This window comes from Flavobacterium sp. FlaQc-52 (assembly GCF_044007495.1).
GTDB classification, from domain to species: Bacteria; Bacteroidota; Bacteroidia; order Flavobacteriales; family Flavobacteriaceae; genus Flavobacterium; species Flavobacterium cupriresistens.
The window spans coordinates 634,385-692,055 of record NZ_JBIPCV010000001.1 but is presented as its reverse complement, the minus strand read 5'-3'; the positions used below and the strand labels follow the sequence as shown (position 1 = coordinate 692,055).

At 36.0% G+C, this 57,671-nt stretch carries 42 protein-coding genes (2 of these 42 running past the window's edge); 23 read left to right on the top strand and 19 right to left on the bottom strand.

Annotation, left to right across the window (positions count from 1 at the left end; translation table 11 throughout):
* The 5 genes from ACHRV5_RS02970 to ACHRV5_RS02950 all read left to right on the top strand — a co-directional run.
* Window positions 1–128, top strand: partial view of a SusC/RagA family TonB-linked outer membrane protein gene (locus tag ACHRV5_RS02970; protein WP_395425695.1) — the final stretch only. Its footprint begins 3,181 nt before the window's first position; only the last 128 of its 3,309 coding nucleotides appear in the window; its start codon lies beyond the left edge, outside the window; it ends in the stop codon at window positions 126–128.
* 22 nt (window positions 129–150) lie between these two features.
* Entirely contained in the window at window positions 151–1,845 is a 1,695-nt protein-coding gene (locus ACHRV5_RS02965; protein WP_395425694.1) for a RagB/SusD family nutrient uptake outer membrane protein, read from the top strand.
* Between the two features lie 122 nt (window positions 1,846–1,967).
* Complete coding sequence (locus tag ACHRV5_RS02960) at window positions 1,968–3,191, top strand: glycoside hydrolase family 27 protein (RefSeq protein ID WP_395425693.1); 1,224 nt, start codon at window positions 1,968–1,970, stop codon at window positions 3,189–3,191.
* Window positions 3,192–3,201: 10 nt separating this feature from the next.
* On the top strand, window positions 3,202–4,635 hold the full coding sequence (locus tag ACHRV5_RS02955; RefSeq protein WP_395425692.1) for a trehalase family glycosidase: 1,434 nt from the start codon (window positions 3,202–3,204) through the stop codon (window positions 4,633–4,635).
* A gap of 180 nt (window positions 4,636–4,815) precedes the next feature.
* Complete coding sequence (locus tag ACHRV5_RS02950; protein WP_395425691.1) at window positions 4,816–6,828, top strand: hypothetical protein; 2,013 nt, start codon at window positions 4,816–4,818, stop codon at window positions 6,826–6,828.
* A gap of 338 nt (window positions 6,829–7,166) precedes the next feature.
* On the opposite strand, the gene ACHRV5_RS02945 is transcribed toward ACHRV5_RS02950, so the two are convergent.
* Window positions 7,167–7,769, bottom strand: coding sequence for a hypothetical protein (locus ACHRV5_RS02945; protein ID WP_395425690.1), 603 nt, complete (start codon window positions 7,767–7,769; stop codon window positions 7,167–7,169).
* Between the two features lie 1,352 nt (window positions 7,770–9,121).
* Between ACHRV5_RS02945 and ACHRV5_RS02940 the strand changes: the two genes are divergently transcribed.
* Window positions 9,122–9,694, top strand: a complete 573-nt coding sequence (locus ACHRV5_RS02940) for a DUF4347 domain-containing protein (RefSeq protein WP_395425689.1) — start codon at window positions 9,122–9,124, stop codon at window positions 9,692–9,694.
* 47 nt (window positions 9,695–9,741) lie between these two features.
* On the opposite strand, the gene ACHRV5_RS02935 is transcribed toward ACHRV5_RS02940, so the two are convergent.
* A complete protein-coding gene (locus ACHRV5_RS02935; RefSeq protein ID WP_230002113.1) occupies window positions 9,742–10,842 on the bottom strand; it encodes a PepSY domain-containing protein in 1,101 nt (366 codons plus the stop codon).
* 320 nt (window positions 10,843–11,162) lie between these two features.
* Here ACHRV5_RS02935 and ACHRV5_RS02930 point away from each other — a divergent pair, with 320 nt between their 5' ends.
* The 11 genes from ACHRV5_RS02930 (at window position 11,163) to ACHRV5_RS02880 (ending at window position 26,477) form a co-directional block, all read left to right on the top strand.
* A complete protein-coding gene (locus tag ACHRV5_RS02930) occupies window positions 11,163–11,789 on the top strand; it encodes a response regulator transcription factor (protein ID WP_047777381.1) in 627 nt (208 codons plus the stop codon).
* Between the two features lie 287 nt (window positions 11,790–12,076).
* Complete coding sequence (locus ACHRV5_RS02925) at window positions 12,077–13,495, top strand: pyridoxal phosphate-dependent decarboxylase family protein (protein WP_395425688.1); 1,419 nt, start codon at window positions 12,077–12,079, stop codon at window positions 13,493–13,495.
* 8 nt (window positions 13,496–13,503) lie between these two features.
* Window positions 13,504–14,835, top strand: coding sequence for a lysine N(6)-hydroxylase/L-ornithine N(5)-oxygenase family protein (locus ACHRV5_RS02920; protein WP_395425687.1), 1,332 nt, complete (start codon window positions 13,504–13,506; stop codon window positions 14,833–14,835).
* A 270-nt stretch (window positions 14,836–15,105) separates the two neighbouring features.
* Complete coding sequence (locus ACHRV5_RS02915) at window positions 15,106–15,705, top strand: GNAT family N-acetyltransferase (protein WP_395425686.1); 600 nt, start codon at window positions 15,106–15,108, stop codon at window positions 15,703–15,705.
* An 883-nt stretch (window positions 15,706–16,588) separates the two neighbouring features.
* Window positions 16,589–19,672 (top strand): SusC/RagA family TonB-linked outer membrane protein, encoded by a 3,084-nt coding sequence (locus ACHRV5_RS02910; RefSeq protein WP_395425685.1) that lies wholly within the window; start codon window positions 16,589–16,591, stop codon window positions 19,670–19,672.
* Between the two features lie 12 nt (window positions 19,673–19,684).
* Window positions 19,685–21,190 (top strand): SusD/RagB family nutrient-binding outer membrane lipoprotein, encoded by a 1,506-nt coding sequence (locus ACHRV5_RS02905; RefSeq protein WP_395425684.1) that lies wholly within the window; start codon window positions 19,685–19,687, stop codon window positions 21,188–21,190.
* A gap of 394 nt (window positions 21,191–21,584) precedes the next feature.
* Window positions 21,585–22,685 (top strand): sulfatase-like hydrolase/transferase, encoded by a 1,101-nt coding sequence (locus ACHRV5_RS02900; protein ID WP_395425683.1) that lies wholly within the window; start codon window positions 21,585–21,587, stop codon window positions 22,683–22,685.
* A 5-nt stretch (window positions 22,686–22,690) separates the two neighbouring features.
* Window positions 22,691–24,034, top strand: coding sequence for a DUF5690 family protein (locus tag ACHRV5_RS02895; RefSeq protein ID WP_395425682.1), 1,344 nt, complete (start codon window positions 22,691–22,693; stop codon window positions 24,032–24,034).
* Window positions 24,018–25,175, top strand: a complete 1,158-nt coding sequence (locus tag ACHRV5_RS02890; protein ID WP_395425681.1) for a TIGR03364 family FAD-dependent oxidoreductase — start codon at window positions 24,018–24,020, stop codon at window positions 25,173–25,175. Before ACHRV5_RS02895 ends, ACHRV5_RS02890 begins: the two co-directional genes overlap by 17 nt.
* A gap of 2 nt (window positions 25,176–25,177) precedes the next feature.
* Complete coding sequence (locus tag ACHRV5_RS02885) at window positions 25,178–25,861, top strand: phosphonatase-like hydrolase (protein WP_395425680.1); 684 nt, start codon at window positions 25,178–25,180, stop codon at window positions 25,859–25,861.
* 295 nt (window positions 25,862–26,156) lie between these two features.
* Window positions 26,157–26,477: a hypothetical protein gene (locus tag ACHRV5_RS02880; RefSeq protein WP_395425679.1), complete on the top strand. Its 321-nt coding sequence runs from the start codon at window positions 26,157–26,159 to the stop codon at window positions 26,475–26,477.
* A 630-nt stretch (window positions 26,478–27,107) separates the two neighbouring features.
* On the opposite strand, the gene ACHRV5_RS02875 is transcribed toward ACHRV5_RS02880, so the two are convergent.
* From ACHRV5_RS02875 to ACHRV5_RS02855, 5 genes are all read right to left on the bottom strand, one after another.
* Window positions 27,108–27,689: a helix-turn-helix domain-containing protein gene (locus tag ACHRV5_RS02875; RefSeq protein WP_395425678.1), complete on the bottom strand. Its 582-nt coding sequence runs from the start codon at window positions 27,687–27,689 to the stop codon at window positions 27,108–27,110.
* A gap of 378 nt (window positions 27,690–28,067) precedes the next feature.
* Window positions 28,068–29,204, bottom strand: coding sequence for a hypothetical protein (locus ACHRV5_RS02870; RefSeq protein WP_395425677.1), 1,137 nt, complete (start codon window positions 29,202–29,204; stop codon window positions 28,068–28,070).
* A 5-nt stretch (window positions 29,205–29,209) separates the two neighbouring features.
* Window positions 29,210–31,603: a TonB-dependent siderophore receptor gene (locus ACHRV5_RS02865; protein ID WP_395425676.1), complete on the bottom strand. Its 2,394-nt coding sequence runs from the start codon at window positions 31,601–31,603 to the stop codon at window positions 29,210–29,212.
* Between the two features lie 13 nt (window positions 31,604–31,616).
* Entirely contained in the window at window positions 31,617–33,428 is a 1,812-nt protein-coding gene (locus ACHRV5_RS02860) for an IucA/IucC family protein (protein ID WP_395425675.1), read from the bottom strand.
* Between the two features lie 32 nt (window positions 33,429–33,460).
* The gene (locus ACHRV5_RS02855; protein WP_395425674.1) at window positions 33,461–35,302 is read right to left on the bottom strand and encodes an IucA/IucC family protein; all 1,842 of its coding nucleotides are present in this window, start codon (window positions 35,300–35,302) and stop codon (window positions 33,461–33,463) included.
* 436 nt (window positions 35,303–35,738) lie between these two features.
* Between ACHRV5_RS02855 and ACHRV5_RS02850 the strand changes: the two genes are divergently transcribed.
* Complete coding sequence (locus ACHRV5_RS02850) at window positions 35,739–36,347, top strand: nitroreductase (protein WP_395425673.1); 609 nt, start codon at window positions 35,739–35,741, stop codon at window positions 36,345–36,347.
* A gap of 129 nt (window positions 36,348–36,476) precedes the next feature.
* On the top strand, window positions 36,477–37,874 hold the full coding sequence (locus tag ACHRV5_RS02845; RefSeq protein WP_395425672.1) for an MATE family efflux transporter: 1,398 nt from the start codon (window positions 36,477–36,479) through the stop codon (window positions 37,872–37,874).
* A 337-nt stretch (window positions 37,875–38,211) separates the two neighbouring features.
* On the opposite strand, the gene ACHRV5_RS02840 is transcribed toward ACHRV5_RS02845, so the two are convergent.
* The 9 genes from ACHRV5_RS02840 to ACHRV5_RS02800 all read right to left on the bottom strand — a co-directional run bounded on the left by ACHRV5_RS02840 (window position 38,212) and on the right by ACHRV5_RS02800 (window position 49,703).
* Window positions 38,212–38,871: a glycoside hydrolase family 25 protein gene (locus tag ACHRV5_RS02840; RefSeq protein ID WP_395425671.1), complete on the bottom strand. Its 660-nt coding sequence runs from the start codon at window positions 38,869–38,871 to the stop codon at window positions 38,212–38,214.
* A 553-nt stretch (window positions 38,872–39,424) separates the two neighbouring features.
* Complete coding sequence (locus tag ACHRV5_RS02835; protein WP_395425670.1) at window positions 39,425–40,450, bottom strand: hypothetical protein; 1,026 nt, start codon at window positions 40,448–40,450, stop codon at window positions 39,425–39,427.
* Window positions 40,451–40,687: 237 nt separating this feature from the next.
* Window positions 40,688–41,356, bottom strand: a complete 669-nt coding sequence (locus ACHRV5_RS02830) for a hypothetical protein (RefSeq protein WP_395425669.1) — start codon at window positions 41,354–41,356, stop codon at window positions 40,688–40,690.
* 83 nt (window positions 41,357–41,439) lie between these two features.
* Window positions 41,440–42,186: a hypothetical protein gene (locus ACHRV5_RS02825; RefSeq protein ID WP_395425668.1), complete on the bottom strand. Its 747-nt coding sequence runs from the start codon at window positions 42,184–42,186 to the stop codon at window positions 41,440–41,442.
* Between the two features lie 14 nt (window positions 42,187–42,200).
* Window positions 42,201–43,007: an HmuY family protein gene (locus ACHRV5_RS02820; protein WP_395425667.1), complete on the bottom strand. Its 807-nt coding sequence runs from the start codon at window positions 43,005–43,007 to the stop codon at window positions 42,201–42,203.
* Window positions 43,008–43,013: 6 nt separating this feature from the next.
* A complete protein-coding gene (locus ACHRV5_RS02815; protein ID WP_395425666.1) occupies window positions 43,014–43,733 on the bottom strand; it encodes an HmuY family protein in 720 nt (239 codons plus the stop codon).
* Window positions 43,734–43,767: 34 nt separating this feature from the next.
* Complete coding sequence (locus ACHRV5_RS02810; protein WP_395425665.1) at window positions 43,768–46,152, bottom strand: TonB-dependent receptor domain-containing protein; 2,385 nt, start codon at window positions 46,150–46,152, stop codon at window positions 43,768–43,770.
* A 1,833-nt stretch (window positions 46,153–47,985) separates the two neighbouring features.
* Window positions 47,986–48,573, bottom strand: a complete 588-nt coding sequence (locus ACHRV5_RS02805) for a nucleosidase (RefSeq protein ID WP_395425664.1) — start codon at window positions 48,571–48,573, stop codon at window positions 47,986–47,988.
* A 209-nt stretch (window positions 48,574–48,782) separates the two neighbouring features.
* Window positions 48,783–49,703, bottom strand: a complete 921-nt coding sequence (locus ACHRV5_RS02800) for a phytanoyl-CoA dioxygenase family protein (protein ID WP_395425663.1) — start codon at window positions 49,701–49,703, stop codon at window positions 48,783–48,785.
* Between the two features lie 380 nt (window positions 49,704–50,083).
* On the opposite strand from ACHRV5_RS02800, the gene ACHRV5_RS02795 reads away from it, so the two are divergent.
* From ACHRV5_RS02795 to ACHRV5_RS02785, 3 genes are all read left to right on the top strand, one after another.
* Entirely contained in the window at window positions 50,084–50,500 is a 417-nt protein-coding gene (locus ACHRV5_RS02795) for a DM13 domain-containing protein (protein ID WP_395425662.1), read from the top strand.
* A 17-nt stretch (window positions 50,501–50,517) separates the two neighbouring features.
* Window positions 50,518–51,414 (top strand): hypothetical protein, encoded by an 897-nt coding sequence (locus tag ACHRV5_RS02790; RefSeq protein WP_395425661.1) that lies wholly within the window; start codon window positions 50,518–50,520, stop codon window positions 51,412–51,414.
* A gap of 93 nt (window positions 51,415–51,507) precedes the next feature.
* On the top strand, window positions 51,508–52,776 hold the full coding sequence (locus ACHRV5_RS02785; RefSeq protein ID WP_395425660.1) for a histidine-type phosphatase: 1,269 nt from the start codon (window positions 51,508–51,510) through the stop codon (window positions 52,774–52,776).
* Window positions 52,777–52,957: 181 nt separating this feature from the next.
* Here the strand turns inward: ACHRV5_RS02785 and ACHRV5_RS02780 are convergent, their stop codons facing one another.
* From ACHRV5_RS02780 to hxpB, 3 genes are all read right to left on the bottom strand, one after another.
* Window positions 52,958–54,502 carry a hypothetical protein gene (locus ACHRV5_RS02780; RefSeq protein WP_395425659.1) on the bottom strand — a complete coding sequence of 515 codons (1,545 nt, stop codon included), beginning with the start codon at window positions 54,500–54,502 and terminating at the stop codon, window positions 52,958–52,960.
* A gap of 442 nt (window positions 54,503–54,944) precedes the next feature.
* The gene (locus ACHRV5_RS02775; protein ID WP_230002083.1) at window positions 54,945–55,682 is read right to left on the bottom strand and encodes a hypothetical protein; all 738 of its coding nucleotides are present in this window, start codon (window positions 55,680–55,682) and stop codon (window positions 54,945–54,947) included.
* A 442-nt stretch (window positions 55,683–56,124) separates the two neighbouring features.
* Window positions 56,125–56,799: a hexitol phosphatase HxpB gene (hxpB, locus tag ACHRV5_RS02770; RefSeq protein ID WP_395425658.1), complete on the bottom strand. Its 675-nt coding sequence runs from the start codon at window positions 56,797–56,799 to the stop codon at window positions 56,125–56,127.
* Window positions 56,800–57,086: 287 nt separating this feature from the next.
* On the opposite strand from hxpB, the gene ACHRV5_RS02765 reads away from it, so the two are divergent.
* On the top strand, window positions 57,087–57,671 hold the 5' portion of the coding sequence (locus ACHRV5_RS02765) for a S1 RNA-binding domain-containing protein (RefSeq protein ID WP_047777419.1). Its footprint extends 273 nt past the window's final position; only the first 585 of its 858 coding nucleotides appear in the window; the start codon lies at window positions 57,087–57,089; its stop codon lies off the right edge, out of view.

Here is a 57,671-nt window from a genome sequence, read left to right as displayed (position 1 = left end):
GAGGTTCTAATCTGTTCTCTATTGATAAAATGAAAAAATACAATGTCGATCCGGAAACGAATAATACCACGGGGATTAATTACCCTCAGGTACGTATTTACAGATTTGGATTGAATATCGGATTATAATAAAATAGCTAAAGAAAGAAGTATGAAAAATTTTAAAATAAGAAGTATAAAAAATAAAATAGTACTGGCTGTTTTTCTGATGGTCAGTGGACTGTTCTCGTCTTGTAGTGACGATATTTTGGACAAAGTTCCTTTAGATTCCTATACAGATGTGTCGGTATGGAATGATTTAAAGCTGACAGAAGCCTTTGTGAATAATTTGTACAATGTACTCCCAACCACACAACACAACTGGGATACCGCTACAAACCGCACTTGGGCACTGTCAGCTTCTTGTGATGAAGCGTATAATAAATTCAATGATTATAATTCTTCAATTATCAATTCGGGTGCGCTGACACCGGATAATATGAATGAATTTGATATCTGGGCTCCAACCTATGCCATCATTCAAAATTGCAATATTCTGCTTTCTAAAATTGATCATGTTCCGGGTGATGCCCAATGGAGAAATCGTTTAAAAGGTGAAGGCACTTTTCTAAGAGCCTATGCCTATTTTAAATTAATCCGTGATTATGGCGGAGTGCCTTTAGTCAAAGAACCTTTTGATTTGAACAGTAATTTTAATGTAGATCGCAGTTCTTATGAAGCATGTGTTGCCTTTATTTCGGATGAATTGGATAAAGCCGCTACCATGTTGCCTTTAGATCAGAGCGGTGCCAATTTAGGAAGAATCACCAAAGCAGCGGCCTTAGCATTGAAATCCAGAGCACTACTTTATGCAGCCAGCCCACAATGGAATCCGTCGAATGATTTGACAAAATGGAAGAAAGCGTCTGATGCTGCCAAAGCCGTAATCGATCTTAATGCATTTCAATTGTACACCGGAAATTATGCTGATTTATTCACTACCACTAATTCGGAAATAATTGCCGTTCGTTTATCGAGTAAGGTACCACAATGGAGTGCTTTTAACGGGGTTGAAATGTTTAATTCGCCAAGTGGTTTTCATGGCTGGGCATCCTTTGCTCCAAGTCAGAATCTGATAGATGCTTTTGGAACGGCCGATGGTAAAGATATCACAGACCCGACATCAGGATACGATCCTCAAAAGCCATACAAAAACAGAGATCCGCGTTTTTATAAAGATATTGTTTATGATGGACGTTCGTATGGTAATCCTGCCTTTTGTCAGGACCGTTACAAGGCAGGACATTCAAACATAGCAGAGTTTTATGAAGGGGGATTAGACTCTCCTCAAGGCTGGGATACCTGGAACAATAGTGCGACACGTTATACGTTCCGTAAATATTGTGATACTACTTTTAATTACAATACAGAAACCCAAACCAACAAACCTTACATCATTTCGCGTCTGGCAGAGATTTATCTGAACTATGCCGAAGCACAATTTAAAACAGGCAATGATGCCACTGCACTGCAATACCTGAATCTGATTAGAAAACGCGCAGGAATAAACAATGATCTGCCGGCATTATCAGGAACAGCATTGGAGAATAAAATTTACAACGAAAGACAAATCGAATTGTGTCTTGAAGGGCACCGTTATTACGATGTACGTCGATGGAAAATTGCCGAGGTAACAGAAAACAAACCATTGATGGGGGTCATTATTACCAAGAATACTAATGGTACAAAAACGTATACCTACACTAAAGTACAAGACAGGGTTTTTAAACCACAACATTATTTATTGCCAATTCCAAGAACAGAAATGAACAGGACAAGTCTTGTTCAGAATCCGGGATATAATTAAGGGTTTTGATTAGTTGAACGATATTATGAATCATAAGCATAATATCAATTTTGGTGCAAACCCACTTTTTAGAAATAAATAGCTGGGTTTGTTTTTTAGATTATTTATAAAAAAAACAAAAAATGAAAAATTTTAAAACAATAAAATGGGCTCTTATCAGTATGGCTTTTTGCGGTACACAACTTTCTGCACAAAAGGTCGAAGATTTAGCACCCACACCACCAATGGGCTGGAACAGCTGGAACACTTTTCATACCAATATCGATGAGAAAATGGTAATGGAAACTGCAGACGCTCTTGTTTCTTCAGGAATGCGCGATGCCGGATACGTCTATTTGGTTTTAGACGATGGCTGGATGGCAATGGAAAGAGATCGTGAGGGAAATTTGGTTCCCGATCCTAAAAAGTTTCCACGCGGAATGAAGTTTGTTGCCGATTATGTGCACTCCAAAGGATTAAAATTCGGAATGTACAATTGTGCCGGAACCCTAACCTGTCAAAAATACCCGGGAACTCGAGGGTATGAGTATCAGGATGCAAGAAATTATGCCTCTTGGGACATTGATTTTTTAAAGTACGATTGGTGTAATACAGCCGGTATAAATGCCAAAGAAGCCTATACAACTATGAGTGATGCATTGCAAAAAACAGGAAAACCAATTTTGTTTAGTATCTGTGAATGGGGTGTAAATAAACCTTGGGAATGGGGAAAAGGAGTAGGACAGTTGTGGAGAACAACAGAAGATATTTATCAGATTTTCGATTCGGTACACGACGAAGGAACCTGGAATTCTTTGAGTGTAATGCACATCGCCGATTTACAGTCCAATCTTCGTAAATATTCAGGACCGGGTCATTGGAACGATCCTGATATGCTGGAAGTAGGTAACGGAATGACTTATAATGAAGACAAAGCACATTTCGCTCTTTGGAGTATAATGGCGTCCCCGTTAATCGCCGGAAATGATGTTAGAAAAATGACAAAAGAAACCATAGAAATACTAACCAACAAGGAGATTTTAGCAGTCAATCAAGACCCGCTTGGGATTCAGGGATTCCGTTATCTGGACAAGGATGGATTACAGGTTTGGTTTAAACCGCTTAAAAACGGAGATTGGGCAGTCTGTTTTGTAAATCGCAATACACTGGCCAAAACCATTAGTTTTGACTGGAGCAAAGAAAAAATTGTAGACGAGATCTATGCTCATTCATTAGATAAAAACAGCACCTACAACCTCTTGGATCTTTGGAGCAAGAAAAATGCCGGAACGACAGCCAAAGAACTAAAAGCGACAATAGAACCACATGGCGTATTGATGTACCGATTAAGTAAAAGCGCTCTTTAAGTTGTACAGCATGAAAAATATCTTAATACTAATGCTCTTTAATTGTGGTTTTGTTTTGCATTCAAAAGCACAAGAGACCGTACGCTTTAAATCTTCAGACCAGGCAATCGAAAAAGCGTTTGTCTGGGCTAAAGAAACTGCCTTATCGTACAAAGGAGATCCGGACAGTCCCGTAGGTGCTTGGTATGAGGCAGCTTTGCCTTCCAGAGAGGCATTTTGCATGCGGGACATTTCGCATCAGAGTATAGGAGCTGAAGTATTGGGGCTTGGTAAGGCAAATAAGAATATGTTTTCTTTATTTGCTAAGAACATTTCAGAAAACAAAGATTGGTGTTCGTACTGGGAAATCAATAAACTCGGAAATCCTGCTCCAGCCGATTACAGAAATGACAAAGAGTTTTGGTACAACCTCAATGCCAATTTTGACATGATACAAGCCTGTTGGAGATTGTATGTATGGACAGGAGACGAAACGTATATCAAGTCACCTGAGTTTATCCACTTCTACGAAAAATCAGTAACGGACTATATCGAACGTTGGATTCTCGAAGTCGATTCCTTATTGACAAGACCAATGCATCCTAATGCTCCGATTCCCTTTGATGTAAAAGATGATTTTCACCGCTGCCGTGGATTGGCTTCCTATGACGAAGATGTACCGGATTTAAAAATGGGAGTCGATTTAGTCGCTTCAATCTATAGCGGGTTAGTGTCTTATTCCAAGCTTTTAAAAGCTAACGGAAATCTGGAGAAAGCAGCTCATTATCAAAGTAAAGCATTGCGATATAAAGAGCAGATAGATCAGATTTGGTGGGATCAATCACAGGCTCTTTATCAGACTTATTATACTGCCGACGGGAAATTTGGTAAAAGTGGTGGGGCTATTTTTTTGTTATGGTTTAATGCTTTAACCGACGAAACCCGAATTCAAAAAACAATTGAACATATCATTTCTTCCAAAAACAATGTCGAGACTTCTTCCTATTTGCCGACACTTCTATACCAACATGGTTTTGAAGACAAAGCATACCAGTATATTTTATACCTCTCAAATCCCGAGACCAAAAGGAGAGAATATCCCGAAGTCTCGTATGGAATTATTGAAGGCATTGTAAGTGGTTTTATGGGCATTGAACCCAATAGCGAAAAAAACAGCGTGACTACTTTATATCGGGGTAAAAGAGGAACAGTTTCGGAACTGGATAATCTTCCTGTTTTGAATACCACGATAGCGATAAAACAAAACGAACAAGAAACAGTATTTCATAACAAAGGAACGAAGACGCTATTGTGGAGGGCCAAGTTTGCCGGAAAGCATCAGAAATTTTTAGTAAACGGTATAAAAATGAAAACTGGTCAAGAAGATAAAGAAAGGGGAAAAACCTATTCCTTTATTGATATTCCTGTTGCAGAGGGACAAATTGTAACAGTGTCTTGTTTATAAATGTTAAAAGCTATTGATATAACCTGTAGAGCAATGTAAATAAATACTATTTAACACATAGAGACATAGATTTAGGATTGACAATTTTTAAAGCTTAACAAACTATGTCTCTATGTGTTAAAAACAATTATACGCAACAGTTTGATAAAGCAATAGAATCACAAATTTAAAATCAATTGAATGAAGAAGTTATGTATTGGCAGCAGAAGGATTTTTTTCGCTGTTATTTTAGTTTTAGTAACCTGCAAATCGTTTTCACAAGAAAACAGTCGGTGGGAAATTGAGCAAAACGGATCAATTACATGGAAGATAAAAGATAATATTCCACACAAAGATCACATAGAAATGAGCGGTAGAAAAATCTCCGCTGTGCTTCGTTACGGAGTAGGAGCAGACGGTTCTTTTAATAGTACCCGTAGTTTAGTCTGGCCTATGTTACGAACGATTCCAAACAACACGCATGCCAGTTTTACTCGCCAGTTTGCTCAGGATGCGATGCGGTTTGTTTTGGTAAACTATAAACCAATTGTCAATGAAAAGGTAGTTTCGATGACAATAGATGGAACTTTACTCGCAAAAAGTAAAGTCGACAATACTTTAGAACTAACCCGACAGTATTTTCCGTCAACCTCTTTGCCTGTTTTTTGCGAAAATTACACGATCAAAAATACAGCTGATAAAAGCTGTGTAGTAGAAATTCCGAAAATGAATTTTGAGTATAAGTCAGCGGAGGATAAAGGAACAGAAGGCAGTTACACCGTGATAACCCGAGTTGCTAATGAAGGAACTTTTGTGCTACAGCCCGACGAAACGATTGATTTCTCTGTTTTTTACTGTGCTACTAAAAAGAACGAATCCATACCGGAATTGAATATGGAAACAGAGAAAAAGAATCGCTTGGAACTGGTTCGTCAATTAAGAACGAAATTGGTATTAGAAACCCCTGATCCGATCCTGAATACCGAATTTGAGTTTGCAAAACTAAGAGCCGCCGAGAGTATTTTTGAAACAAAAGGAGGACCCATGCACAGCCCCGGAGGAGAATCGTATTATGCGGCAATCTGGGCCAACGATCAGGCAGAATACATTGGTCCTTTTTTTTCGTATTTAGGTTATGATTACGCCAATAAAGCCTCTTTGAATGCGTATTTGCTTTTTGCGAAATACATCAACAAAGAATATAAGCCCATCCCAAGTTCGATTGTAGCAGAAGGAACTGATATCTGGGACGGTGCAGGCGATCGTGGTGATGCCGCCATGATTGCTTATGGCGCAGCACGTTACGCACTGGCAAGAGGGAATGTTAGCGAAGCAGAACAAGTATGGCCTTTAATTGAATGGTGTTTAGAATATTGTCGGTTAAAGCTAAATTCAGAAGGAGTGGTTTATTCGGATTCAGATGAACTGGAAGGACGATTTCCGGCAGGGAAAGCGAATCTTAACACTTCATCCTTGTATTATGATGCTTTAAATTCAGCTGTTTATCTGGGTAAAAGTTTGAAGAAAAACCCAAAACAACTGGATTTGTATAAACTCCAATCGCAGAACTTAAAAGCTTCAATCGAAAAGTATTTTGGTGCTGAGGTAGATGGATTTCTAACCTATAAATATTACAAAGAAAATGATGTTTTGCGTGCCTGGATCTGCACACCTCTGACGATGGGCATTTACGATCGTCAAAAAGGAACCATTGCCGCCTTGTTTTCTTCTAAATTATGGACTCCCGATGGACTCGCCAGTGCAGCCGGTGACAAAACCTTCTGGGACCGATCGACTTTATATGCTTTAAGAGGGGTTTTGGCCGCAGGAGAAACCGATAAAGCATTGGATTTTTTGCATTACTATTCCGAACGCCGTTTGTTGGGCGACCATGTTCCTTATCCGGTAGAGGCATATCCTGAAGGAAATCAACGCCATCTTTCGGCAGAAAGCGGTTTGTATTGCAGGGTTTTTACGGAAGGATTATTTGGTATTTGTCCTGTGGGGTTAAATAGTTTTACTTTTACGCCCCGTCTTCCTAAATCATGGCCGGGTATGAGCTTGCGAAACCTGCACGCATTCGGACAAGATTTTGATATTACAGTTAAACGAACCAATAACGGACTAAAAGTAACCGTTTCGAATCAGAATAAAATATGGTTTGAAAAACAAATCAAGGAAGGAAATTTAATTCAGGTGACGTTCGATAAATAATAACAAATAAAGAAACCTTTGGTGTTTAATCAAGGGACACAAATACAGCTCTAAAATGAATTTTAATAACTTAAATGGTTTAAAAGAAATCTGTATAATTCATTAAATTCTATCTAACTCTTTTAAGTTATTAAAAAAGAAGTTGTTTAGATTCCTCGTTTTCGCGACTACCTTCATCATTTTGCGACGAATTTCACCAATTGGCCCGAATTATTTTTTGCCACTGATTAAAGGGTTTACACAGATTTTATAAATCATTTTAATCCTTTAATCAGTGGCATTTTTATTGCTCATAGAGGTGTCAAGTTAGCAATTCTTTTTGCAGTAAAGGCAGAACTCTAAAACTTGTAATTAACGCCAGCTGTAACAAAACCTTTGATTCCAAATCCTAATTCAGCAAATCCGCTTAATTTTTCTCCAACACGCAAGCCAATTGGATTAACCTGCCAACCCAAATCGATAGAATTGTTTTTAATTACGTTCTGATTTGTTTCTGTTATTTTTTCGTTCGTAAGATAAGCACCGATGCTTGCTGAACCATAGAGGTCTACTAGCGGTATCCTTAAATAAGTGTAATGTGCAGTAGGCAAAATCAATAGGTAACCAACGGCTCTCTTTACTGCCTTTGAAGTTTTTTCTGTTATCATTTTAGAGCTGTAATTCTGGTAACCAAGATCAAGTCCAACTCTACTTCTATCCGTAATTTGATACCTGTAACCGGCTTCTATCATACCAAAAGAGGATTCGGACTCTATCTTTGTTTTTTCTCCTGTAAAGCCATCAATAATGGCTGTTGGTAAAATATTTGAAAAGGAATCAATTGCACCAAGAGTAAAACCATCACTATAAGCCACATGTACTTCATTATTGTCAAAATCCTGTGCTTTGATTGATCCTGTTATTGCACAGAATAACATTGTTATAACAATACTTGTTTTCATTTAAGATATTATTTTAAGGTTAATTGTCGAAAAAACAAAGATGAACACGAGGTACTAAAAATCAAAAATCAATTTATAATGACTTGTTTTTGATTTATTTATGATAAAAAAGAGTAGCGAATTTCTAAACGACTTGCCAAAAAAATAGGAAGCTCTTTTGTTGCACAATACCAAATTGGCGGAGCACACTTTTACATTTTCTCCTCATTTATTTATAGTGCTAAATTTATAAATGTTGGTCTGGGAGAGAATTCTGAAAATTGCGGCAGGATTTTTTAGGATAAGTTAAACAGAATAAAAAAAAAAGCAAACAAAATAAAACTTTCAGAAGTATTATAAGGCAGGTTTACTTCAAGAAACCTTTGTTTTGTCGGAATTAACCAATGATTGAGTAGTTGTTGAATTTATTAGTGACTATTTTTTTTATGTATTTGTTTGATTTTGTTTAATAAATGTTGCTCTGTTAACTTTTTTTTAATTAATTTTAACTAGCTCATACATAAGGCGCTAAGCGCAAATCAATTTTTTTTGTTGCTGCCAATCACAGCAATTTTCAACAAACGTTATCTGCCCCAAATGATGGCTGTTTGCTATAGAGTAAGATTTTTTAAGCCTACCAATTAATTGATTAATTCTCTACTGTTTTTAAGTAGAGACATTTTTATACTTAACGCTTATGAGAAGAAAAGTACTTAACGCACCCTTTTTTTTGTGCTCTCTGGTTTCTTTATTTTTTAGTTATTCAGAACTAAGTGCAAATACGGATCAACTCAACAGCAGTACTAAATCTGGATTTGAGTCTTCTTTTAAAAACGAAAATGAAACTGTTTATATCGATTTATCGAGACAGGATTTCTTGTTGGGTAGAAAATCAATTCAAAGGCGTTTAATTGATTCCGAAAGTTGATAATCGAAACGGCAGGCCGTAAGAATTAGCTGATTCTATGCTATAACGTCGCTAAAATAGGGAGTAGTCCGGAGAATATTATTTTTTTCAAATGTAAAGTAGACGACAATTCTACTTTTTTATAGAATTTAATTTTGAAGTGTAAAATGTTCGCTTTCAAAAATAATATAGTAATACCATAATAGCTTTTATTTTTTTGAAGATGTTTTCTGTTTTGGTTAGGATTAGTTAGTTGATAAATAGAAATCTAAGTGTAATTTAATTTTTTTTAATGCTGTTCATTGCAGCATTTTTTTACAAATGTTATTTGACTTTTTAACGGTCATTAACAAAGAAATGAGATTCATTTTAGGAATAAACTGAATTTCAATTTTTAGTATTTAGATAAAATTAATTTGTTCCCTTCCATTTTATATCAAATGGGGGATTTTTATATGTAACGCTTATGAGAAGAAAAGTACTTAACTCGCTATTTTTTTTGTGCTCCTTTGTTTCTTTATTTTTTAATTATTCGGAAATAAGTGCAAAAAATGTTAAATTCAATACTGGTATTTTACCGGGTTTTGAGTCTTCTTTTAGGAATGAAGATGAAAAAAGCTATATCGATAAATCAGTACAAGATTTGTCGATATATGATATTTCAAAAAACAATACCGCCTCAACGGTTTACAACTTAGTAACACACGGAAAGAGTGGGGCTCTTTATATAGAAAACAAATGGAGAAGCAAAGAGGAAATAGCGCTTTGGATGCTTCAAAACATTGATCTTTCTAAAATTAATCACATAAATATTTATGGTTGTGAATTTGCGAAAGGCAGAGAGGGAAAGGCTGCGGTTCGTTTCCTGGAGCATGCATTGGGTATTACAGTTGCAGCTTCTAACAACATTACAGGTAAAGATGGGGATTGGAATTTAGAGATAGGAAAACCTGTTCAAGCTCTTAATTTAAAAGAATACAAACATAAGTTTCAAGTTTCAAGTTTTACGTTTCGTATGCGAAAGCAAACCGCGCTGTGATAAAAACTTGAAACTTGAAACATGAAACATGAAACCTCAAATGAGAACTACTTCTTCCTTCCTAACCAGATAATTAAACCCGAAATAGGCAGTGTCAGGGCGAAAAGGGTTACCAGAAAAGCAATTATTTTAGTTGGATACCCATAAATGCTTCCCGTATGAATCGGGTATATAAGACGTCTTACCCGGTCTCCATTGCTAAAAGATTCATAAGGTCTGGTTTCGATATTTTTACTGGTGTATTTATCAAAATAGACCGCACTGGATTGATTTGGAATACTTATATCCGCATATTCTTTTAGTACCAATATACTGTTTATGGTATCTGACGGCATTCTGATTTGAATATTTCCTTTATATGGAAAAATACTGTCGGTCTTTCTGTATAGATTTTGATAAAAGCTCGTCTGATCTAATTTCGGGTCTATCTTTGTTGGGTTTTCTACTTTTGGAGAAGCTTTTTTTATAGCACCGTCAGCCAGAAAATACATCCCGCTTTCGAACCATTTAAAAGACCATGTCAGACCCGTCAAAGAAATGATTAATAAGACCAGAAAACTATAAAAACCAAAGGTAGAGTGAAAGTCCCAGTTGACTCTTTTAAACGAGGCACTCCATTTAACCGTTAATCGCTGTTTTAGATTTTTCATTTTTTTAGGCCACCAAAGTATAAGACCTGAAATCAGCATGAAAACGAAAATCAGACAAGAAATACCCGTGATCATTTCTCCAACATCATCAAGAAGTAATTGTCGGTGCAGTGATAAAACAATGGAGTAAAAGCGGTTTTTTTGTAATACCGTTCCAAGCACTTTTCCTGTATAAGGATCCATAGAGAATATTTGTGCTTCTTTATCTTTATTTTTTCCAACAATTACAATGGTCCGCATAGGATCATTATAGGTACTAATACGGCTTATTTTTTTTACTGAATAGTCTTTTTCTAAAACCGCAGTACAATAATCCAAGGTTTTTTTGGTGGAACCAATAGTGCTGACGGTATAAAATTCGGGATTTAGGAACTGATCAATTTCCTTTTCAAAAACGAGTAAACTTCCTGTAAGAGCAACAATAAATACGATAAGTCCTGATCCAAGACCCAACCAAAGGTGTAACCAACCGATACTTTTTTTAATTTTTTTATTCATGTGTTTTCAATGGTGAAGATGTAATGCAGCGATGTAATCTTTCAATCACAAGTGGTAACATCTTAATTTGATTCGTGCTGTTTTGCGCGCAAATTTAGTATTTATTTAGATTAGTTATAGGCAGTGTAAAGTAGAAAGAATATCTTTTAAGTCACTCTTTATGATCCTGTAAGTTAAAAATGACTTTCTTATTTTAAGACAGAAGTCTTATTTTGTACTCAGTTTCTTTCTTTTAGTAGTATAACTGCAAATAATTTAATACAGTAGTATGGAATTATTTTCTTATTTTTGTTTAGACCAATTCTAGATAAACACAACTAATGAAAAATTTTCTTATTGCTGATTCCGAAAACCTACATATAATCGGACTGAAATATACACTAAAGAAATTTGTTAAAAAGGCAAGTTTAACGTTGGTAAATTCTAAAGATCAGTTACTTAATCATTTGGAGCGGAATAAAGTAGAGTGTCTGATTATAGATCCCAATAATATTTTTTTATTCTATGAAGATGATTTTAGACAGCTGCGTGCCAACTTTCCGGATTGTAAGATTATAATTTTATCCTACTTTAAGAATAAACAAAACGTAAATACTTTTCTACAAGAAAGAATTGACGGATTTATTTCCAAAGATTGTCAGGAACAAACCATTTTTGATGCACTTTATAAGATTGAAAACGGAGAGCGTTATCTATGTCCAAAAACATTGAATTCACTTATTGATGTACTCGTTGTACCCCCTTCAGATGTAAATGAGAAACTTACTTTTAGAGAGCATGAAATCTTACAACAGATTGCTAAAGGCAGTGATGGAAAAAGTATAGCATCGCTCTTTTTTATAAGCATACACACCTTTAGAACACATCGGAAAAATATTATGAAAAAAACAGGGAGACATACCACCCCAGAGTTGATTTTATATGCTATTGATAATAAAATGATATAATTTTCATTCAAATTTAATAACTTTTATTAGTTATTTCCTACTACAGGTATGGTAGACCAAGTACCCCTTCTGGGGAGTTTTATTTACTCTCGGTGTAGTATTGACTTTGTTTTTTATGGGCTATACTTTTGCTAAAAACTATTCTTTAGAATGAATCTAAATAAAATAAACCAATGGAAGCAAGAGAGCAAATAAGAACAATTCAGTTAAAAAATGTATTAGAAAAAAGCTACAATAAACATATTTTTTCTAATAATGAAAAATCCATTTCTCTTTATAAAAAGAGCATGAAAAAGGCAATTAAATTAATTGCTAAACATTTGGAGAGCAGAGACACGCCTTTTACGGGTACAAGTATTGCTACAATTAAAGAAAAGATTGATGCAATTTCACTTGAAGATAATTACCAAGGGAAAAGTTTAGAATATGTTTTAGACGAACTTAAAGATATTTATCTTAATGATTGTATTCATTTTCATGACCCAAAATACATTGCCCATTTAAATTGCCCGATTCTGACACCTACACTGGTTGCAGAAGCATTTATATCTTCTTTAAATTCGTCAATGGACACTTGGGATCAAAGTACCGGTGGTACTTTTATTGAATTGAAACTGGTAGAATGGACCATTGAAAAATTAGGTTATCCTGAGCGAGCTGATGGAATTTTCACAAGTGGAGGGTCACAGTCAAATTTGATGGGATTGCTTTTAGCGAGAGATCATTATGTAAAAAAGCATTACAATATGGATCCTAAAATGGATGGACTTCCTGCTGATGCTTCAAAGTTTAAAGTATTGTGTTCTGAGGTAAGTCATTTTAGTTTAAAAAAGAATTTGAGTTTATTGGGATTAGGTCAGAATGCTGTGGTTCCTGTAGCGGTTGACACTGATTTTAGAATGAATATCCAGGCACTTAAAAAAGTAATTCAACAACAGAAAGACCTTGGAAATATTCCAATTGCAATTGTTGGTACTGCGGGAACTACAGATTTTGGCTCAATTGATCCTTTAACTGAAATTGCTGCAATTTCTAAAGAAAACAAATTATGGTTTCACGTTGACGCTGCTTATGGCGGAGGACTATTGATTAGTGAAAAACATAAAAACAAACTGGCAGGAATCGGACTTTCAGATTCTGTGACGATAGATTACCACAAAACTTTTTATCAGCCGGTAAGTTCAAGTGGCTTTTTCATGAGAGACAAATCGTATGTGGACTACATAAAATACCATGCAGATTACCTGAACTCTAAAGAACAGGAAGACGAAGGGATTCCAAACATGGTTAAAAAATCAATACAGACGACCCGTAGATTTGATGCGTTGAAACTTTGGTTTACCTTAAGAATAATTGGAACGGAAGGATTGAGTACCTACATGGAAAAGGCGATCGACAATGCCCTTTTTACCGCAAACTTATTGAGAAACAGAGAGGATTTTGAAATAATTCACCAGCCCGAAATAAGCACAGTTGTATTTCGTTACACCCCTTGGAAAAATGAGGAAGGGTCGTTCTGTGGCTTAAACAGCTACATCCGTAAAGCTATTTTCAACGAAGGAAAAGCCATTATAACAAGTACAAAAGTCTACAACGAAGTATTCTTAAAATTCACCTTATTAAACCCGCTTACAACTCCTGCCGATATTGAAGAAATTATTGGTTTAATCGTTTCTCACGGTCAGGAATATACATTGATAAATTAATACCCCTTATGGAAAATAAAATATACGACTTTATAGCTGTTGGTGTTGGACCTTTTAATCTGAGTCTGGCTTGTCTTACTGCTCCAATTGAGAATCTTGACGGTTTGTTTTTTGACAAGAATGAATCTTTTAACTGGCATCCGGGAATGCTTTTGCAGGACACAACGTTACAGATTCCTTTTTTGGCCGATTTAGTAACACTTGCTGATCCAACAAGTCAGTTTAGTTTTTTAAATTATATAAAAGAGCAGGGGAAAATGTACTCGTTCTATATTCGAGAAAACTTTTTACTGTTAAGAAACGAATACAATCAGTACTGTCAATGGGCGATTAAAAAACTGCCGAATGTATTTTTTAATACAGAAGTTTCAATGATCGAATATGATGAGAATCTGGGGGTATATATTGTAAAAACCGTTTGCACTAAAACCGCTGCAGTTACTTTTTATAAAACAAAAAAACTTGTTTTTGGAACAGGGACCGCACCACATATTCCTAAATCTTGCGAAGCTCTTAAGGGCAAAGCAATTCATTCATCGGCCTATATTCAAAGTAAAGAAGCGTTGCAAAAGCAAAAATCGATTACCGTTTTAGGAAGCGGACAAAGTGCTGCTGAAGTGTTTAATGATTTATTGCAGGAAATTGATGTTTACGGATATCAATTGAATTGGATTACACGTTCGTCTCGTTTCTTCCCGATGGATTACAGTAAACTTACTTTAGAAATGACTTCTCCTGAATATGTGGATTATTTCTATAGCCTGCCGGCAGAAAAAAGAGATTACCTGCTGAAAGATCAAAAGCTGCTTTACAAAGGAATCAACAAAGATTTAATTGAAACTATTTTTGATACGATTTACGCGAAAAAAGTGATTGCTGAAATTGATGTGAATTTAAGAACTAATGCGGCCTGTGTAAAAGCAGATTACGACAATGATAAAGCATCTTTTGAGCTCGAATTACATCAGGTCGAACAAGATAGAAAATACCGTCATACTACAAATGCATTAGTTCTGGCAACAGGATACGGGTATAAAATGCCTCGTTTTATTGAAGGAATTACATCGAGAATCCAATGGGATGATAAAGGACGTTTTGATGCCAACAGAAATTACAGCATTGACAAAAACGGAGGAGAAATCTTTGTTCAGAATGCAGAATTGCACACACACGGGTTTGTGACGCCGGATTTAGGAATGGTTTGTTACCGCAACTCCTATATCATTAAAGAAATGACGGGTGTTGAACATTATGCTGTAGAAACCAAAATTGCTTTTCAGGAGTTTGGAGTTCCTGCTTCCGAGACCATCAAATCGAATGCCTTCGAAGAAATTTTATAATTAATTCAAGTTGCTAGTCAATTATTCTTTTGTAATCTCTTACTATTTGAATAGACTACAGCTTTAACTTAATGTGATTAGGTTAAGATATTTTTCACGCAGATTTTGCGGATTAAGCGGTTTTTTTTATTTCAATCCGCTAAAATCTGCGTGAGACTTTTTTTGGCAATCCTACTAACTTGTTCCATTTTAGAGGAGAACTAGCAACTTGAATTGATTACAAAATATGATAGCACCTTATAAAAAAATAATAGCTAAATTCAGCAACAGATGATTAATAGTAAAATAACTTATACCGAAAATAAAACCATAACCGATATCGTTTTTGTCAAAACAATTCCCGGTACAGGTGTATTCGAACTCCGCCCATTGGATTTAGAGACCGATATGCCACTATTGCATGATTGGGTAAACCGCGATTATGCAGTTTATTGGGGAATGAATGGATTTTCTTTAGAACAAGTATACGATTCCTATCGCGAGATTCTTCAAAAAACCGCTGTCTATATGGGCGTTTTTAATGGCGTTACTTCCTTTTTATTAGAATGTTACAATCCGGAGGAGGATAGCATTGGAGAATATTACAATGTAAAAGAAGGAGACAAAGGAATGCACATTTTAGTAGCGCCTTTTGAGAAACCAATTAACAGTTTTACGTGGTCGGTTTTTACGGTAATTCTTGATTTTATTTTTTGTGACGCCAATAACCAACGTGTCGTCGTAGAACCGGATGCACGCAATCATAAAATTCATTTATTAAACAGAAAAGCAGGATTTGTATTCGAAACCCTACTTGAACTGCCACATAAAAAAGCACATCTTGAATTTTGTACTCGCGAAGATTATTATAAGGCTTTGCAGACTGTTTAGGTCTTAGTTTTCAGTCTCAGTTTTCAGTCTCAGTCTCAGTTTTCAGTTTTCAATCTACATTTTACATTTTTGATGTACTTATTGTCTTTCTGAGTGGGGTCTAAAAGTTTTACGAGGACTTCGACTTCGCTCAGCCTGACAGTTTTGGTTTTCGGTTTTTAGTTTGCAGTCGCAGTTTACAGTCGCAGTTTATAATTGGGACTGTAAACTGCGACTGTTTTGTTTTATGGTTTAACTGTGAAACGATCAACGCAAAAACCTGTATGGTAACAAAAATCTTGCAGAGGCGCCAAGTTTTTTTGGAAACACTTTTTAAATACTTAAAGTTCATGTGGGGAAGTAAAAATCTCGCAGAGTCGCAAAATCGCAAAGTATTAATGAAAAAACAGAAAAAAAACTTAGCGGCTTGGCGTCTTTGCGAGATCGTCAAAGCGAGAAGTTGGAAAATTAGGTACTTAAAAAGCTGTGGCGAAAAAGTATAAGATCTGCTACTGCTAACAAAAGAAATCTAAAAATTATTCCACAACTTTTGAACTTGATTCGAAATTACATAACTACAAGATATTTGTTCCTCCACAACAATATGTCTTGATCCCTTATATGGTTTAAATACATTTTCACTTAATCTTTTACTTTTGCACCCGATCGTGTAAACTGTGAAATGTAAGTTGAGGCGGAAAACTGCGACTGCCACTGAAAACTATAATTACCATAAACCTTGCGGTTAAAAAAACAACCACAAAGTTTGCAACGATAACATTAAATTGACAATAGCATAAAAACTTGTTAAGAATTTCTTAAAATCAAAAAGTTAACCAATAGTAAAATATTTACAACATTTGCACTGTAAAAATTTACTAATAGTAACTATTTGATTAACCAAATGAAAAACTTAAAAACGTTAATGATTGTATTAATGATGTTCTCAACATCATTAATTGTTGCTCAGACAATCCCTTTTAAAGGAAAAGTGATTGATGAACTTGGTCTGCCATTACCCAGCGCCTCTGTTCTGATTAAAGGAACCACTACTGTTGTAAACACAGATTTGGATGGTAATTTTGAAGTGAAACTACAAAAAAGTAGTGAAATCCTGGAAATTTCTTTTTTGGGATATGTACCGGTTAATTTTAATACTGCGGGCAAAACTTCAGCAGTAATTACTTTAAATCCTGATTCTCAAAAATTAGATGAAGTGGTCATAACTGCTTTAGGAATCAAAAAGGAAAAGAAAAGATTAAGCTATTCTGTTCAGGAGGTCGAAGGAGATTTAACTAAAGGAAGGGATGCGAATGTAATGAAATCGCTTTCCGGAAAAGTTTCAGGTTTGGTTGTAGCTTCTTCTTCTGAATTTTTTACCAGTCCTAAAATGTATTTGAGAGGTAAAAGTCCGCTGGTTGTAGTCGATGGTGTACCGTTGGGAACAGACACTTGGAATATTAGTCCGGACGATATCGAAAGTATCAATGTCTTGAAAGGATCAAATGCAGCAGCACTGTATGGTTCTGTAGGTGGAAATGGTGCTATTCAGATTACTACTAAAAGAGGAGCAAGCAATAAAAAAGGATTTGTGGTCGAATTCAATCACAACTCAATGATTCAGGGCGGTTACAATGCGGTTCCTAAAACACAAAACGCTTATGGACCGGGTTCTTATGGAAATTATGCTTTTGTTGACGGTAAAGGAGGAGGAATCAATGACGCTGATTACGATCAATGGGGACCAAAGTTCGACGGACAGTTAATTACACAATACGATAGTCCGCGTGATGCAAATGGAAAACTAATTGCAACTCCTTGGACGGCAAGAGGCGCTAATAACTTTGATAATTTTATGGAAGATGGTTTACTGTCTACCAGCAATTTATCATTGTCTTCTAATTTTGATAAAGGAAATATTCGTTTTTCATTATCAAAAACCTATCAGGAGGGAATCAATCCTAATACGAAATTGAATATTTACAATTTCAATCTAAGCGGAAGATACAATTTGAGTGATAAAACCTGGGTAGATGCCAGCTCAAACTTTAATTTTCAAACCTCTCCCAACAATCCAAATGTACAATACGGGCCCAATAGCTATATCTACAATATGCTGATTTGGGGTGGAGCTGATTATGATGTCAGAGATTTAAGAGACTATTGGCAAAAAGGAAAAGAAGGCATTCAACAGAAAAACTTCGAATATACGCGCTACAACAACCCTTACTTTATGGCTTACGAATGGCTGAGAGGGTACTACAAGAATGACTATTCAGGTCAAATAAGTATAAACCACAAATTCAACGACAGTTTTTCTGCTTTGATCAGAACCAATATGGTGGTGAGTAATTTGTTTCAAAATGAAAAATTTCCTTATTCCATGTCTACTTATGGAAGAGAAAAAGCAGAAGGAGATTACAAAGAACAGTATGATTACAGGTTCAAAAGCTACTCTGATTTTATGTTGAATTACAATAAAACGATTAAAGATTTTGAGGTAAAAGCAACCGTTGGAGCTAATATTAATATTGATAAATACAGGAATTCTGTTGCTTCGACGAACTATTTAAAAATACCGGGATTGTATACTTTAAGCAACACCCAAACCCCAATGCAGCCAACGAGTTACAACAGTCATTTTGAAACCAACAGTTGGTACGGCTCAATGGATTTGTCTTATAAATCGTTTTTATTCCTTGGAGCTACCGGAAGATTTGATACCGACTCGAGACTACCGGAACAAAACAATACGTTTTTCTACCCATCAGTTGGTTTAAGTGCCGTTATAAGTGAAATTATAGACATTCCTTTAGTCGATTTACTGAAAATCAGAACTTCCTATGCTAAAGTAGGTGGCTCTTTAGATATCTACAGCAATCTGGATACGTATCGATTAAGAGATCCTTTTACTATTGGAGGAACAACTTATAATGCTGCTTATGTGGGTGAAATTCTGAACAATGCGAAACTGGAACCTGCTTTCAACTCTTCAAAAGAAATAGGAATAGAAACCAGAATGTTTAAAAACAGATTTGGTTTTGATGTTACCTATTATCAAAATACAAATGGTCCTCAGATTTTTGACTTAAAATATTCTGAAACTACAGGTTATCAGGGAAGCAAGCAAAATGGTATTACAACACAGACAAAAGGTATTGAGGTAGCGCTGTTTGTGAAAGCTGTGAAGACGACCAATTTCAATTGGGATTTCAATGTGAACTGGTCTACTTATAAGGAATACTTAAAAGAGGTTTACGCCGGCATTCAAAATAATGGTTTAATTAAAATTGGAGATCGTGTTGATGCTTTTTATATCAATGATTTTATGAGAACCAATGACGGAAAATTAATTGTAGGTAAAGACGGAAAACCGCTTGTTAATTCATATCAAACAAAAGTAGGGTACAAAGCACCGGATTGGTCCATGGGAATCACGAATAATTTGAGGTATAAAAATGTGGCTTTGAATTTTACATTTGACGGTCGCTATGGTGGGAAAATCGAGAACTACGTGAATCAGAAAATGTGGCAGAGTGGAAGACATTTTGATAGTAATACACCCGAAAGAGCCAATGATGTAAAAGGAATAAAATCTTATGTTACCGATGCTGTAGTGATTACAAGCGGACAATTGATCACAGATGGTCAAGGGAATGTGATTACAGATACCAGAACTTTTGCGCCAAACACTACTAAAATGTTTTATCAGGATTATGCAAAATCGTATCACGGTAATTATGCAGCCAATATTATTGACAAGACGTTTTTTAAACTAAGAGAAGTGAGTCTGACTTACAGTTTGCCAAATTCTTTCCTGAAAAAATCATTTATGAGTGCGGCTTCAATTTCATTGATTGGTCGTGACTTGTTTTATTTCTCAAAAAATAAAAATATCGACTTAGATCAGTTTTTAGACGAGAGTGCATCTCCGCTGCAAACACCAACAGTAAAAAGTTACGGTATCAACTTAGACCTTAAATTTTAATCACAAACAAAAATGAAAACAATACAACACTATAAAAGCGTACTACTTCTTGCAATGGTTTTTATGCTGGGAAGTTGCACCAATTTTGAAGATCTGGCAGATGATCCCAATCGTGCGACAAGTGTACCACCTTCGATGTTATTGACCGAAGTTTTAAGAGTCATGAATAATGTAGATGACGAAGGTCCGTGGTCAGGTGCGCAAAGAGACAATCAATTTTGGGCGATTTCTTTTGATTATTATGGAAATCAGGATTATAACTGGGGTTCAGCATCCTTACGTTACACCACACTATCTAATGTTCAGGCCATGGAAAAAGAAGCTGGAAAATTAGATTCAAGAAACAAATACGGAGCATTGGCTAAATTTTTCAATGCCTACTTTTTAGATTATATGTCTAAAAGAATGGGGGATATTCCAATGTCTGAGGCTTTACAGGCCAAAAACAACAACCCGATTACAAAACCAAAGTACGACACCCAAAAAGAAGTGTACACCGAGGTTTTAAGACTTTTGGATGCGGCAAACGATCAAATAACTGTAGCAAAAGCGGAAATTGGAACGACAGCCGTGCAAGGAGATTTTTTATTCAAAGGAGATTTAGACAAATGGCAAAGAACGATCAATACTTTTCGTTTGAGAGTACTAATCAGTTTAAGTAAAAAAACAGGAGAACTGGATGTTGCCAGTCAATTCAATAAAATAATAAGCAATCCGTCAAAATATCCGTTGATGGAAGGAATCAAAGACAATATGACCCGTTATTTTTCAGATGAAACTGGGAATAATTACAAGATAAATCCCGGCAACTATGGTTTCAACAGAAACAGAAACATAATGGGAGGGACGTATTTGAATATTCTAAAACAAAATAATGACCCAAGAATTTATAAAGTTGCCGATCCTGCCTCTTTTTATTTTAAAGCCAATGACCCTCTGAATTTGAATGCTTACATCGCCGCCAATACAGGTGATGAGCAGGGGTCTATGCAAGTAGCTTCGGATCAGGGGAAATTATCGTACCCAAATGAAAAGAGATATTACAGCAATTATATTGGTGAAGCCTACATCCTAATCGGTTATGCCGAACAACAATTTGCAATTGCGGAAGCGATCAACAGAGGATGGATTAATGGTGATGCGTCAGCGTATTACAATCAGGGGATTAAAGCTTCTATGGAATTTTATGGAGTTACTGCTGCCGATGTCACTGCTTTTTTAAACCAGAGTACTGTAGTGTACCAAGGCAATAATGCAACAGGTTTGGAACAGATTTTAACGCAAAAATATGTAGCCTTTTTTCAAAACTCAGAGAGAGAATCCTATTTCAATTACAGAAGAACAGGCATTCCAAAATTTGACGTTGGACCGGCAAATAAAAACGGCAGTAAGATTCCGACACGTTGGAAATATCCGCAAAGCGAATTCGAAACCAATTCTGAAAATGTAACGGCAGCTTTAAAGAGTCAATACGGAGGAACAGACGATATTAATGCCGTAATGTGGCTTATTAAATAGAAATTCTAATAAAAAATTGTTTAACACATAGAAACATAGATACATAGAATTGAAATCGTAAAAGGGAAGATATTTAAAGAAAATCATGATTTTTTCACATAGTCTTATGTGATTTATGTAGAGTGAAACGTCTTTTTCCAGCGGTTTAAAACTATGTCCCTATGTGAAAAAAAAAAGCAATTAAAAGTTGTTTAACACATAGAAACATAGAGGCATAGAATTGAAATCGTAAAAGGGAAGATATTTAAAGAAAATCATGATTTTTTCACATGGTCTTATGTGATTTATGTAGAGTGAAACGTCTTTTTTCAGCGGTTTAAAACTATGTCTCTATGTGTTAAAAAAAAAAATAACCGCCAACGAGTCAAGGTCCATAAAAACAAAATCAATAATAATGAAAAAATCAATAATAATTTCGAGTGTCGCTTTTCTAAGTTTTTTTAGCGGAAACGCGCAACAAAAAGAAGCCGTAAAAAATCCAAAAGTAGTAGTAATCACTTTAGATGGATTTCGCTGGCAGGAATTGTTTACGGGCGCTGACCAGAAATTGGTAGCCGAGAAGAAGTATGTAGAAGATACAACCCATTTAAAAGAAAAATTCTGGAGAGCTACACCCGAAGAACGAAGAACCGCATTAATGCCTTTTTTCTGGAACGAAGTAACCAAAATGGGACAATTGCACGGTAATAGGAATCAGGGAAGCGATGTAAATTTAACCAATAACATGTGGTTTTCGTATCCGGGTTACAACGAAATATTAAGCGGAGTTGCTGATGATGTGCGCATTAAAAGCAATGATAAATTCAACAATCCCAATACAACGGTTTTAGAGAAAATAAACAAACTGCCGAAATACAAAGGCAAAGTAGCCGCTTTTGGAAGCTGGGATGTGTTTCCGTTTATTGTGAATGAAGAACGTTCGGGCATTCCGGTAAATGCAGGTTTTGAGGAAGCTAAAGGGAAAAATCTTTCTGCAACAGAAACTTTCTTAAACGAATTACAGTCCAAAGTACCTTCTCCTTGGGATTCTGTTCGATTTGATGCTTTTACTTCTAATTACGCCTTAGAATACATGAAGAAAGAACATCCGGAATTGATCTACATTTCTTACGGAGAAACAGATGATTTTGCACACGATGGGAATTATCAAGCCTACTTAAATTCAGCTCACGCCACAGATGGATTGATCAAACAACTTTGGAATTATACTCAGGGTGATCCTTTTTATAGAAACAATACAATTTTTATCCTATCAACAGATCACGGTCGTGGTTCTGAACCATTGGACACCTGGAGAAGTCACGGTTCAAAAATAAATGGTGCCGATCAGGTTTGGCTGGTTGTTTTTGGTAATGGCGTTCAGGTTTTGGGAGAAGTAAGATCAAAAGAACAATTGTACAGCAACCAAATCGCACCTACTGTTTTGCAACTTTTAGACAGCAAAGCAAAAGACACTGAAATGAAAGGGAGCGCTTTACCGATCCTTAAAAAATAGTAGGAATGAGTAAGAAAAAATCAGATATTTCTTTTGTACTAACGGCTTCACTGGCGGCTTTCGGAGCGTACTTTTGCATGTATGCTTTTAGAAAACCCTTCAGTGTAGCCACTTTTGAAGGACTGGAAGTATTTCATATTGATTACAAAATCCTGCTGATTATTGCTCAGGTTTTAGGTTATGTGCTTTCCAAATTTATCGGTATAAAAATTATTTCGGAACTAAAGGCGAAAAACAGAGTGTTTTATCTTTTAGGTTTAATCGGGATTGCAGAAGCAGCTTTAGTACTGTTTGCAATTGTTCCGAAACCCTACAATATTTTGTGCATGTTTATCAACGGTATTCCATTAGGGATGATTTGGGGCATTGTTTTTTCTTATTTAGAAGGAAGAAAATTTACCGAAATACTGGGAGTAGCATTAAGCACAAGCTTTATCGTTTCGAGTGGAGTAGTAAAGTCAACCGGTTTTTTTGTAATGGAGTCCTGGGGGTTTTCACCCTTTTGGATGCCGGCCATAACGGGTTTAATTTTTATACCGCCCTTGTTGTTTTTTGCGTGGTTGTTAGAAAGAATTCCAAAACCAACTGCAGAAGATATAACGTTGCGATCAAAACGCATTCCGATGAGCAGTAAGGATCGCAAAAAAGTGGTCTTGAAGTTTTTGTTCCCGATCACACTTTGGATTTTGTTTTATACTTATCTAACGGCTTTTAGAGATTTTAGGGACAATTTTGCAAGAGAATTGTGGGACAGTATTGGATATAAAGGTGATACATCGGTTTATGCCAGTTCAGAAGTAATTGTGGCGGTGATCGTATTGTTGGTTTTGGGTGCAGCTTTTTATTTTAAAGACAATATGAAAGCCTTGTTTTTCTATCATATATTATTGATAATTGGCTCGTTGTCGATTGGGTTTTCGACGCTTTTGTTTCACTTCGGAACTATAGGCCCTTATTATTGGATGGTGGTCTCCGGCTTCGGATTGTACATTTGTTACGTACCTTTTAACAGCCTTTTTTTCGATAGATTTATAGCTGCTTTCAAAATAAAAGGAAACGCAGGATTTCTAATTTATCTGGCCGATGCTTTTGGCTATTTGGGGAGTGTTTCGGTATTGTTGTATAAAAATTTCGGACAATCAACTTTGTCGTGGTTGAATTTCTTTATAGACGGAGCCTATATAGTGGCCGCTATGGGAGTGTTGGTTAGCATTGGTTCAATGGTGTACCTCACTAAAAAAAAGAACAAGAAGAAAAAAGAGAATGTAAAATACAACCCGTTAGGCGTGATTCAAAAGACGACTAACGAGTTCGAAAATAATTTATTTTTAAATGAAAACAAGATATGATTTAATAGTTGTGGGAGGAGGAGTTTTAGGAACTTTTCATGCTTATCACGCTTTAAAAAAAGGATTAAAAGTGGCGGTTATCGAAAAAGATAAAATGCCTAAAAGTGCTACTATTCAGAATTTTGGACAAGTAGTACCGTCAGGAATGGATTCAAAATGGCAAGCTTATGGACGAGAAAGTCTATTGATTTACAAAGAAATTCAAAGCCAGTTTGATATTTCGATCAGACAAAACGGCTCTGTTTATCTGGCATCCAATGACGAAGAAGTACAACTTATAGAAGAGCTGGCTGAAATAAATAAAAGGAATGACTATCAGTCCAATTTGTTGACTAAAGAAGAATGTCTGAGCAAATATCAGGGTTTACGTTCCGATTATGTAAAAGCAGGTTTGTTTTTTCCTGATGAAGTAACGGTAGAACCAAGAACTATGATTTACCGACTTCAGGAATATATGCAGCAATTTTTGGGTTTAGAATTAATTACCAATACAGCAATTGTAAACTGCGAAAACACCGATGCCGGTGTAACAGTAGAAAGTGCCGCAAACGAAACTTTTTTGGCTAAAAAGGTGATTATTTGTAATGGCAGTGAGTTTAAAACGTTATATCCGGATTTGTTTTTCAAAAGTGATATTGAAGTTTCAAAATTGCAAATGCTGCAAACCAAACCACAAGCCAATTACAAGTTAGACGGCTCCATTTTAACGGGATTATCGATTAGAAGATACGAAGCTTTTTATGAATGTCCTTCGTTTAAGGCCATTAAAGCCAAAGAAGATACAGATTCTTTAGAGAAAAAATGGGGGGTGCATATTCTCTTTAAACAGGCAATGGATGGTTCTGTGATTTTGGGAGATTCACACCAATACGCTACCGCAGCAAACAGTGATGATCTGGGTTTTAATCTGGATATGGATATTGATAATTTTATGATACAGGAGGCAAAAAAGATTATCGATTTGCCGACTTACGAAATTCAAAACAGATGGTTCGGAACCTATTCGCAATGCAAAACCAAAGATGTTTTTGAGCACACTGTCGGTGACAATATTCACATCATTACCGGAATTGGAGGAAAAGGAATGACGGGGAGCGCCGGATTTTCAAAAGAGAATATTACTAAAATTTTTAATGTATAATAATGAAACAAAGAATAGAATTGGTGGTCTTTGATATGGCCGGAACAACTGTTGACGAAGGAAATGTAGTCTACAAAACAGTGCAAAAAGTAATTAATGAAGAGGGATTTACGGTGTCTTTGGAAGACGTTTTAAAACACGGTGCAGGTAAGGAAAAATACCAGGCGATAACCGATATTTTAACAACCTGTACGAGTATAACAAATGTGAAGAGTGTGGCTGAAAAGGCATTCGCTAATTTTAAGATTACTTTAGAAAAAGCATACAACGAATTGGACGTAAAAACTTTTGAAGGCACAGAGGAGCTATTCAAAGATTTACAGGCTAATCATATAAAAGTGGTTTTAAATACAGGTTATGATAGCAGTACAGCCAATAAACTACTGGATAAACTCGGCTGGAAAGTAGGAATGACCATTGATGCATTAGTAACTGCCGACGATGTTAAAAACGGACGACCTGACGGCGATATGATTTTAAAGGCAATGGAGCTTATGGGGGTAAATGATCCTTTGAAAGTCTTAAAAGTTGGCGATTCGGCTATTGACATTGAAGAAGGAAAAAGTGCCCATTGTGGTATGACAGCCGGAGTTTTGACAGGTGCGCAGACCCGTGAGCAAATTCAGGAAGCTGCTCCTACCTATATCGTTGAAAGTTTAAATGAATTAAGAGTTATACTCTTATAATATATTGTGTTTATTTTTTTTGAACTCTTCCTTTATTTCAGGTAAAGGAGGAGTTTTTTTGTTTTTACTTATACGTTGTTGTGATGACTCTGATAAATACTTTTTAGAGAGTATGAAAATTTTCATAAAGTTTTTCTTAGTTTTATGATTATATTGTAAGAAAATTTATATTTTTGTTTAAAACAAATAACGGAAGAAGTAATTATACGGTACGGACTGATTTCAATCTGTAGTGTATCCTGTTGTTTTGTTTTTTTTCCGTTGTGTAAATTTTTTAAATTATTATTTAAAACTTATGATCACAGTAGAAAAAACAATTCACGAAGGGCAAAAAATAAGCCTTGTTCGTATACTTAGAGACATAAAGAAGAAAAACCAGGTTCAGGCTTTAGAAACGGTACTATCGGCTATAGAAAATGATGTACCAATAGAGAAAGAAAAACATCTTGAGAGTGTTAAATCTTTTGGCGTAAGTGTAGAAACGATAGAGTTTGTCGAAGAGAAAACCACAATGAACCACAACATCACTTTTGCTGAAGCGGTTGAAATCGCTTTAATCATGATAGCGGTAATCGGATTATATCTATTTGCCGTTTTAATTCTTTTGATAAAATAACTTGTGGTTATTCGCGTAAATGCTAAACGAAAATAGCACGCAGATTTAGGGGATTTAGCGGATTTCCGCCGTCTGTTTGCGATTGTTCTGGTAACGAATTTTTTTATCAGTTCTATTGCAAAAATCTGCAGAATCTGCGTGATAAAAAGATCAAAATAATCAAGAACACGAAATAGGAAACACTCTTTTACCGGTAACCTAAAAAAGTACTAGATAAAATTAAATTGACCCCTACAAATTAAATCCTTTTAATCTTTTTAATCTGTGGCAAAAAATAATTTGTGGCTATTCGCGAAATGCTAAACGAAAATGGCACGCAGATTTAGCGGATTTAGCGGATTTGCGCTGTCTGTTTGCTATTGTTCTGGTAACGGATTTTCTTATCAGTTCAATTGCAAAAATCTGCCGGATCTGCTAGATCTGCGTGATAAAAAAGATCAAAATAATCAAGAACACGAAACATAAAATAGTTTTTACCAGTAACCTAAAAAAGTATTAGATAGAATTAAATTGACGCCTACAGATTAAATCCTTTTAATCTTTTTAATCCGTGGCAAAAAAAAAATTCACGCCAATTCGTGAAATTCGTGGCAAAAAAAGATCAAGAAGACTTAAAACTTGACCCTGTTTTTAATCTCTCTGGGTATTAAAAAAGAAGTATAATACCAGCATTTTGGCAGTTGTTGCGCTTCGATTTACAGGAACATGCGGAATTCTACCGTCAAAAAAGATCGAATCTCCTTCTTTTATCAATACTTCATCATCGCCTATGATATACACACATTCTCCCGAAAGCATGTATTTGTATTCGTAAGCATCCGTTTCGACTTTTTCTCTTTGTGAATTTGGTTTTACTTCTAATAAAACAGCTTCAAATCCGATAGACGAAAGTTGTTTGCCAAAGATATATTGGTAAGTAAAACCTTTTGCATCATCTTCTTTTTCGATTATGGAATTTTCCTCGGCACGGGATACCATATAATTTTGTCCCGAGGGTTTAGGCATTCCTTCAAAAAAGGCCGAAACTTCAATCTCTAATGCACTAATGATATTTAATAAAACAGGAAGGGAAGGAATTGTTCTTCCGTTTTCAATGCGCGATATTAGTCCATTACTAACTTCGGCAGCATTGGCAACGGTGCTAATTGTTTTTTTACTGTTCTTGCGAATGTCTTTTATTCGTTTACCAATCCCAATTAAATAATCATCCATTCTTTTTTGTATTTCTTACGAATATGCAAATTTAACTTGAATTAAAAAAAAATAATTCGTGCTAGTTAGTGTAGGATGACTATATTTTATTCTTAAGAGTTTACTATTTGTAATTTTTGTATTGAATCTTAGTGGAACTGTTTTACCGGATCAAATGCAAAACCTGTGGCGTAGTAAAAAAGGAATGCGAAAATTTAGTTTGTCTAAAACATACATACCTCGTTTATACAATTACACTCTCCAGTTTGTCCTTTCGACGAAGGAGAAATCGCATCCAACATTCGACAAAGATTAGCGTTTTTCTTTGCGGAATTTCTCCTTCGTCGAAATTGACAAGACTACAGAAAATAAGGCATGAGACTTCGATGATACAACTATTTAGGCTTTTATTTTTTTTACCACAAAATAGCAGATTAGAACAAATACAAGCCACAGCAGATAGACGGTACCTAAAGAGTAGCCATAATTAAGTAATGGACTTTTAGCACTATAAGAAGCAGTTGTTATGACCATATTTTGCAATGGTTTTCCATTAAAAAACAACCAAGCCATGGCTGCTAAATGTATAATAAGCGTACTGAAGAGATAAGTAAACAAAGGAAACTGTCCTAAAGTAAAAAAGAATTGAGCGACTCTGTTTTTCCAGTTTTCGGCATAGGCGAGAAATAGAAAAATTGGACCAAGTGTAATTGCGAGAAATTCCAGTGAAGCCGGATATTTCGTAAGATTGAAAAACGATAACACGCTCAGGAGTGAAGAACTTCCTGTTTTCCAGGGGATAGATTCTCCGTAGCCATTTAGGCCTCGTAATACAAAAAATACCGCTATCAGAATAAAACCACTGTACAACAATACCTTTTTTCGAAGTACAGGAGAACTTTCGGATCTGCAAAAGAACCCCCAAAAATACCCCAATAATAAAACACCCAACCAAGGAAGTAAGGTATAATTTACGATGTATAAACTTTGATTGTGTGGTATAAATTTTTGCTGGTGCAACAAATACCAGAGGATTGCATTTGGCGAATCCCCTTTCATTTGTATAGAATCTAATACATGATGACCGATTATAATAATTAAACTGATCCCTAAGATCCAATTTCTATTTAAGTATTGTAAACCCGCCATAAAGTATAAGCATAACCCTAATGAACCGATGATAAAAACGCCAATCGTGCGGTAGTAAGGGTCAAACGTATATAAGAAATTGTTTATGAAAATTTCAATAAGGATCAGCACACTGCCCAACTGGAATAAAGGCCATATATTTTGTTTTTTCGTCTTTTTACCCATCCACTGGAATAATTCAATACCGGCTACAAAAAATACTGCCGGCGCAAAATAATGCGATATAAATCGCGTAAAAAACAAAGAGAAAGTAGTATGATCCAAATCTGCCGGATTGGTATTCCAGTAATGGAAAAACAATCGGGTATGATCCAGAATGGCAAAAGTCATTACTACCCCCAACAGTATTCTACGGGATTGGAAAGTGCGCTGATCGATAGAGTCCATTTTAATTAAAATTTATAGGTAAAGTTGATCATAAAATTGCTCGGCTTTTGCGGACGTGCATAATAACCGTCACTTACCCAATATTGTCTGTCCAGAATATTGTTGGCTTTAATACCAATTCGATACTTCGGACGGTTGTAAAATAAGGTTGCGTCAAGAAGATTATAAGAAGAAAGGGTAAACGTATTGGTGTTGTCAATAAAGGCATCTGAAACATAAGAATTTCCTATTCCCATTCCTAAGCCCTGAGCTTTACCTTTCACAATAGTGTAACTTGCCCAAAGATTAACGACATTTTTTGGAGTACCTGCCGCTCTTTTACCCGGTGCACTAGCAGTTGATTTTGTTAACTCATTGTCATTATAACCGTAACTGGCTACATAGTTGAAACCTGAAAAAGGTCTTCCTATAACTTCAATTTCAACTCCCTTGCTTTTTTGTGTTCCGTCTTGTATAACAAAAGTTCCTTGTGGAGTAACTTCATTTCTCAAACTATTAGTGACATCAATCTGGTAATAACTTACAGTCGCATTGATTTTATCGGAGAAATCCAACTTAACACCACCTTCCAGTTGTGCCGCTTCCTGAGGTTTGAAAACAGAAATTGTTTTATCCGGTTGTTCCTTAGTACCGATGTTTTTAAAACCATTCATATAATTTCCAAAAACAGATAGTTTATCTTCCAGTATTTGATATACCAGACCAAATTTAGGAGAGAATGCAGTTTGATTGTAGTTACCAGCAGTTGCACGAGATTTTGTATTTGTTGTACCATCTCCAATATAACGATCGACACGTAAACTGGCCATAACTAAAAGCTGGTCTGTTACGTTGAAAACATCTGAAGCATAAACACTATAAGTAGATTCTTTTGTCTGGTTCTGACCTGTGTCCAGTTTTGCCAGAATAGATTCAACATTTTCTATTCTAATTACAGGTGTTTTACCTAAATTATCCAGATTTGCCGGTTCAAAAACCTTTCCTGCATAACCTAGTCCGTCGTATCGGGTAGATCTAAAGCTGGATAAATAGTCAAAACCAACTACAAGTCTGTTTCTGAAATTGCCGATTTTAAAGTCTCCCGTAAAATTTTGCTGGAAGTTTTTTCTAACGTCCTTTTCATCAGTGAATGTTCTAAGATTACGATCAACAGAGGATGTATTTTGCCAGATAAAGTCAAAAATATACAAATCGTCATAAGTACCTCCACCGTAAGCATATCGGGATTGAGAAGTCCATTGATCGGAAATTTTGTATTCCGCTTCAAGTAATATACTCGTTGAAGCTTGTTTACTTACCAGAGAGTTATCATTAAGTGAGGTACGGTAATCGAGATTAAGGTGGTTGAAACTGTTTACACCTAATTTTGGAGAAATCATCCATCCACCCGGAGCAATTCCCTGTGTACTTTGGAAATCAGCATTCAAGGTAAATTTCAAACGATCCGATACCTGATAGGTAATACTTGGCGCAATAAGTAATGTAGCGCTGTTACCTTGATCCTGAAAGGTGTTTTCGGTTTGGCGGGCTACATTTAACCTCACAAATAAACCTTCTGCATCTTTAACCGGAGTATTGATGTCTAAGGTCACACGACTCAAGTCCCAACTTCCCATTGTGTAACCAATTTCGCCTCCGAAATGGTCATAAGGTCTTTTAGTGATATAATTTACAATTCCTCCAAATGAGGTCATTTGTGCCCCGAAAAGTGTAGAACTTGGTCCTTTATAGGTTTCCACACGTTCTACAGCGGCAAGATCTACACCTGTACGCAGATAAGTCGCCATCCCGTTACGGAAATTTTCACTGGTTTGAAAACCTCTCGAGAAAAAAGAAGGCATTCCCGCTCCGGTTTTTGCAGGGGCAGCTCCCGGAACATTTCTAAAAGATTCTTCGACCGTTAAAGCCATTTGCTCTTTAATAAGTTCCTTGTCTACCACACTATAAACCTGTGAATTTTCCAGATTTTTGATTGGAAGTCGCGACACATATTCACTGTTCTTTTTAGAAGTGATTTTGTATTTGTTTCCGACAATAAAAACCTCATTTAAGGATTCAGCATCAGCGGTAAGGGTAAAGTCCAGAATAATTTCTTCTCCTGTATTTAGGGTTACCGTTTTTGTCTGAGAGGCTAATCCCATAATACTTGCTGTAACGGTATTTGTTTTCGAAGTAAGCTTATCAAATACATACCAACCGTCCTTATCTAATTTAACACTGTATTTTCCATTTAGGCTAACGGTGCCGTACAGCACTTTTTTTCCATCTTCGGTCATAACCTGACCTTTGATGGTGCCGGATTGGCTTTGTTGCGCTTGTGTATGTAAGGACAATAAAAAGAACACAGCAGTAAAGAGTAGGGTGGGTATGTATTTGTTTAATGTTGTAAAATAATTCACGAAAATTGATTTTTTATTTATTAGTGTAAAATGGAGTTACAGGGTTTTTTACAATACCGATATAAGGCAGGTTTTCAAATGGATTGGCACGATTTCTTAACTGTCTGTTATTATTCAGTTGTAACTTATTTAAGGCATCAGGGCTGAATTCATCAACAAACAAGTCGAATTTCTTGAAAGATTCACTGAATTCAGGATGTGCAGCTTGATAATCTAAGATACATTCTGCTACAAGTTTCCAAAACTCATCTTCCGAGAAATCGGCATGTTCAACAAGTATTGCAGCAATAAATCGGAAGATAGAATCGAATACTTGTGTAAATAAAGGCAGTGTTTTGCGTTCGTCAGGAACAGTAACAGCAAGTCTTAAAGCTTCTTCAGGAATTTCTAAACTGCAGTTTAGCAACGAAACTTCCTCACCAATATCTTTCATAATAGCATTAACGACTTTATGATCTTCCAAAATAAGGATTAGATTTTCTCCATGAGGCATAAAGACCATGTCCCATTTGTAGAAACAGTGAAGTAATGGACTCAAATAACAGCTAAAGTATTGACGTAACCAATTAGAAGTGGTCAAACCCGATGCTTGTATCAATTCAGGAAGATAGGCTTTCCCTTCATTATCAATGTGAAGTAGTGATGCCATGGTAACTAACCGTTGGTTACCGCTGATTTTGTCCGCCGGGCTTTCTCTCCACAAACAGGCAAACATTTTTTTGTAAGGCGTGTCACCCGGGACTGCTGTTTCATAATACTGATGTGCAAAACTTAAACTGGCAATCTCTCTCAGGATGATAAAACCTTTTGACTGTAGATAATTGTCATCCTTTACCAGGTTATAAATCCACTCGTTGATTGGCGGATTAGACAACATAAATTTAGGCGATAACCCACGTACATAGCCCATGTTCAGTACAGCGATTGCCGTTTTAACATAGAATTTTTCGGGATGTGTGATATTATAAAAAGTTCGTATAGATTGTTGTGGTTGGTACTTGTCTTCATTGTATCCCATACAAACCAAACGATTCGTAGCAATGTCGGCTGAGAAGATATTAGATAATTTATTAAACCATTGCCATGGATGTACCGGCATAAAGAAATAATCTTTTGGATTTAGCCCTTTTTCAAGGAGTTGATCGTTAAAGTTTTTTAAGGTTTCTTCGCCAAGCTCTTGTAGCATCACCTTATCATAATCTAAAGGTAATACGGCAGTAAAAACAGCAGTAGAGCGATGACCCGCAAGCCATACCAGAGAGAACGGCGCTGCTGCTTCGGGAGCATATTCTCTGTGATCACTGGAAGTAAAACCGATTCTTCCGTTATTGGCAATAAAACGTGGATGACCGGTCATGGTAGATTCCGTTTGCTGATAGCCGGCACTTAATAACTCCTTTGAGTTTGGTTTGCCATAATAATGCAAGTAAGCACTTCCGGCCAATGTACTGCAGACCTCTTCCAGGTAAACCGGTAAAGATTCCTCAGGAATTCCCAGCTCTGCCTTAAATTCGATGATAAAACTAAGCGCGTCTAATGCAGCAGTTTCACCCTCCGTAAATTTTTCAATAGAATCAGTATCAATATACCAATGGTTTAAAGCCAGTATTTTAGCATTAAATTGATAAGTGTTTTTTTCATCTGAACTGCTAAGTTGATAGATTCCCCAGCCGTCTTTGCTTTCGATTAAATTAGGAATTACAAGACGTTCATGAGAGAATTCGGCAAGTATTTTTCTAAGGTGCAGACGGGTTACTTTGTTCCAAACGGATTTTTCTAAATGTTCGGATGCTTGTATTGGAGAGATCAGCGTATCTATATTCATGGTTTTAGCGTATTATAGTTTTTAAAGAGGGACTAGATTAATTTGGTCTGATAAACAGAAAGTGGATTTTTTAAGGTACCGGCAAATTTTTGATTCTTGAAAGGATTGGTCGCATCAAGCATCTTTGAACTGTTTTGCATTTGCAGTCTGTTAGAGCAGGTTTTAATAATCTCTGAATCGAACAAATCATACTTTCTGAATTTATCCTCCAGTTCAGGATATTCGGATTGGTATTCGGTAATACAGTCCGCTACAAGACCCCAAAAATCTTCTTCCGGCAGATTAACATGTTCTACCAGTACGTGGTTCAGGTATCGGAAGAAAGAGTCAAATATCTGTGTGAAAATTGTCAGGATTTTAAGGTCCTCAGGAACATTGATAATGATTCGTTTTACCGTTTCAGGTAGTTCTTTTTCCTGATTTACAACGGCTACTTCTTCACCAATATCTTTCATAATGGCTCTGACCGGAACATTGTCGAGGAATACCAAAATCAGATTTTCTCCATGTGGCATAAAACGCATATCATGGTAGTAAAAACAATGTAAAAGTGGACTTAGATAAGCTTGCAAATAACTTTGAATCCATCCTTTTGCATCCAAAGGAGAAGATTTGATTAATTCTGCCAACAATGAGTTTCCTTCTGTATCGATATGCAGTAAAGCAGCCATAGTCATCAGACGTTCTCCGTTTGCTATTTTATCCATCGGGCTTTCTCTCCAAAGCGTAGACAGCATTTTTTTATAAGGAGAATCAATTTTTATTGCTTCTTCAATATAAGTATTGGTATAACCCACTGTAGCAATCTCTTTTAATGTAGTGAACCCTTTTTTCTGCAGGTAAGCATCATTCTCAACAAGGTTCGCAACCCATTCGCTAATCGGTGGGTTTGTTCGCATATAATAAGGTGATAACCCTCTCATAAAGCCCATGTTCAGAATAGAAAGTGCAGATTTAACATAAAAGCGTTTGTTATCGCTTACATTAAAAAAGGTACGCACCGATTGTTGTGGCATGTACAAATCCTTACTATCACCTAAACAAACTAATTTTGATGTAGCAATATCGGGAGCAAATAAATAAATCAGCTTATTGTGCCATTGCCATGGATGAATTGGGAAGTAAATATAATCTTGTGGATCAAGTTCTTTTTCTTTAAGCAACAAATCGAAAGATGCTTTTAGATCTGTATCTAATTCCTGTTCCATCACCTGACGGTAACTAAGGGGAGGAATACTGGTAAATTCGGTGTGGCTTTTATGACCGGCAACCCAAACTAAAGAAAGTGGTTTTGCCGCTTCAGGGCTATAATTTTGATAATCTATCGCATCAAAACCTATCCTGGCGCTGTTGGCTATAAAACAAGGATGTCCGGCAGTCATGGCATGTTCAACATCGGCATAACTTGCTGTTGTCAAATCTTTGGCTGTAAGTTCGCTGTTGGTTTGCATATAAGCGCTGCCGTACAGACAACTGATTACTTCTTCCAGGTAAGTAGGCAGATTTGATTCAGAAAAGCCTAATTCTTCTGTAAATTCAAGTAAAAATGCTATAGCGTCAAGAGGCTCGGTTTGTTCGTTTGTTGTTTTAGAAATAGAGTTGTTGTCAATATACCAATGATCTAAAGCCAGTAGTTGTGCTTTAAACTGATATTCGGTTACTCCATCTTGGGTGCTAAGGCTGTAAAGCCCCCATATTCCTTGAGTATCTTTTAATTCAGGGATAAGTAATAATTCATGTGAAAACTCGCATAACATTTTTCTTAGTTGGAGTCTGTTTACTTTTTCCCATATTTCAGGTTGAAGATGTGATGCGGCAAGTTGAGGATTTAATTGACCATTTTCATGTCTTTGTATTGTGGATTTTTCTTGCATTGTGGTGTAGTTTAATTGATATAATTGGCTTTTCTGTGATGCTCTTTTAAGAGTAGAAAAGGTTTTTTTAAGTGGTATATCGGTTGGGGTTTACAGATTGTAGTTTGTTGGTGATCGACACTTTTGATAAGTAGGATCGGGCGGTTTTATTTTTCATAACTATAAAATAATTATTGACTATTTGACACTTGTTTTTTTAGGTGTTTAGCCTTTTTTTGGGTTAAGGAAACGGGTAGTTTTTTATTTCTGAGATAATTTCATTTCTATTGTTTTTATGAAAATTACTACATACATTTGTTTTATTCTTATTTATTCTAATTATAAATAACTAATTTTGCTCAGCAAAGCTATTTATAATAAATTTAAATAGCAAAATATATTTACATATTTTTCGTACTTAATTTATCTAATTATTGTTTTAATCCTCACAACATTCATGGAAAAAAGTGAAATAGCCGCTTCATCTGAAGTGGCAACCCAAATAATTCGTTCCAGAAAAAGTATTTATGCAGATTCCTATATAGGGGGTAGCTTACCCGAAGTTGTATTGAACGAGATACTGACCAACGCCACATGGGCACCTACCCATAAAATGACTGAGCCTTGGAGGTTTATTGTGCTCACCGATAGTCAACTTGAAAAATATGGAGATTTTATGGTTACTTACTACAAGCATCTCTATGAAGAACTCTCTGATGCCGACAAAAGAATGGCAAAGTATAATTATCTAAAAGGATACCCGCTTAAAGCAGCTTGTTTAATTGGGGTGATACTTTCTAAAAGTACGAAAGTTACTATTCCGGAATGGGAGGAAGTGGCTGCAGTTTCCTGTGCCGTGCAAAACATGGCCCTAAGTGCCACTTCATTTGAGTTGGGTTCCTATTGGGATTCAAGTGGCGCTGCAGTAGAATACGTGAAAAGCTTTGGTTTGGAGACTAATGAGCAGTCGTTAGGACTCTTTTTTATCGGCTATCCTGATGCTTCGGCACTTTCTGTAACAAAGAGAAGAACCACGATAGACAAAAAAGTTTCGAGGTTTAGGTAAGATCGGTTTCAAAGCGTCTTAAAAAACGGCCGAAACTTATCTTATGCAGCTGTAACAGTACCGAAGGTGTCACTGATATTCACATTCAACAATAAATAAATTTTAATATTTTCTTTTAAACCCATAATTGTGCTAGTAAAAATACGTTCAATAGTTACTTTATTCAGGATTGCATTGCAAGGAACTGAAAAGAATTTTACTTCAGGAAATGTCAACAGAGCAACTTTCCTGTTATCAGTACCCACCATGTTAGAGCTCAGTATGGAGTCTCTGTTTGTTTTAGTAGATCTTCTTTTTGTAAGTAGTCTTGGTGAAAACGCCATTACGGTGGTTGGAATTACCAATTCTGTAGTGATTCTGATCCAATCGGTGGCGATGGGTTTGAGTATTGCAGCCACAGCAATGATTTCAAGAAGAGTTGGGGAGCAGAAACCGCGCAGAGCCGGACAGGCAGCAATGCAGGTTATTTATCTTGGAATTTTTCTTTCCGTTATCTGTAGTGTTCTGGCCGTAATTTTTAATCAGGAGATTATGCGTTTTGCGGGTGGATCGGAACATCTGGTTACCTATGGCAATACTTTTTCTAAAACGATGTTCGCAGGACTGATTTTTATGATTATGCGTATCTTGATTAATGGGGTTTTTAGAGGATCGGGTGACGCTTCTATGGCGATGCGAACGCTGGCTTTTTCAAATATTCTGAACGGATTTTTGTGTGCCGTACTGATTTTTGGATTAGGGCCCTTTCCTAAATTAGGTTTACTAGGAGCTGCCGTGGCTATGGTGATTGCAAATGTCTTTAGCGTGGCCTATCAGCTGTGGTATCTTTTTAGAAACAATACCACAATTAGCATTGGAAAACGACAGTTAAAGATGGTTCCTGCCTTGATGAAACGCATATTAAAACTAGCAACAGCAGGGATGATTCAAAACCTGGTACCTTCTTCAAGCCGATTTTTAATGATTGTGATTGTTGCAAAACTGGGCGAAAATGTACTGGCAGGGTATATCATTGCGAACCGAATCATCATGTTTAGTGTTTTACCGGCATATGGTATTGCTAATGCTGCGGGTGTATTAACTGGACAAAATCTTGGAGCAAAACAGCCGGAAAGGGCAGAAGCCTCGGTATGGAAAACAGGGACATTTAACATGTGTTTCCTTGGACTGATTGCTATTTTCTTGCTGTTTTACGCAAAAGCGCTGGCCGGTTTTTTTACACATGATGAAGAAATTCTTTCCTACGCAAGTACCTATCTGCAATATATGGCTATTGCTTACTTTTTCTTCGGTTATACCATGGTGATTTCGCGTGCTTTAAATGCGGCGGGTAGTGTAAATACGGTAACGATGCTTTACATCCTGATGTTTTACATGATCCAGCTTCCTTTGTCTTATTTACTGGGTATGTATTACCAATGGGGACCAAAAGGAATATTTATTGCGATTCTGATCTCCGAAATTGTGCTTGCAACCAGTAGTGTGCTTGTTTTTAGAACCGGGAAATGGAAAACGGTAGAGTTGTAAAATAGTCAGATTAATTAAAGGGGAGCAGGTTTTTGTGGTTGTTTTGCCACGAATTTCACGAATTGGCACGAATTTTTTTTGCCACTGATTGAAAAGATTTGCACAGATTATCTAATTGTTTTAATCTTATCACGCACTATTTTTAAGTTATTAATTAATAGGTTGTTTTTCCACGAATTACACGAATTTTCAAGAATTATTTATTTGCCACCGATTAAAGGTTTAAAATGATTTCATCCATTTTGCGACACAAAAAAAATAATTCGTGAAAATTCGTGTAATTCGTGGCGAAAAAAATCAATCCGTCTCCACAACTTTTAACTTGATAATCATACGTTCACTTAATTTTACTGGACTGGATGAACTCTGAAAAAGCATTGGCATCTCCATTAAATACATCAAAATCATTTAATTGATCATCCAACATGTAGCTTGCAGATTTTTGCCAAAGTATCCAGCCTGTTGATTTCCATATAGTCGGTAAGGCTAAAGAGTTGCTGTAATCTGCAATCCATAAGTAGAAGTTGGCAAATTCAGGATTAGTCAGGTATTTATTTGCGGTATTGTTGGTGGTGTATAAAATAGGTTTTCTCCCTGTTTTTTGCTGTAGTAAGGTTAAGAATTGTAATAAGTTGGGTTGAATGTTTTCGCGATTAATTCCGGGATCGATGCTTACCCCTTCAAAATCGACAATAGGAGGGAAGTCGGTGTCTAGAATGGATCCAACAGTTTCCAGATAATGAGCGGCTTGTTTTGCCGGATCGTCATTGCAATGATAAAAATGATAAGCGCCGCGAACATAACCTTTTGTTTGAATGGCCTGCCAATTGGTGCTGAAATTTGAATCTGTGTAGGTTATTCCTTCTGTTGCTTTACAAATTACAAAAGAGAGTTTATCGGTTTGTTTAGTAAGAAAACTGATTTCATTTCCTTGGTATCTTGAAATATCAATACCAAACACGGTGAAGTTATTGTTTACGGGCTCAGCTGTGCTCATTGTTATTGCTTTTATGGGTTTATTCCTTCTTCTCTAATAACAAGATGTGATGCATCATGATTACTTGTTCTAGGGTCGATTTGAACGGATTAAAAGTAATTAATAGTAAAATTATATTGGCAAAACGTATAAAGGTTAAAGAGAGTTAAACTATTAAAAATGAATGTATTTATGCAAGAGATCTTAACCTTTTTTTATTGTTTTGAATGTTTTTGTAAATAAAAGACTAATAACAGCAAGGTGAGTAAAAAGATGAATAATCGAAAGGATTTAATTTATAATTATGGAAGTGTCTCCTGAAAATTTTTATAAATAGCAAAGATGAGATCGCAGAACTATCGAAAGCATGTTCCTAATGATGAAATTGGGTATGATCTAACGAGAAGAAATTATAAAAAACATTTTGTTTTTTGATGTGAGACGCTGGATTCAATAGGTTTTTTAGGGTTAAGGTTTCTATTAAAATTCGAAGTATTTTCTGGGAATAAAAAGAAAAAATCCTTTGACAGTCTTACTTGCCAAAGGATACTATAAAGTGTTTTTGTATTGGAGTTTACTTAATTGTAACAGGGCTATAGGTCTCTGTAGGATCAGAGTTCCCTCTTTTGTACCTCATCGCAAAGTATCCGCCAGGAGGTGTATTGGCAGGTACTTTAAAAACAGCTTTATAGGAAGTAACGTTTACAATTTCCAGTGGATAAACCACATTTGGATCTTCATAGTTAAAAAGCTCTACTGCAGTAATGGTATTCAATTGACTACCTCTGACTTCAATAGTTTCTCCCTTATTTTTAGTGGCAGGAAAACCATATCTTTCGACGTTAAAATCGGGAGAATCCGCAATTTCAATTTTAAATCTGTTTTCAACAATTGAATTTTGCAACGTATAGGCTCCATTTTTTATACGAAGATCGTACTTGCCATTAGGCATGTTTTCAGGTAGAAAGTAATAGACACCATAATTTAAAAATGGTGAAGTACCGGTTCCTTTGCCTACATAAACGGTTTCTGCGGTATATTCTTTTTGGTCAGTGGCGGCAACGAAGTAAACTTTTGTTTCTTTTTGGCTTAGCCATAAATTGTCTATATGATCAGCCTGACCATTGTTTACCTGGCTTTGCAAAAGACCTTTATACAGTGTTTCGGGATGATGTGCTGTCCAGGCTCTGGGTTGTTTTTGTCTTAAGTCAATTTTTAGTGTATACTGTTTTTTTGTTCCGGCTTTTGAAGTAACGGTAAACAGAGCCCCGTCTTTAAAAGGAATTTCCGTACCTGACGCAGGAGCTATAGCAGCTTCCTGACCAAGAATAATAGTCGGTTTAATAGTTTCCGGAAGGATCATATAATTGCTCCAGGTAATCACGATCTCGTTTTCTGTCAGCGCAGCACTCAAAGTATTGTTTTCTGCATCTTTTATGATGAAGGATTCAATTTGGTTGTATCCCGGAACTTTTATCACATCGCCCGGAATATCATTTACTTTATCCACGTATTCGGTGTCACAAGAGAAAAATAACAGTGCTGAAAAAAGTGTCGCAGCCTTACATAAAAGGAGGTTGACAGTATTTCTTTTATTCATGATGGTATTGTTTATTTAATTTTTTAAATAATTTTATTAATTTTGCAGCTTATTGATTAAGTCTGTGTATTTTTTTAAATGCCTGCACTTACAATGTTTGCGGTAACTTTATAAAGCCGTTTTTAAGCCATGGGGGAATAAGTCGTTAAAGTAATTATGCAATGGATAGCCGGTCAGCTTTTATTACAATTTTCTCTAGCAGTTTTATGATCCCATGTTTTTTTATATTGTTATTAATTATTTTACTTGTGTCCAGTTATAAGTTACAACACTGTTTGAAGCTCCCGGAGTAACAGCAGTTACTTTAACAAGGTATGCTTCTGTTGCAGTTGAAGGACTTGTAACAGATTGTGAATTTGTACCTGAAGTCGTTTTCCAGATCACAATTGCTTTTGAAGGGGTCATAACGTGTGTAAGTATGTTGTAAGAATAATATCCTAAACCGTAGTTAAATCCTGAAATAGTTCCGTTGTATCCTAATACATTGTATGGATCAGCTGGTGATGTACCAACATTTGTAGAAACGTTTTTAACCACAATACTTGAATTCCAGCTATTCCAGTTTGCACAAGTTTGGTTTAAAGCTACAGTACCTACGTACCATCTGTCTGTATTACCAACAGGACGAATAGAACCTCCGTAGATACCTTCCCACTGTACATTTACGCCACCGATTGTAGCGGCAACAGGAGTCCAGTTGGTGTAAGTAGACGATGGTGCTGCCGTTCTGGTAACCGTAACAGTTGCATTAGTAACGGTACAAAGTGCTGCTATTTTAGACGCTTTATTAGTCGCTTCTTTTTGAGCACTTGCTTGCGATTGTAAATCAGTAGTTTGGTCGTCAGAGCTACAAGATGTAAGTGAAATAGCAGCCAATGCTATAATTGAAAAGATTATTTTTTTCATAATATATTTAATTTTAATAGGGTTAATTGGCTCTTTTTTGTACCACTTGCAGTAAGGACAGGCATTTTTTATTTTAAAAAGTTTTAATTGGTTATCCTGAACGGAAGTTTCATTGTTTTCGTGGTTTGATAACTTTCCATCATAAACCAATAATCGGTATTGGGCTGAAGCGTTGGTAAATTGTTGAGATCGTCAAAGAAAACATACCATGCGTAATAACTGCCAATGTCGACTCCATCATTATACTGTTTCATTTGCCACTTTTTGTTTCCCTGTGCATCAACTACAAATAATTTGGTTACTTGATAAGACGGAAGGAAATTTTCTCCAAGTACCGTTACCGAAGTATTCGTATTTATAGTAAAATCCGGGGATCCATCTGATACTTCCTCAACGATTAGTTTAGGTTGTTGTATTACAATTTTGACCGTATAGACTGCTGTTGTACCATCTGCCGCTTTTGTGGTGTAGGTAACAGGCTCTTTACTAAAAACAGGAAGAAGCTCAGTGGTAGCCGGTGAAATAGTAGTTTTTGAAGGTAATGTTACCGCTACTTCAAGGTATTGATATTCGTAATAGGCCGGTAAATATACCGTAATGGTTTTTTCAAGATTATTTACAGCGCTATGTATAGCTTGAGCTTCGCCGGGATTGGTAACGCGAAAAGATACAATTCGCCTGGCGTCAAGATCGGTTATAATTTCGGTTTTAGTTTCTCCTTTAACATCTGTCCATCGCTCTTCCTCATTATCACATGCGGTTAGTAATGCAAGCAGGCTAAAAGACATCAAAAATAAAACTCCTTTAAAATGGTCAACTTTGGTTTTCATAGTAATTGGATAGCTTATTTAATTTCAAATTTGGTACTTCCGGCCGGCACTAATACGTAATCGAAAGTGTAGAACATATGAGGGGTGTCTTTAAACCATTCCGCCGGATTATAGACATCTTTATACACCGAGATCATTTTAATTTTTGCATAATTGCCATTTGCAGTTTTAAGGATAATAGTTCTTGCAGGAATCACTGTCCCTTTGGTTGTTTTAAGCGATTCTCCTAGAGCATAAGCCACGTGCGCTTTCTTTGGATCGTTGTTGCCTAGAACATCGCCACCAAAATCATACAGATACCAGCCAGTTCCACTACCAAAAGCGCCGGCATCATCTGTACCAATAAGGTCTACACCCGTTTTAAACTGACTGTCTGCCGGTATATCAACGACTTGATCAAAGTGTTTGGCTACGATCATAATTCCACCGGAACCACCTGCCTGAAATCCATTGTTTTTGGTATCGCTGCCATTATTTCCAGACAAAAAACTGGCGTAAAGACCACCAAAGGCTAAATCCCATTTGCGTGTTTTTACATAAGATCCATCTACCGCTTTGTTGTCCTCAAGACTGTAATACAAAGTCGCTGAAGGTTTCGTTGGATTCTCATCGGAAGTACTACCCTGGTAATTTTTTACACGGGTTACTTTATAAAACAGGGCATTATTAGCAGGAGGTGTTCCCGGATTTCCTCCGGTTTCTTTTTCCGGTACTTCTGTTTTGTTTTCATCAGAGGAACAGGCCGCAAATAAGGAAGTAATCAGTAAAAGTGTCAGTATGCTTTTGGTGAATTTCTTTGTTGGAACTTCAAATTTTTTCATGGGATATTATTTTGTGTTTAAATTTTTGCTACCATCATTTTGCACGAAGTACTTGAAGGTAAAATAGGGGGCAGGCCAGTTAAGATCGGTCACTGCTGGCGGATTACCTTTATAGGCGTTTATAAGCTGCAATTTTGCATATTTGCCGTCCGGCAGTCTAATGGCATAGGTACGATTTGGTATCGCCTGCATGATGTGAGTACTTAGACTGTAGTAAAACCAGCCAAGTGAACTTTCTGAGGATGCCCATCCTATTTTAGTGATATCACTGTTGTTAAAATCAGCATCGACAGGCGCTTTATCTACGTTTTGATACGCTTCGTTGATCAGTACTACTGCTGTATTTGCTGCTGGTCCTTCAAAACCAGGATTGTATTGATACTTCGCATTATTGATAAAGACCTCGCTATTGTAGGGTCCCGTAAATGCAAGATCCCAGTCGTTTGTTTTCATAAATTTTAAGGAGTCTGCTTTGGTGTGCAACCAGATTTGTTTTTGGTCGCTAAAACGGAACAGAAAGGTGTGAAAGTTTCGATTTTCTTTTCCTTTTGTACCATCGCCCATTGCAGCTCCTGTATCGCCTGCAAGATCTTTTATTACGATGCTTTTACCATCTTCAAGACCGGTAGTTGTATTTTCTTCGTTACTACTGCACGAAGTCAAGCTTAGGACGGAGAGCATTAGGAGCGCAAAAGAGCATTTTTTTATAGTTCGGATTGTTGTCATTATAATTTTATTTAAAGTTGTGGAATTATTTTTATTACTCTTTAAAGAAACGATACGTTACACCGGCGAGGATTATACGTCCCGGTTGTCCCGGCATTAGCGGATCTGTATAGTTGAAAATATTGTCGGCTGTAAGTCTGATTCTCAAATGATCGTTTAACAGCTGTTTTTCAAGACTGGCATTGGTGAGGAAGTAGTCTTTCACAAAAATGTCATATTTGTCTATGAACTGGTTTCCGTTGCGATCACCAAAAGGATATTTACCTCTGAAATTTACTCTGACATTGGCATTAAGCTTCCACGGGACATGATTGTAAAAAAGAGTAGCATTAGCCATATGACGAGAGCGGTTCTCAATTCCCCAATAGTCCGAAGGCCTTGGTTTATAAGATCTTCCCGTGGCAGGATCGTGTATGTTTTGACTATAAGGCCATTTTCCGGAGCTAATACTATCTTTAATACTCAGATCTTTGGCTATTAAATATTGGTAACCTGCACTTATTTCCAGATTTTTTATTGGACTGGCTTTAAAGGAAAGTTCAAACCCCTTATTAACAGCTTCCGGCAGGTTTTGATACGTGTATATAATGCGGTTGTTACTTCCGGTAGCTACCTGTATGCTGTTAATCTGATTGGTTATTTTATGATAAAATAAATTTCCTTCCGCCTTAAATCCTTTCGAAAGCTGCAGCGTTAATCCCGTATTGTAAGAAGTACTTTTCTCGGCCTGCAGATTTCCCGCGGTCTGATTTAGTATATATTGTCTGATTTCGCTAATTTGTCCATCTTGCTGTAACTGTTGTAAAGTGGGTACCAGTACGGCATTACCAATTACAAGATAGTTGCCGGTGGAGTTATAAAAAACCAGATAATTCGTCTTGAAATCCGGAGCTTTAAAACCAGTACCGATACCTGCCTTAAAAGTTATTTTCGGACTGATAAAATATTGCAGACCAAAACTAGGATTGATCCTTCCTCCAAAATTATTAGTATGGTCGTATCGCAGACCACCAACTGCTTTTAGTTTTTCAAATGGAGTCCATTCACCCTGAACATAAGAAAAGAAGGTGTTTAACGAATTTACGTTGGTAAGCGCATCGTCGTTCATATTTTCTGTACTACCACCAATTCCTGCCACGATTTGGTATGAATTAGTTGGACTGTATGAAAATTGCTGCTCAAAACGATGTAAGGTCTGTTTAAAGACGTCCTGACTGGCGGTAGAATTACTTTGTTGCCAGGCAACACTCATGTCTGCCCTGTAATTGGTGAGATAATAACGGGTATTACTTCTAAGATTTGGGCTAAATCTATGGTCTAACGAGACAGAAAGATTAATATCCTGTTCGTCTTGGTAATCTCCGGAGACATGCCCCAGTCCGAAGTCTTTCTGCATGTAGGAACGACGAAGTCCATAACGACCGCTTAAATTTAAAAAGCTGTTTTCATTTAATTCATAGCGGGATCTTCCCTGAAGACTGTAATTCTCATAGGGTGGGGAAGTAGTGCCTTTGATGTATTTTGAATTGGTATTAAAACCGTCTGTTCTGTAATAATTGGCGGCCATATTTGCGGTAGCCTTGTTTTTGAGAAATGGTGTTTCCCCCTCTAAAGTAGCATCTACTATATTTAGACTTCCATAACTAATGCCGGCCTGTAGCTGAGGATCAAGCACACCATTTCTTGTAATAATATTGATTGTTCCGCCAAGTGCTTCGCTTCCGTAAAGACTGGAGGAGGCTCCTTTTATGATTTCGATGCGTTCAATATTAGAAACACTGATTCGCGAAAGATCAAAATTCCCGTTGTTGCGACCTACCATAGGCTGGCCATCAATAAGCACCATAATATACTCGCTGCCAAAGCCCTGCATTTGAACACCCACAGATCTTGCACCGCCACCAATATTATTGACGATAGCAATTCCGGTCTGCTCTTTCAGTATTTCATCCAATCTTCGACTGCCCATAAGTTCTATGGTTCTACGGTCGATTATTGTTACGGGCATGGCACTGTATTTTGCATTGATTAGGTTTTCGGGGTTACTTTTTGTTTTGCTACCAATTACATTTACTTCTTTTAAATCAATCGCAGCTTCCATTTTTATCTGCAGTGGTTTGATTGCTTGTCCGTTTAGTATAAGCTCCTGAACATGGTCTTTATAGCCTGCATTTGCAATTCTGATGGTATAAACCCCATTAGGCAATTCTGTAAACGAAAAAGAACCGTTAGTAGCAGACGTGGTGGACTTGCCGATAGGCTGCAATTCGACAAAAGCGTCTGAAATCGGAGCACCATTATGCTGAATTAAACCACTTATTGCTGTTTTGTTTTGTGCATGTGTTATACTAGTAAATAGTAGTACAAAAACATGGAGGGCTGCGCTTTTTAGGAACGTTGTAATTTTGTTGCTTTTCATTTCAATTATTGTTGTAGGAAAATAATCCTCCTACTATCTTTATTTAGACTGTGTAAAAATAATAATTAAAATAGTATTGATAGTCTTTTTTTTACATGTTTAATAAAATAGCGTTAAATTGTTAAATATTGAACTTAAGTTAATAAATGAGATAAGATTGTTTTAATTGTTTAAAATCAATTTATTAGTTGTGTTGTTTCAAAATAGATAGAAAAATATCTTTAAGAAAAAATTAACATAAATAGCTAAGGTCTAAAATCATTTTTTTGAGTTTGAAAGCGTCGAATTAATTATTAGGATGTATTCAAAAATTAAATTTAGTGCAGCATCTAATCTTTAATTCTTCAGAAAACAGGAAGTTTTATTGCTTTTTCTTTATTCGAATAGCTGTAAAAAGGAGTAGAATATTGTAAGAATTTGAATTTTTAGAAGTATAAACCGGAACATCTTATATAATAGTTTGACCAGCTACATTGTTGCCCCGTCAAGCCCAATTCTTGTAATTCTGTCATTTCGACGAAGGAGAAATCACATCCAATATTCGACAAAGATTGGCGCTTTTCTGCATGGAATTTCTCGCGTGATTTCTCGACTTCGCTCGAAATGACAAACTGGTTGTGTTTCTTAGGTAACCTAAATTTTAAGATTCGTTTTTTTACCGCTTCAAAGGTTGTAGACCTAATACCCCAAAAAACAAATCTGACAGGTTTCAAAAGCCTGTCAGATTTACTTCAAAGAGAGGCTTTCTCTAATCTAATTTCTTGTAATTTGTCATTTCGACGAAGGAGAAATCACACCCAATATTCGACAAAGATTGGTGCTTTTCTGTACGGAATTTCTTGTGTGATTTCTCCTTCGTCGAAATGACAAATTGGTGTTTTTTAGGTAACCTAAATTTTTGAATTCGTTTTTTTTTACTTCAAAGGTTGTAGACCTAATACCCCAAAAACCAAATCTGACAGGTTTCAAAAACCTGTCAGATTTACTTCAAAGAGAAGCTTTCTCCAATCTAATTTCTTGTAATTTGTCATTTCGAAGAATGAGAAATCACACCCAATATTCGACAAAGATTGGCGCTTTTCTTTATGGAATTTCTTATGTGATTTCTCATTCTTCGAAATGACAAACTGGGTGTGTTTTTTAGATAAACTAAATTTTGAATTCGTTTTTTTCTACTTCAAAGGTTGTAAACCTAAATACCCCAAAAACCAAATCTGACAGGTTTCAAAAACCTGTCAGATTTACTTCAAAGAGAGGCTTTCTCTAATCTAATTTCTTGTAATTTGTCATTTCGACGAAGGAGAAATCACACCCAATATTCGACAAAGATTGGCGCTTTTCTGTATGGAATTTCTTGTGTGATTTCTCCTTCGTCGAAATGACAAATTGGTGTTTTTTTAGGTAACCTAAATTTTTGAATTCGTTTTTTTACCGCTTCAAAGGTTTTACACCTAATACCCCAAAACCCAAATCTGACAGGTTTCAAAAACCTGTCAGATTTACTTCAAAGAGAGGCTTTTCTCCAATCTAATTTCTTGTAATTCTGTCATTTCGACGAAGGAGAAATCACACCCAATATTCGACAAAGATTGGCGCTTTTCTTTATGGAATTTCTTGTGTGATTTCTCGACTTCGCTCGAAATGACAAACTGGTGTTTTTTTAGGTAACCTAAATTTTTGAATTTGTTTTTTTTGCTTCAAAGGTTTTACACCTAATACCCCAAAACCCAAATCTGACAGGTTTCAAAAACCTGTCAGATTTACTTCAAAGAGAAACCTTTTGTCTAATCTCAAAAACAGATTTACTTAATTCAAATCTCTTTAAAACTCGAATTATTCAGTAGGAAATAGTATTTTTTTGAAGGCATGTGCAGCAAGATGTACCTGTACAGTCCAGTCCTCAGCAGCGTTGTCTCCGGCATCATCTGAAATATACTTAAGACACAGAAAAGGGATGTTTTCCATTTTTGCGATTAAAGCCAGTGGATAAGCTTCCATATCGATTACATTGTAGGCATCATTGATGTGATTCATCTCGAAGCTGTCTCCAGTTCCGCAAATTCCTTCCTGCAGACCACCCATAAAATGACCGTGTTCAAGTACGACAGGAATACCTGAGAGTGGCGTTTCATACTCCAAAAAGCCAAGACCTCTAACATCCATATCACGCTGAATAAAATTTCTGCAGCATATTACTTCGCCTTTATTAAAACGACTACTTCCGGCAGAGCCCAGATTAATGATCAATTTTGGCTTTTGATGGATTATAGCTTTGGTCAATGCTATCGAAGCATTTACTTTTCCAATACCGGTTATCAATTTATTCATTCCGTCAAAAACATTTCCAGCTTCTGACTCCAGTGCAAAAACAAAAAGAGTTTCTGAAACATTAAAACGGTAGTTGTTATCTAGTAGTATCATTAATTTTTATTTCATTGGTTTTAGCGATGTGCTAAAAAAGTATCAGCCAAAGATATTAAAAAATGCAAAAACACTCCATTTGATTCTACAGTATCAAAAGATAGCTTAAAAAGGAGAAGTGACAGACAAATAATAGGGAAGTGATTCTTGCATTTTAATCGAAAGGCTATCTATTGAGATCATTGTTTTTTAAGGTTGGAGTATAAAAATCAAACCCATTCTTCAAGTGTGACAAAATCATCAGGCAGATAAGTGAGATATTGTACCATTCTGGGACTTTTTCCTTTGTTTGGTGTAGCACAGTGCGGCAAAGTATTGTTCCAGATAATAAAATCGCCGGCATCGCCGAGTATGGGTTTTGGTAGCAAAGTTTTAAGTGCCATTTCTCTTGGGTTTTCACCGGATTCAAGGGCATTCAGCCAGTTATTTATATGGTTATGAAACTCCGGCACACAATGAAAGGCACCATCATCGGCACCACAATCGGTGAGATAAAGCAGTCCCTGAAGTCCAAACGGAATGGGTTGTTTTAAATTAGTATCCCAATGAAGAGGACTTCCGATAAAAGTAAAATCTTCGGTCTCAGGAGGGTTAAAACTTACTTTATCAATGGTTTTGTATATTTTGGTTGTATTATAAAGTTGTTCGTAAGCCTTTTTAATTCTTGGAGACAATCGATTCCTATTTAATGTTTCGTGATCCGAGAAATTAAGCATTAGTCCCTTTTGATTCTCATGCCTTTTGTACCAGGTTTCTTTAGTATCCGGGTCCATTTTTAAAAAATCCCAAATAGCCTGCTGCGTAGCTTCACAATCCTTTTTTGAAATGGCATTTTTTACAATGACGTAACCATTTTTGTTCCAAAACTGCAGATCTTCATCTGAAAGTACTTTGGCTGACAAGTCCTCAAACTCGGAATTTTCGTTTTTCCGATTGGTATTAATCCAAATTTTAAAAGTTTCGAAATCAGGTTTTTCAAAGTATAAAAACTGTAGTACATTTTCGATACTAATGCCTAGCTGGTATAAGGTTTTAATTTCATCATCCCAGGTTTGCTTAGTATTTGTAGCAGAAGAACCGGATGGATTTAAAGTGCGCTTCCATAGTTTTTCAAGAATAGTCCAAGGCATATTTTTTTAGCGTTTATGGTTTTGCAGATTTAAATTTACTTCGAATTTTAACCATTTTGAAATCTTATTTCACAGCACATAAATGAATTCTTCCTTTTAGGGTAAGATAGTTTTGATGCCGTAGTTGGATAAAGATTTTAGGCAGATCCAAAAATAGTTTTTTTTAAGTTTCCGATCTAAAGTATAAATACCTGTTTTATATGAAAGCAATGTAGCTTTATAGCGCTTTACGGCAAGTAAATTGACAAGTAGAAGTTTTTGTAAGTAACCGTTTGAGAGCAAAAACAATAATATTCTCTTCACTATCTTATCCCAAATGTAAGATAGGTGACAATCTCCTTTGTTTATAGTGTTTAATTTTGAAATATAAAGTATACGCTATGAAAAATACAATCTACCTATTGTTTCTAATTTCAGTATTGAGTTCCTGTGAATCAGAAGGAGAGCTCACCCGTAAACCGGTTGGCTCTGTAGAAATTCCGGTGACAGCTGTGGTTACTTCGTCAGGAAATTTTGCTCCCACATCAGGTCATTCCGTTTCCGGAAGCGCTAAAATTTATAGCGATGGTACACATCGCAATTTAGCTCTCGAGAATTTCACGGTCACAAACGGTCCTGACTTAAAAGTTTATCTTTCTAAAAGTAGTTCCCCAGTTAATTTTGTCAATTTGGGATCTCTTGGGAATGGTACTAATCAAGCCTTTAGAATTCCGGACAATGTCGATCTTTCCGTTTATCCCTATGTATTGATACACTGTCAGCAGTTCAACCACCTTTTTGCCTTTGCAAAACTTTAACTAAACCTACTATTATTATGAAATCAAAAAAAATCTATTTAATTGTTTGTATGTTTTTTTACGTAGGTATAAAAGCGCAAGGCTGTAGTGATGCGGGAGTTTGCAGCATAAACAATACGTATGCAACCGATAGTATTGCAAAAAATGCGATCGAAATTAGCACTGTGTTTGGTGCAGGAGAATCAGATGTAACTTATATTTCACCTTATGTTTCTTATACGCGTAATTTTAATAAAAGATGGTCAGGAAGCGCTAAGATCACTTCCTCTTTTGCCAGCGGGAGTTTTGGAGACAGAGGTTCTATAGGTGATGCATTTTTAACAGCACATTACAAAACACGATCCAATAAAGTATACAAATGGAGTTATACAGCAGGGCTAAAGATCCCGTTTAACAGCTCCAATCTTAAAATAAACGATCATCCGCTTCCGTTGGATTATCAGAGTAGTTTGGGGACGTTTGATTTTATAGGAAGCGTCAATCTTACGTATAAAAAACTGGATTTTATCTCAGCGCTGCAATTGCCTGTGATTAATATTAATGCAAATTCATACATAGCAGAATATTCCGGAACAACCGATTTTCCGACTACAAATCTTTTTGAACGTAGACCCGATGTGCTTTTTCGTACTACTTATACTATTGAAACAAGAAATTCTAAGTTTAGTTTCAAACCCAATGTGTTGTTTATTTATCATTTAGGTGAAGATACCTACGAAGATATTTACGGGACAAGACAGGCAATAAAAGGATCCGAAGGCCTTACTATTAACGGAAATCTTATCTCTGCCTATTCGTTTAAAGGAGGAAGTTTGGAACTCTCCTTAGCTACGCCATTTGTAGTCAGAGACGCAAGACCTGATGGTTTGACAAGAAAATACACGATAGGGATAGGGTACAAAACAACATTCTAAAAGTGGAATAGGGAAGGGTAATTTATATTCTAAAGGCCAGCAGCGATTTTCTGATATTTAGAATATATTTGCCTTGCAGTAACCGAAACCAAAATGAAGAAAATCTACTTAGCGCTATTAATTGCAATTACCAATTTATCTGTTGTTTTAGGACAATCAATCCAACAAGAACTGTCTGACACTCCCGAGAAAACAGCCGGAGTTAATTATGCCTATCCTACCAAAGATAATGTAACCACCACGGCTGTACCAAAAGGATATCAAGCCTTTTACATAAGCCATTTTGGACGTCATGGATCTCGTTATTTGACAAGTGATGCAGAATATAAAGAGGTATTAGATTTGCTTGAAGAAGCTAATAAAAACAATGCGCTGACAAGTCTGGGTAACGATGCCCTAAAGCGATTACAGCAACTTTGGAAAGAGGTTGAATTTCGCGGAGGAGATCTTGCGCCTTTGGGACAGAAAGAGCAAAGAGGCATTGCAGAACGCATGTACAAACAATACCCAAAAGTGTTTGTTAAGGATGCTCAAATAGAGGCCAGCGCTACAACAGTAGTGCGTGTTGTACTCAGTATGGATGCATTCTGCGAAAGACTTAAAGAAATTAATCCCGACCTGAAAATTGACCGAAATGCCGGTATAAAGTGGCAACGTTATCTCAACTACAACACTCCCGAAGCAACTGCTTTTAAAGCCGCCAAAGATACCTGGAAAAAAGAATACCAGGAATTTGAAGACAAACACATCCATCCCGATCGTTTGGTTAAGTCGCTATTTTCGAATGCCGATTATGTAGCAAAAAAAGTAGATACAAGTGCTCTTATGAAAAAACTATTCGCCATAGCAGGAGGAATGCAAAATGTAGAAACAAAACTGACTTTCTATGATCTGTTTGAAAAAGAAGAGCTTTTTGATTTGTGGCAAACGACAAATTACCGTCAATATGTGAGTGATGCCAATGCTGTAGTCAACAACGGAATCATGTTTGAAAATCAAAAGCCAACCTTGAAAAACATCATAGAAAGTGCCAATACGATGATTACATCTAAAGGCAAAGGCGCTACACTTCGTTTTGCACACGATGGTAATTTAATCACACTGGCAATGCTTCTTCATTTAGACGGAAGTTATAACAGTGTCTCTGATCCCGCTACTTTTTACGAAGCATGGAATAATTTCAGAATTGCTCCCATGGCCGGAAACATACAAATGGTGTTTTTCCGCAAACGAAAATCTGACGATATATTAGTCAAATTTTTTCTTCATGAAAAAGAAATCCTTGTTCCGACTATAAAGACAGACAAAGCTCCTTATTACCATTGGAAGGATGTAGAAGCGTATTATAAAGGACTTTTATAGAGGAAAAACTGCCACATATTTAAAAGATTAAAAGGATTAAATAATCTGTGCAAATCTTTTTAATCTGTGGCAAAAAAAACATTTCGTGATAATTCGTGAAATTCGTGGCAAAAGATCAAAAAAACTAACGGCCAAATTCATAATCGAATTTGGCCGTTGGTTTTAGTCAAAAATTAAACTTCTAATTATCACAAAAAGAACCTATTTGTTGCAAGTGTCTTTCTGTTTGGTATTTATTAAAGTTGTCCCATTTTGGAGGAGAACTTGTTTTTTGTCCGTACATCGCATCCAGACAAACATTGTTGTCTTTGTATTTATCATGTAAAACAGCAAGAATCTTAAAGAAAAATTCATCTAATAAAACAATAGCTTCAAATTCAGCTTTTAATGTATTGTAATTGCTGTCTGATGGGTTTAGTAGTTGTAATAAGTCTAAAATTTCTTTCTTTTCTTCCTCATTGATTTCAGTCAAATAACCCATTTTTAAAGTTTTAAAAACTAGATTGTTCCAGGCTTTACTGTCGTGTCCCCACTGTACATCAGGCAGGTTTAAAGAATGCTCACAAATTAAAATAATAGAAAAAAGAACATCATCCAGGTATTTTGCCGGAAACTCGTCAAAACTTCTGAACTCAAAACCACTTTGATACATTTTTTCCTGATTAAAATCAAGCCCCACTTCAGAAAGCATTTCGTACTCCATTTCTGCTTCAATCTGATCACGCCACCAGATGTTTTCTTCCTTTTCAAACTTTAGCAGTTTTCTGAAATCATCTACATTAAAGGTTAGAATTTTACCTTTAGGCATCGATTTATTATAAGTTCCAACGCCTATGTAACGAGACATCGCATTTCTCATAGAGCCTAAAGTGAACTTTTTATCCAAACCGTATTTGTCACTTATCACCCCCATAATGTCGGGACTACCAAGTGTTGCTATAAAAAACGGCTCAAACCATTGCAGTAAATAGATGGCATTACCATGTGTTTTTTCAAAATCAGTATAATCTGTAATCCTGCTGTCTTCTGTCAGAGTTGGCAAAGTAATATGAAAATGATACGTTCCATTATTAAACAAAACCAGGTTTTCCTGATTGGTCATAAACATGTTAAGACCATTGTTATAATCCGGAAAATTTAGTTTTCCTTTTAAAACAGAAGATTCATTGATTTTATCGATAAACAACTTTTTAGTTGCTTTTAGTTCTTTGCAGGAATCAACCACAGTTCGATTTTCAAAATATTTAGTCACAAATTCGATAGAATCGCCATCAAAGTGAACAGAACCCATCGTTTTGTTTCTTTGGCTGATCATACTTTGAATGTTGTAAGGCTGTGCTTCAAGGAAAAGCTCCATAATTGATTTCCCAAGATAATCTGGATTCTCAAGAGGTTGAGCGGTAACGGCATCCGTTTCTTCTGCATCAGCAAGTGCTTTTACAGTCGATAATGTTTTGTGCTGATAGTTTATATCCAGTTTTTCCAGTGAATGACTGTTGATCATTCGGCTTACTTTGTAATTTTCAGTTATACCAAAAGCTTTCTTTAGAACAGGAGTAAGGCTTTCCGGTTTATAACATTTTCTATAGTCAATACTGTATTTCTCAAAGCCAATCTTTTCTTGTATAAATTCACCAGTAACTATTAGGGATTCTTCAAATTGCATGTAGGTTTCGTTTTCTAATCCTATTCCCCAATAATATTTTTTTGTCTGATTGTCTTTCATTTATACTAATTGTCTTTTTTTATGGTTAATTATATTTTTAAAGCATTGTCTTTTATTCGAAAAATAAGATTCAAATCAATTTAAAATCAGGCACAAGAAGTCTTTTAACGGATTAAACACAGTTGTAATATCCATTAAAAAAGTTATGTCTTACTTTTAAAATTATAGAATTATATTTTTTAGTCTTAGAAATTTCACACCTGTATCGACTGAAAGACTGATAAAAAAGTAAAATTTTATAATGAGGTTATAAAATCACTACCGTTATTAATCACTTTTATATCAATAATTTAGACAGATGAATAGCAATATTGCAACTTTGGCTATTCTTATTTTTTCCAAGTTGCGAAAGTAGTTCTTTATTTTGTTATTTCCAAGTAGTTAACCCATTGATAATCAATAAATTTTTAGCAGTTTGTATAACGAAGTTGATTATTTTCGGCTAAGGGTGGTAATAAAGCACATAAGAGGAGTATAATTCATCGTTCCACCAATCTTTTCTAACCTCCGAAAAGTAGTTGTAATTTAGCTTTCCTGCCTGTGATTGTAGTGGATAAACGACTACGCCATTCTCACGATACGCTTTGTGCAGAGCGGTTTCAGGAACAACGGGAACAATATGTCCCGAAAGCCCTTTTTCTCTTCTTTTAGCGCAAATGATTCCAATTCCACCGTTGGCGTTTACTTTATTCTGAATTTCATCGACTGTAGCTATTTGCTCCCACCCAAAATCGCCACCCCATTCAGGGAACCAATCGTGTAGAGCGCTGGAATAAATGCGATCAACAGTTTCTTCAAAAACAGCTTCAACATCCTGTCCCTGTTCTAATTTTTCCAGAGATTCGGCTGTCCACCAAACCGTTGGAAGATATACTTTACTAAAATAGCAATAATCATAAGAGTATACATTACAGTAAGTATCTTCTTCTGTTCTTTGGTATCTAAGATTAGTTTCGACATCCAACTTATCAATTAATCGGATAATACTTTCTTTTTTGCTGGCAGTATCAGTCAGATCTCTAAAAAGTATGCTGGAATCGCTAATAGGTGTTTCCTTCATTTCCATAGAATCCAATTGAGATTCCGGATTAGGCAACAAATCTGCTTTTTTAATCTTTTTGTTCGATATTGTATTGGTATCCAAAGATATCGGTGCTATTGGTACGGTATTATTTTCCATCTTAACTGCTTATAATTGATCGGCCAAACGTTGCGGGATTTCATTATTCGGGCAACATTATTCGGTTGGCTAAAAAGTAAATATAATAATTTTAAACTTTATCAGGGTATTATAAAGAAATAAGGTGCCATAGGAGGTAAGATTAACATTTAACGCGTTGATGTAACTAGTTTTAACACATAGTGACATAGTTATAAAATTACGGAAAACCTGTGTTTTTATTTAGTAAATCACATTTATTGATGTTTTAGTGTTAACCCTTTGACAGCAATTATTTTTAACAGATAAAAACATAGGTTTAAGTTTATTAAGTTAAGATAGCCCAAGAAAATCATTTTTATTCAACATAGTTCTATTGTGTCTTATTTAGAGTGAAACACTCTTTTTTTTAGTTTCAAAAACTATGTCTCTATGTGTTAAAAAATTATTCCAACAGAAATGCTCACAAAAAACAATAAAGTCTTTCTTTTTTCTGAAGTTCAAGATTAAAGTTTTCTATAATATAATCAGCAAGACTTGTGTCGACTCCGTTGGTTGTGTTGTTAGTAAAAGCCGCAACCCGCATACCGGCACTTTTTGCTGCTCTCATTCCGGAGTAAGAATCTTCGATTGCGATACAGTCGTTTGGAGCGACACCAAGTTTTCTCGAAGCAGTTAGGTATACTGCAGGATCCGGTTTTCCATTTTCTTCATCATCCGAAGAAGAAACAGAATCAAATAATGGTGTTAGGTTTAGTTTTTCCAGTACAATTGGTATAATACTGTATGGAGAATTGGTAGCCAGCCCGATCTTAAAACCTTCCGCTCGAAGTGATTCAATATACGTTTTTATACCTGAAATACCCAAGCCTTCGTTTTTGATGAGCTCGGTTACTTTTGCTATCACCAATTGTTCCGTCGTTTCAAGACTGATATTTGTCCATGGAAATTTTGTGTGCCAGAATTTAGCAACCTCGGCAGTGGTCATTGTTCTTGTAATTTCAGCCATTTCTTTTGTTACCGTAACCCCCAGTGAAGAAAATACTTCAAATTCAGCCTTTTGCCAAAGAGGTTCGGAGTCGATTAAGACACCGTCCATGTCAAAAATTACTGCTTTTATTTTATGTTTTTCTGCCATTTTTATGGTGAATATTTGAGAAAAATAGGGGTAAGTTGTACTGTTTTTGGATAAAAGAATTTTAATAAAGCCGTTGAATTATGCAAAGAAATACCATAGAAATCTAAGTTTGGGCCTATTAATTCTTTACGTTAAAATAGTACAATAAAGTTTTGTCAAATATAGGTTTTTGATTTTTCGATACGGAAGTTCTTTTTTATAAAATATTTTTTCTGCTTACCATTTTCAAACTTCGTACATTTGCGGCTTAGAAACTTGGCTGCTTATGAGCCCAGAACCTCAAGAATATGATTGAAATAGGAAAATACAATACACTTACCATACTACGTGATACCAAAGTTGGTTTATTTTTAGGGAATCCCGAAAAAGACCCTGAAGGAATACACGATATATTATTACCGAATAAATACGTTCCCAATGAATTTGAAATAGGTGAAGAACTTATTGTCTTTGTTTATTTGGATCATGAACAACGTCCTGTTGCCACTACACTCGAGCCTTATATTTTATTGAATGAATTTTCTCTTCTAAGAGTAAACTACATCAATCAGGTAGGTGCTTTTATGGACTGGGGAATGGAAAAAGACATCTTGGTTCCGTTTAAAGAACAAGCCCGTCCGATGGAAAAAGGAAAACGATACTTGGTTTATCTTTATATGGATGAAAAAACAAATCGTTTGGTGGCTTCAAGCAAAACGAATCAGTTTTTAAACAATGATTCTTTAACGGTTGAAAACGGAGAAGAAGTAGATTTGATCGTTTCGCACATTACCGAAATCGGAATCAATGTGATTATCAATGAAAAACACAAAGGATTGTTGTATAAAGACGAAGTATACGATGATGCGATCAGAACAGGTGACAGAATGCGC

Coding starts and splice junctions, on each gene's coding strand:
- ACHRV5_RS02965 (WP_395425694.1), top strand. CDS start 151: ATGAAAAATTTTAAAATAAGAAGTATAAAAAATAAAATAGTACTGGCT.
- ACHRV5_RS02960 (WP_395425693.1), top strand. CDS start 1,968: ATGAAAAATTTTAAAACAATAAAATGGGCTCTTATCAGTATGGCTTTT.
- ACHRV5_RS02955 (WP_395425692.1), top strand. CDS start 3,202: ATGAAAAATATCTTAATACTAATGCTCTTTAATTGTGGTTTTGTTTTG.
- ACHRV5_RS02950 (WP_395425691.1), top strand. CDS start 4,816: ATGAAGAAGTTATGTATTGGCAGCAGAAGGATTTTTTTCGCTGTTATT.
- ACHRV5_RS02945 (WP_395425690.1), bottom strand. CDS start 7,769: ATGAAAACAAGTATTGTTATAACAATGTTATTCTGTGCAATAACAGGA.
- ACHRV5_RS02940 (WP_395425689.1), top strand. CDS start 9,122: ATGAGAAGAAAAGTACTTAACTCGCTATTTTTTTTGTGCTCCTTTGTT.
- ACHRV5_RS02935 (WP_230002113.1), bottom strand. CDS start 10,842: ATGAATAAAAAAATTAAAAAAAGTATCGGTTGGTTACACCTTTGGTTG.
- ACHRV5_RS02930 (WP_047777381.1), top strand. CDS start 11,163: ATGAAAAATTTTCTTATTGCTGATTCCGAAAACCTACATATAATCGGA.
- ACHRV5_RS02925 (WP_395425688.1), top strand. CDS start 12,077: ATGAAAAAGGCAATTAAATTAATTGCTAAACATTTGGAGAGCAGAGAC.
- ACHRV5_RS02920 (WP_395425687.1), top strand. CDS start 13,504: ATGGAAAATAAAATATACGACTTTATAGCTGTTGGTGTTGGACCTTTT.
- ACHRV5_RS02915 (WP_395425686.1), top strand. CDS start 15,106: ATGATTAATAGTAAAATAACTTATACCGAAAATAAAACCATAACCGAT.
- ACHRV5_RS02910 (WP_395425685.1), top strand. CDS start 16,589: ATGAAAAACTTAAAAACGTTAATGATTGTATTAATGATGTTCTCAACA.
- ACHRV5_RS02905 (WP_395425684.1), top strand. CDS start 19,685: ATGAAAACAATACAACACTATAAAAGCGTACTACTTCTTGCAATGGTT.
- ACHRV5_RS02900 (WP_395425683.1), top strand. CDS start 21,585: ATGAAAAAATCAATAATAATTTCGAGTGTCGCTTTTCTAAGTTTTTTT.
- ACHRV5_RS02895 (WP_395425682.1), top strand. CDS start 22,691: ATGAGTAAGAAAAAATCAGATATTTCTTTTGTACTAACGGCTTCACTG.
- ACHRV5_RS02890 (WP_395425681.1), top strand. CDS start 24,018: ATGAAAACAAGATATGATTTAATAGTTGTGGGAGGAGGAGTTTTAGGA.
- ACHRV5_RS02885 (WP_395425680.1), top strand. CDS start 25,178: ATGAAACAAAGAATAGAATTGGTGGTCTTTGATATGGCCGGAACAACT.
- ACHRV5_RS02880 (WP_395425679.1), top strand. CDS start 26,157: ATGATCACAGTAGAAAAAACAATTCACGAAGGGCAAAAAATAAGCCTT.
- ACHRV5_RS02875 (WP_395425678.1), bottom strand. CDS start 27,689: ATGGATGATTATTTAATTGGGATTGGTAAACGAATAAAAGACATTCGC.
- ACHRV5_RS02870 (WP_395425677.1), bottom strand. CDS start 29,204: ATGGACTCTATCGATCAGCGCACTTTCCAATCCCGTAGAATACTGTTG.
- ACHRV5_RS02860 (WP_395425675.1), bottom strand. CDS start 33,428: ATGAATATAGATACGCTGATCTCTCCAATACAAGCATCCGAACATTTA.
- ACHRV5_RS02855 (WP_395425674.1), bottom strand. CDS start 35,302: ATGCAAGAAAAATCCACAATACAAAGACATGAAAATGGTCAATTAAAT.
- ACHRV5_RS02850 (WP_395425673.1), top strand. CDS start 35,739: ATGGAAAAAAGTGAAATAGCCGCTTCATCTGAAGTGGCAACCCAAATA.
- ACHRV5_RS02840 (WP_395425671.1), bottom strand. CDS start 38,871: ATGAGCACAGCTGAGCCCGTAAACAATAACTTCACCGTGTTTGGTATT.
- ACHRV5_RS02835 (WP_395425670.1), bottom strand. CDS start 40,450: ATGAATAAAAGAAATACTGTCAACCTCCTTTTATGTAAGGCTGCGACA.
- ACHRV5_RS02830 (WP_395425669.1), bottom strand. CDS start 41,356: ATGAAAAAAATAATCTTTTCAATTATAGCATTGGCTGCTATTTCACTT.
- ACHRV5_RS02825 (WP_395425668.1), bottom strand. CDS start 42,186: ATGAAAACCAAAGTTGACCATTTTAAAGGAGTTTTATTTTTGATGTCT.
- ACHRV5_RS02820 (WP_395425667.1), bottom strand. CDS start 43,007: ATGAAAAAATTTGAAGTTCCAACAAAGAAATTCACCAAAAGCATACTG.
- ACHRV5_RS02815 (WP_395425666.1), bottom strand. CDS start 43,733: ATGACAACAATCCGAACTATAAAAAAATGCTCTTTTGCGCTCCTAATG.
- ACHRV5_RS02810 (WP_395425665.1), bottom strand. CDS start 46,152: ATGAAAAGCAACAAAATTACAACGTTCCTAAAAAGCGCAGCCCTCCAT.
- ACHRV5_RS02805 (WP_395425664.1), bottom strand. CDS start 48,573: ATGATACTACTAGATAACAACTACCGTTTTAATGTTTCAGAAACTCTT.
- ACHRV5_RS02800 (WP_395425663.1), bottom strand. CDS start 49,703: ATGCCTTGGACTATTCTTGAAAAACTATGGAAGCGCACTTTAAATCCA.
- ACHRV5_RS02795 (WP_395425662.1), top strand. CDS start 50,084: ATGAAAAATACAATCTACCTATTGTTTCTAATTTCAGTATTGAGTTCC.
- ACHRV5_RS02790 (WP_395425661.1), top strand. CDS start 50,518: ATGAAATCAAAAAAAATCTATTTAATTGTTTGTATGTTTTTTTACGTA.
- ACHRV5_RS02785 (WP_395425660.1), top strand. CDS start 51,508: ATGAAGAAAATCTACTTAGCGCTATTAATTGCAATTACCAATTTATCT.
- ACHRV5_RS02780 (WP_395425659.1), bottom strand. CDS start 54,502: ATGAAAGACAATCAGACAAAAAAATATTATTGGGGAATAGGATTAGAA.
- ACHRV5_RS02775 (WP_230002083.1), bottom strand. CDS start 55,682: ATGGAAAATAATACCGTACCAATAGCACCGATATCTTTGGATACCAAT.
- hxpB (WP_395425658.1), bottom strand. CDS start 56,799: ATGGCAGAAAAACATAAAATAAAAGCAGTAATTTTTGACATGGACGGT.